Source organism: Ottowia oryzae (genome assembly GCF_003008535.1).
GTDB lineage: Bacteria > Pseudomonadota > Gammaproteobacteria > Burkholderiales > Burkholderiaceae_C > Ottowia > Ottowia oryzae.
The window spans coordinates 229,023-282,159 of the sequence record NZ_CP027666.1 but is presented as its reverse complement, the minus strand read 5'-3'; the positions used below and the strand labels follow the sequence as shown (position 1 = coordinate 282,159).

Annotated in this window: 66 protein-coding genes (2 of these 66 only partly in view); 33 read left to right on the top strand and 33 right to left on the bottom strand. The window is 67.0% G+C overall.

What is annotated here, in order from left to right; all coding sequences use genetic code 11:
- The 19 genes from C6570_RS01290 to C6570_RS01215 all read right to left on the bottom strand — a co-directional run.
- A protein-coding gene (locus C6570_RS01290) for a hypothetical protein (protein ID WP_106701345.1) crosses the window boundary here: on the bottom strand, positions 1-168 show its start. It extends 192 nt beyond the left edge of the window; 168 of the gene's 360 nt are visible here — the first part of the coding sequence; its start codon is at positions 166-168; its stop codon lies off the left edge, out of view.
- A 144-nt stretch (positions 169-312) separates the two neighbouring features.
- Complete coding sequence (locus C6570_RS01285) at positions 313-585, bottom strand: HU family DNA-binding protein (RefSeq protein ID WP_106701343.1); 273 nt, start codon at positions 583-585, stop codon at positions 313-315.
- Between the two features lie 74 nt (positions 586-659).
- The gene (locus C6570_RS01280) at positions 660-881 is read right to left on the bottom strand and encodes a hypothetical protein (RefSeq protein WP_106701341.1); all 222 of its coding nucleotides are present in this window, start codon (positions 879-881) and stop codon (positions 660-662) included.
- Entirely contained in the window at positions 878-1,789 is a 912-nt protein-coding gene (locus tag C6570_RS01275; protein ID WP_106701339.1) for a recombination-associated protein RdgC, read from the bottom strand. Before C6570_RS01275 ends, C6570_RS01280 begins: the two co-directional genes overlap by 4 nt.
- A 10-nt stretch (positions 1,790-1,799) precedes the next feature.
- A complete protein-coding gene (locus C6570_RS18075; RefSeq protein WP_164675466.1) occupies positions 1,800-1,976 on the bottom strand; it encodes a hypothetical protein in 177 nt (58 codons plus the stop codon).
- The gene (locus tag C6570_RS01270) at positions 1,973-2,215 is read right to left on the bottom strand and encodes a hypothetical protein (RefSeq protein WP_106701337.1); all 243 of its coding nucleotides are present in this window, start codon (positions 2,213-2,215) and stop codon (positions 1,973-1,975) included. The genes C6570_RS18075 and C6570_RS01270 overlap by 4 nt, the downstream gene beginning before the upstream one ends.
- On the bottom strand, positions 2,212-2,421 hold the full coding sequence (locus C6570_RS01265; protein ID WP_106701335.1) for a hypothetical protein: 210 nt from the start codon (positions 2,419-2,421) through the stop codon (positions 2,212-2,214). Before C6570_RS01265 ends, C6570_RS01270 begins: the two co-directional genes overlap by 4 nt.
- The gene (locus C6570_RS01260; RefSeq protein ID WP_106701333.1) at positions 2,418-2,969 is read right to left on the bottom strand and encodes a hypothetical protein; all 552 of its coding nucleotides are present in this window, start codon (positions 2,967-2,969) and stop codon (positions 2,418-2,420) included. The genes C6570_RS01265 and C6570_RS01260 overlap by 4 nt, the downstream gene beginning before the upstream one ends.
- A 17-nt stretch (positions 2,970-2,986) precedes the next feature.
- Complete coding sequence (locus tag C6570_RS01255; RefSeq protein WP_106701331.1) at positions 2,987-3,244, bottom strand: hypothetical protein; 258 nt, start codon at positions 3,242-3,244, stop codon at positions 2,987-2,989.
- Positions 3,241-3,630, bottom strand: coding sequence for a hypothetical protein (locus tag C6570_RS01250; RefSeq protein ID WP_106701329.1), 390 nt, complete (start codon positions 3,628-3,630; stop codon positions 3,241-3,243). The genes C6570_RS01255 and C6570_RS01250 overlap by 4 nt, the downstream gene beginning before the upstream one ends.
- Complete coding sequence (locus C6570_RS01245; RefSeq protein ID WP_106701327.1) at positions 3,627-3,842, bottom strand: hypothetical protein; 216 nt, start codon at positions 3,840-3,842, stop codon at positions 3,627-3,629. Before C6570_RS01245 ends, C6570_RS01250 begins: the two co-directional genes overlap by 4 nt.
- A 10-nt stretch (positions 3,843-3,852) precedes the next feature.
- A complete protein-coding gene (locus tag C6570_RS18070) occupies positions 3,853-4,026 on the bottom strand; it encodes a hypothetical protein (RefSeq protein WP_164675465.1) in 174 nt (57 codons plus the stop codon).
- A gap of 15 nt (positions 4,027-4,041) precedes the next feature.
- The gene (locus tag C6570_RS01240; protein ID WP_106704451.1) at positions 4,042-4,947 is read right to left on the bottom strand and encodes an ExeA family protein; all 906 of its coding nucleotides are present in this window, start codon (positions 4,945-4,947) and stop codon (positions 4,042-4,044) included.
- A gap of 131 nt (positions 4,948-5,078) precedes the next feature.
- Entirely contained in the window at positions 5,079-5,300 is a 222-nt protein-coding gene (locus C6570_RS01235; RefSeq protein WP_106701325.1) for a hypothetical protein, read from the bottom strand.
- A gap of 11 nt (positions 5,301-5,311) precedes the next feature.
- Positions 5,312-7,135, bottom strand: coding sequence for a DDE-type integrase/transposase/recombinase (locus tag C6570_RS01230; RefSeq protein ID WP_106701323.1), 1,824 nt, complete (start codon positions 7,133-7,135; stop codon positions 5,312-5,314).
- A 25-nt stretch (positions 7,136-7,160) separates the two neighbouring features.
- Positions 7,161-8,033, bottom strand: a complete 873-nt coding sequence (locus C6570_RS18330) for a DUF3102 domain-containing protein (RefSeq protein WP_245896262.1) — start codon at positions 8,031-8,033, stop codon at positions 7,161-7,163.
- A 37-nt stretch (positions 8,034-8,070) separates the two neighbouring features.
- Positions 8,071-8,370, bottom strand: a complete 300-nt coding sequence (locus C6570_RS01220) for an IclR family transcriptional regulator (RefSeq protein WP_106701321.1) — start codon at positions 8,368-8,370, stop codon at positions 8,071-8,073.
- Between the two features lie 145 nt (positions 8,371-8,515).
- Positions 8,516-8,875 carry a hypothetical protein gene (locus C6570_RS17880; RefSeq protein WP_123812180.1) on the bottom strand — a complete coding sequence of 120 codons (360 nt, stop codon included), beginning with the start codon at positions 8,873-8,875 and terminating at the stop codon, positions 8,516-8,518.
- Between the two features lie 4 nt (positions 8,876-8,879).
- Positions 8,880-9,392: a hypothetical protein gene (locus tag C6570_RS01215; protein WP_106701319.1), complete on the bottom strand. Its 513-nt coding sequence runs from the start codon at positions 9,390-9,392 to the stop codon at positions 8,880-8,882.
- Positions 9,393-9,486: 94 nt separating this feature from the next.
- Here C6570_RS01215 and C6570_RS17875 point away from each other — a divergent pair, with 94 nt between their 5' ends.
- Positions 9,487-9,732, top strand: coding sequence for a hypothetical protein (locus tag C6570_RS17875; protein WP_123812179.1), 246 nt, complete (start codon positions 9,487-9,489; stop codon positions 9,730-9,732).
- 59 nt (positions 9,733-9,791) lie between these two features.
- Here the strand turns inward: C6570_RS17875 and C6570_RS01210 are convergent, their stop codons facing one another.
- Positions 9,792-10,031: a DNA-binding protein gene (locus C6570_RS01210; RefSeq protein ID WP_106701317.1), complete on the bottom strand. Its 240-nt coding sequence runs from the start codon at positions 10,029-10,031 to the stop codon at positions 9,792-9,794.
- Between the two features lie 3 nt (positions 10,032-10,034).
- Between C6570_RS01210 and C6570_RS01205 the strand changes: the two genes are divergently transcribed.
- From C6570_RS01205 to glcF, 19 genes are all read left to right on the top strand, one after another.
- Positions 10,035-10,556 (top strand): helix-turn-helix domain-containing protein, encoded by a 522-nt coding sequence (locus C6570_RS01205; RefSeq protein ID WP_123812178.1) that lies wholly within the window; start codon positions 10,035-10,037, stop codon positions 10,554-10,556.
- 7 nt (positions 10,557-10,563) lie between these two features.
- Positions 10,564-10,950, top strand: a complete 387-nt coding sequence (locus C6570_RS01200; protein WP_106701313.1) for a hypothetical protein — start codon at positions 10,564-10,566, stop codon at positions 10,948-10,950.
- Entirely contained in the window at positions 10,947-11,504 is a 558-nt protein-coding gene (locus C6570_RS01195) for a hypothetical protein (RefSeq protein WP_123812177.1), read from the top strand. Before C6570_RS01200 ends, C6570_RS01195 begins: the two co-directional genes overlap by 4 nt.
- A complete protein-coding gene (locus C6570_RS17870) occupies positions 11,467-11,928 on the top strand; it encodes a hypothetical protein (protein ID WP_123812176.1) in 462 nt (153 codons plus the stop codon). The genes C6570_RS01195 and C6570_RS17870 overlap by 38 nt, the downstream gene beginning before the upstream one ends.
- A 3-nt stretch (positions 11,929-11,931) precedes the next feature.
- A complete protein-coding gene (locus tag C6570_RS17865; protein WP_123812175.1) occupies positions 11,932-12,939 on the top strand; it encodes a hypothetical protein in 1,008 nt (335 codons plus the stop codon).
- Positions 12,940-13,277: 338 nt separating this feature from the next.
- Positions 13,278-13,706, top strand: coding sequence for a putative holin (locus C6570_RS01180; RefSeq protein ID WP_164675463.1), 429 nt, complete (start codon positions 13,278-13,280; stop codon positions 13,704-13,706).
- Positions 13,703-14,359, top strand: a complete 657-nt coding sequence (locus tag C6570_RS01175; RefSeq protein WP_245896261.1) for a transglycosylase SLT domain-containing protein — start codon at positions 13,703-13,705, stop codon at positions 14,357-14,359. The genes C6570_RS01180 and C6570_RS01175 overlap by 4 nt, the downstream gene beginning before the upstream one ends.
- Positions 14,360-14,370: 11 nt before the next feature.
- Complete coding sequence (locus C6570_RS01170; RefSeq protein WP_106704448.1) at positions 14,371-14,604, top strand: Acb2/Tad1 domain-containing protein; 234 nt, start codon at positions 14,371-14,373, stop codon at positions 14,602-14,604.
- A 1-nt stretch (position 14,605) separates the two neighbouring features.
- Positions 14,606-15,169 carry a hypothetical protein gene (locus C6570_RS01165; RefSeq protein WP_106701305.1) on the top strand — a complete coding sequence of 188 codons (564 nt, stop codon included), beginning with the start codon at positions 14,606-14,608 and terminating at the stop codon, positions 15,167-15,169.
- A gap of 17 nt (positions 15,170-15,186) precedes the next feature.
- The gene (locus tag C6570_RS01160; protein WP_123812173.1) at positions 15,187-15,453 is read left to right on the top strand and encodes a hypothetical protein; all 267 of its coding nucleotides are present in this window, start codon (positions 15,187-15,189) and stop codon (positions 15,451-15,453) included.
- Complete coding sequence (locus C6570_RS01155) at positions 15,437-15,736, top strand: VpaChn25_0724 family phage protein (RefSeq protein WP_106701301.1); 300 nt, start codon at positions 15,437-15,439, stop codon at positions 15,734-15,736. The genes C6570_RS01160 and C6570_RS01155 overlap by 17 nt, the downstream gene beginning before the upstream one ends.
- 4 nt (positions 15,737-15,740) lie before the next feature.
- The gene (locus C6570_RS01150; RefSeq protein WP_106701299.1) at positions 15,741-16,283 is read left to right on the top strand and encodes a phage protein Gp27 family protein; all 543 of its coding nucleotides are present in this window, start codon (positions 15,741-15,743) and stop codon (positions 16,281-16,283) included.
- Positions 16,280-16,510: a hypothetical protein gene (locus C6570_RS18065; protein ID WP_106701296.1), complete on the top strand. Its 231-nt coding sequence runs from the start codon at positions 16,280-16,282 to the stop codon at positions 16,508-16,510. Before C6570_RS01150 ends, C6570_RS18065 begins: the two co-directional genes overlap by 4 nt.
- The gene (locus tag C6570_RS01140) at positions 16,507-18,006 is read left to right on the top strand and encodes a hypothetical protein (protein WP_211297629.1); all 1,500 of its coding nucleotides are present in this window, start codon (positions 16,507-16,509) and stop codon (positions 18,004-18,006) included. The genes C6570_RS18065 and C6570_RS01140 overlap by 4 nt, the downstream gene beginning before the upstream one ends.
- Positions 18,003-19,565: a DUF935 domain-containing protein gene (locus C6570_RS01135; RefSeq protein WP_106701292.1), complete on the top strand. Its 1,563-nt coding sequence runs from the start codon at positions 18,003-18,005 to the stop codon at positions 19,563-19,565. The genes C6570_RS01140 and C6570_RS01135 overlap by 4 nt, the downstream gene beginning before the upstream one ends.
- Before the next feature lie 2 nt (positions 19,566-19,567).
- A complete protein-coding gene (locus C6570_RS01130; RefSeq protein ID WP_211297628.1) occupies positions 19,568-20,710 on the top strand; it encodes a phage head morphogenesis protein in 1,143 nt (380 codons plus the stop codon).
- Positions 20,710-21,153 (top strand): phage virion morphogenesis protein, encoded by a 444-nt coding sequence (locus C6570_RS01125; RefSeq protein WP_106701290.1) that lies wholly within the window; start codon positions 20,710-20,712, stop codon positions 21,151-21,153. Before C6570_RS01130 ends, C6570_RS01125 begins: the two co-directional genes overlap by 1 nt.
- A 242-nt stretch (positions 21,154-21,395) precedes the next feature.
- The gene (locus tag C6570_RS01120) at positions 21,396-21,677 is read left to right on the top strand and encodes a hypothetical protein (protein ID WP_123812172.1); all 282 of its coding nucleotides are present in this window, start codon (positions 21,396-21,398) and stop codon (positions 21,675-21,677) included.
- A 7-nt stretch (positions 21,678-21,684) separates the two neighbouring features.
- Positions 21,685-22,926 carry a glycolate oxidase subunit GlcF gene (gene glcF / locus C6570_RS01115; protein WP_106701286.1) on the top strand — a complete coding sequence of 414 codons (1,242 nt, stop codon included), beginning with the start codon at positions 21,685-21,687 and terminating at the stop codon, positions 22,924-22,926.
- 97 nt (positions 22,927-23,023) lie between these two features.
- On the opposite strand, the gene C6570_RS01110 is transcribed toward glcF, so the two are convergent.
- Complete coding sequence (locus tag C6570_RS01110; RefSeq protein WP_106701284.1) at positions 23,024-23,515, bottom strand: glutathione peroxidase; 492 nt, start codon at positions 23,513-23,515, stop codon at positions 23,024-23,026.
- Positions 23,516-23,701: 186 nt separating this feature from the next.
- Here C6570_RS01110 and C6570_RS01105 point away from each other — a divergent pair, with 186 nt between their 5' ends.
- On the top strand, positions 23,702-24,907 hold the full coding sequence (locus C6570_RS01105) for an ANTAR domain-containing protein (RefSeq protein WP_123812171.1): 1,206 nt from the start codon (positions 23,702-23,704) through the stop codon (positions 24,905-24,907).
- A 6-nt stretch (positions 24,908-24,913) separates the two neighbouring features.
- Here C6570_RS01105 and C6570_RS01100 read toward each other — a convergent pair whose 3' ends face one another.
- Positions 24,914-25,795, bottom strand: coding sequence for a DMT family transporter (locus C6570_RS01100; protein WP_106701279.1), 882 nt, complete (start codon positions 25,793-25,795; stop codon positions 24,914-24,916).
- Entirely contained in the window at positions 25,792-27,075 is a 1,284-nt protein-coding gene (gene lplT, locus C6570_RS01095) for a lysophospholipid transporter LplT (RefSeq protein ID WP_106701277.1), read from the bottom strand. The genes C6570_RS01100 and lplT overlap by 4 nt, the downstream gene beginning before the upstream one ends.
- A 194-nt stretch (positions 27,076-27,269) precedes the next feature.
- On the opposite strand from lplT, the gene alr reads away from it, so the two are divergent.
- Both alr and C6570_RS01085 read left to right on the top strand, forming a co-directional pair.
- Positions 27,270-28,367 (top strand): alanine racemase, encoded by a 1,098-nt coding sequence (alr, locus tag C6570_RS01090; RefSeq protein WP_106704446.1) that lies wholly within the window; start codon positions 27,270-27,272, stop codon positions 28,365-28,367.
- Between the two features lie 63 nt (positions 28,368-28,430).
- Positions 28,431-29,225: a hypothetical protein gene (locus C6570_RS01085; protein WP_245896260.1), complete on the top strand. Its 795-nt coding sequence runs from the start codon at positions 28,431-28,433 to the stop codon at positions 29,223-29,225.
- A 67-nt stretch (positions 29,226-29,292) separates the two neighbouring features.
- On the opposite strand, the gene C6570_RS01080 is transcribed toward C6570_RS01085, so the two are convergent.
- Positions 29,293-30,051, bottom strand: a complete 759-nt coding sequence (locus C6570_RS01080) for a TSUP family transporter (RefSeq protein ID WP_106701273.1) — start codon at positions 30,049-30,051, stop codon at positions 29,293-29,295.
- A gap of 350 nt (positions 30,052-30,401) precedes the next feature.
- Positions 30,402-30,737, bottom strand: a complete 336-nt coding sequence (locus C6570_RS17860; RefSeq protein WP_123812170.1) for a hypothetical protein — start codon at positions 30,735-30,737, stop codon at positions 30,402-30,404.
- A gap of 47 nt (positions 30,738-30,784) precedes the next feature.
- Between C6570_RS17860 and C6570_RS01075 the strand changes: the two genes are divergently transcribed.
- From C6570_RS01075 to C6570_RS01050, 6 genes are all read left to right on the top strand, one after another.
- A complete protein-coding gene (locus C6570_RS01075) occupies positions 30,785-31,432 on the top strand; it encodes a TetR-type transcription factor C-terminal domain-containing protein (RefSeq protein WP_106704445.1) in 648 nt (215 codons plus the stop codon).
- Positions 31,432-32,313, top strand: coding sequence for an SDR family oxidoreductase (locus C6570_RS01070; protein WP_106701271.1), 882 nt, complete (start codon positions 31,432-31,434; stop codon positions 32,311-32,313). The genes C6570_RS01075 and C6570_RS01070 overlap by 1 nt, the downstream gene beginning before the upstream one ends.
- Positions 32,310-33,962 carry an acyl-CoA carboxylase subunit beta gene (locus C6570_RS01065; protein ID WP_106701269.1) on the top strand — a complete coding sequence of 551 codons (1,653 nt, stop codon included), beginning with the start codon at positions 32,310-32,312 and terminating at the stop codon, positions 33,960-33,962. The genes C6570_RS01070 and C6570_RS01065 overlap by 4 nt, the downstream gene beginning before the upstream one ends.
- A 197-nt stretch (positions 33,963-34,159) precedes the next feature.
- Positions 34,160-35,338 (top strand): acyl-CoA dehydrogenase family protein, encoded by a 1,179-nt coding sequence (locus C6570_RS01060; protein ID WP_106701267.1) that lies wholly within the window; start codon positions 34,160-34,162, stop codon positions 35,336-35,338.
- A complete protein-coding gene (locus tag C6570_RS01055; RefSeq protein WP_106701265.1) occupies positions 35,338-37,320 on the top strand; it encodes an ATP-binding protein in 1,983 nt (660 codons plus the stop codon). Before C6570_RS01060 ends, C6570_RS01055 begins: the two co-directional genes overlap by 1 nt.
- A complete protein-coding gene (locus C6570_RS01050) occupies positions 37,317-38,483 on the top strand; it encodes an acyl-CoA dehydrogenase family protein (RefSeq protein ID WP_106701263.1) in 1,167 nt (388 codons plus the stop codon). The genes C6570_RS01055 and C6570_RS01050 overlap by 4 nt, the downstream gene beginning before the upstream one ends.
- Before the next feature lie 197 nt (positions 38,484-38,680).
- On the opposite strand, the gene C6570_RS01045 is transcribed toward C6570_RS01050, so the two are convergent.
- From C6570_RS01045 to C6570_RS01020, 6 genes are all read right to left on the bottom strand, one after another.
- On the bottom strand, positions 38,681-39,841 hold the full coding sequence (locus C6570_RS01045; RefSeq protein WP_106701261.1) for an ABC transporter substrate-binding protein: 1,161 nt from the start codon (positions 39,839-39,841) through the stop codon (positions 38,681-38,683).
- 110 nt (positions 39,842-39,951) lie between these two features.
- Positions 39,952-41,811 (bottom strand): AMP-dependent synthetase/ligase, encoded by a 1,860-nt coding sequence (locus C6570_RS01040; protein WP_106701259.1) that lies wholly within the window; start codon positions 41,809-41,811, stop codon positions 39,952-39,954.
- A 3-nt stretch (positions 41,812-41,814) separates the two neighbouring features.
- Positions 41,815-42,588 (bottom strand): ABC transporter ATP-binding protein, encoded by a 774-nt coding sequence (locus C6570_RS01035; protein WP_106701257.1) that lies wholly within the window; start codon positions 42,586-42,588, stop codon positions 41,815-41,817.
- Positions 42,585-43,397: an ABC transporter ATP-binding protein gene (locus C6570_RS01030; RefSeq protein ID WP_106701255.1), complete on the bottom strand. Its 813-nt coding sequence runs from the start codon at positions 43,395-43,397 to the stop codon at positions 42,585-42,587. Before C6570_RS01030 ends, C6570_RS01035 begins: the two co-directional genes overlap by 4 nt.
- A complete protein-coding gene (locus C6570_RS01025; protein WP_106701253.1) occupies positions 43,394-44,470 on the bottom strand; it encodes a branched-chain amino acid ABC transporter permease in 1,077 nt (358 codons plus the stop codon). The genes C6570_RS01030 and C6570_RS01025 overlap by 4 nt, the downstream gene beginning before the upstream one ends.
- A 9-nt stretch (positions 44,471-44,479) precedes the next feature.
- The gene (locus C6570_RS01020) at positions 44,480-45,355 is read right to left on the bottom strand and encodes a branched-chain amino acid ABC transporter permease (protein WP_106701251.1); all 876 of its coding nucleotides are present in this window, start codon (positions 45,353-45,355) and stop codon (positions 44,480-44,482) included.
- Between the two features lie 189 nt (positions 45,356-45,544).
- On the opposite strand from C6570_RS01020, the gene C6570_RS01015 reads away from it, so the two are divergent.
- The 3 genes from C6570_RS01015 to C6570_RS01005 all read left to right on the top strand — a co-directional run bounded on the left by C6570_RS01015 (position 45,545) and on the right by C6570_RS01005 (position 49,939).
- Positions 45,545-46,345, top strand: coding sequence for a crotonase/enoyl-CoA hydratase family protein (locus C6570_RS01015; protein WP_106701249.1), 801 nt, complete (start codon positions 45,545-45,547; stop codon positions 46,343-46,345).
- Between the two features lie 116 nt (positions 46,346-46,461).
- Complete coding sequence (locus C6570_RS01010; RefSeq protein WP_106701247.1) at positions 46,462-47,667, top strand: acetyl-CoA C-acetyltransferase; 1,206 nt, start codon at positions 46,462-46,464, stop codon at positions 47,665-47,667.
- Between the two features lie 112 nt (positions 47,668-47,779).
- A complete protein-coding gene (locus C6570_RS01005; protein ID WP_106701245.1) occupies positions 47,780-49,939 on the top strand; it encodes a 3-hydroxyacyl-CoA dehydrogenase NAD-binding domain-containing protein in 2,160 nt (719 codons plus the stop codon).
- Between the two features lie 63 nt (positions 49,940-50,002).
- Here C6570_RS01005 and C6570_RS01000 read toward each other — a convergent pair whose 3' ends face one another.
- Both C6570_RS01000 and C6570_RS00995 read right to left on the bottom strand, forming a co-directional pair.
- Positions 50,003-50,980: a Bug family tripartite tricarboxylate transporter substrate binding protein gene (locus tag C6570_RS01000; RefSeq protein ID WP_106701243.1), complete on the bottom strand. Its 978-nt coding sequence runs from the start codon at positions 50,978-50,980 to the stop codon at positions 50,003-50,005.
- A 165-nt stretch (positions 50,981-51,145) separates the two neighbouring features.
- Complete coding sequence (locus C6570_RS00995) at positions 51,146-52,639, bottom strand: AMP nucleosidase (protein WP_106701240.1); 1,494 nt, start codon at positions 52,637-52,639, stop codon at positions 51,146-51,148.
- A gap of 171 nt (positions 52,640-52,810) precedes the next feature.
- Here C6570_RS00995 and C6570_RS00990 point away from each other — a divergent pair, with 171 nt between their 5' ends.
- Positions 52,811-53,137, top strand: the start of a protein-coding gene (locus C6570_RS00990; RefSeq protein ID WP_245896259.1) for an ABC transporter ATP-binding protein. The gene runs 369 nt beyond the window's last position; the window shows 327 of its 696 coding nt (coding positions 1-327); it begins with the start codon at positions 52,811-52,813; the stop codon falls past the right edge of the window.

Sequence of the window (53,137 nt, the reverse complement as noted above, 5' to 3'; positions counted from 1 at the left end):
CCAGCCCGAAGCCACCACGCCCCTGCTGGCCTTGTACGCCTCCCATGCCTGCAGAACCTTGCGCGGCTCGTCTGGCCAGTAGCCCTGGCGCAGCCGACCGACAGAACCCCTGGACAGGCGCAGCGCATCGGCGGCTTCTCGCACCGGCAGCCCGCGAACGAACTCCATCAAATCGGCCGGCGCGGATTCCGAGCCGCTGGCGCCGTTTTCTGGCCGAGGTGCGGCATCGGTACCTGCTCGGCACCGATCAGCGCCGCAACCCCGTCCCAAATCGTCCAGGCAGCCGTGTGCATGCATGGTCAACATCCCGATTCAGTTCACCGCGTCTTTCAGGCCCTTGCCGGCCTTGAACTTGGGCACCTTGGCGGCTTTGATCTTCACGGCGGCGCCGGTGCGCGGATTGCGCCCGGTGCGCGCGGCGCGCTTGCCCACAGCGAAGGTTCCGAAGCCCACCAGCGTGACGGCGCCGCCTTTGCGCAGCGTGCTCGTGATGGCGCCCATGGTCGCCTCCAGCGCGCGGGTGGCCGCAGCTTTGGAAAGGTCGGCGTTCTTGGCAATGTGTTCGATCAGTTCAGTCTTGTTCACGGTTAGCTCTTTCGATGGTTGGTGTTGAAGCCCGGTGTTGACGGACACCGGAAGCCGGGTTCGATGCGTTGCGGCTACTCGCCCCCGGTGCCGTAGGGGTCGCGCGCGCTGGGCGCGTCGTCGGGGGTGATATCGACTGCGGCTTGCTCCAGTTCGTCGACCAGTTCGCTCAAGCGGTTCAGGCAGAACTGATCGACGTCCTCCCACTGCGCGGCCATGTCAATCACGCGCTTACGGAAGGTGCGCAGGGTGCGCACATGGCGGGAGGACAACTGCTTGGCTGTGGGCGCGCTCATGTCAGCCGCTCCAGTCCACCCAGCGCGTCGACCAGGTCGGTGATCAGCCCGCCCAGCTCGCCCGTAGCCAAGGCCACGTCGGCTTCAAAACGGTCTGCGTCGGCGTTGGCGTCGGTCTTCTCGAACACGCCCTCTTGAAACGCTATGCGGCGCAGGTCGAACGTGTGGGTCAGCGTGAAGGCAACGCGGCCCTGCCAGCCCAGAGCCAGCTTGGTCGGCAGCTTGCCTTCGGCGATGTGCTGACGGATCTCGTCGGTCGCCAGGTCGTGGCGGCTGAATCGAACGAGCGCTGGCTCGTCGCCGCTGCCCTTCAGCTCGCACTCGCGCTCAACGTGGAAGGCATCCGGCAGCTTGTCGGCCGAATCGGCGGCCAGCCACGCGGCCATCACGGCTTGGGGCGTTTGCTGGGTGTGCAGCAGCCGCACTTCAAAGCCCTTGCCCGCCACGCGCACCAGGCTGGTCACCAGCTCATCGGCCTTGCTGACGGTGCAGGTGTCCAGCACCAGCCAGCGGCGAACCGGGTCGATCCAGGCGGTGACCACGGTGCGCCGTGGGAATGCGCTGGGCAGCAGCGCCTGCAGGGCGTCGTCACGCAGGTCGCGCAGCTCCTTCTTGCCCGGCTTGCGGCCGGTGGTCTTCTCGATCTCAGCGGCCGCCGCTTCGGCATGCTCGCGAACCGCGTCGCCGGGCACTGACTTGGTTTCAATCTGGAAGCGCGCGATCCAATCGCCGTCCACCGCTTCGACCAGGGCGCCGTGCGCTTCGCCGCGCGGGGGAATCCAGCCGGTGCTGCGCTGCTGGGTGGCCGTGCAGGGCGTGAAGGGCTCCTGCGCCAGCGCTTCTTCCAGCTGGGCGGCGGCGGTGGGCCATGCGGCGCCGATCTGATAGAGCTTGAGTTGCTTGAACATGTCGGCCCTTTCAGTGGACCAGCGCCAGCTCGGCGGCGGCTTGTTTGGCGGCGGCGATCCAGGCGGCTTTGCCATCGTCACTCAGCGCACTCCAGGCAAGGTAGCGGCCGAGGACGACCTCTCGGCTCTCGCGCTCTTTCACCCAGGCCCGGTACATGGCCTCGGCAATCTGTTCGTAGCTTTTCATTGGTCGTTCTCCTTCTTTGGTGTGGGCTTGCGGGCGATGACGGCGGGTGCGTAGCGGTCGCAGATGCCTTGCGGCACAACGAGGAACTTGCCGAGCGTGCAGTCGTAGCCCGTGGCTCGGCCGCCGTCGAACGTTATGGCGCCGGCGCTGCGATGGACGCAGTTGCAGCAGGCATCGCGCATGCCGGGGCTGCGGTAGCCCTGGGCGGCCTTGCGTTGGGCGAAGCGGTCTGCGCTCATTCGGGGCTGACGCCGTTCAGGTGGTTGATGGCTGCAACGCACGCGCCTGCAGACACACGGGCCTCGTCGGCCCACGCGAGGTGATCGGCCTCGCTCGGATCTATCGGATCGCCGGGCGGTTGAACCACCGTCTCCAGCGTGCGCGCCAGGCTGAGAAGGTCGGCCGCAGTGGCGCCCAGGGCCGCAGCGGTGGCCGCGCGGTTCATGGCGTCACCTCTGCATTGGCGTCTTTGGTGGCCTCGCGGATCACGGCGTTGACGGCCTTCTCGATCTCGCTGTCCACGCTCTTGATCAGCGTGGCGTCGGTGTCGGCGGCCACGGTGATGCCCAGGCGCTTGATGATGTTCGCGTCCAGCTTTTCCAGCGCAGCGGCGACGGGCGTTTCCTTCGTGCGGATGCACAGGGTCACCTGCTCGGGCGTGAGAGCGCCGCTACGGGCCAGACTGCGCAGGCGCTGGCACAGCTTCTCGTCGTCGTCCCAGGACAGGCTGCCTTTCTGCTTTTGCAGGCCGAACTTCAGGCCGTCGACGACGTAGGTGCGCGGCTTCTCGAACAAGGCGGGGTTGGCCTGGATGAGCTCGGCCAGGTCGTTGTGCTGCTTGGCAACGCGGCGTGCCAGGCCGCGAATGCCGGCAAAGTTTTCGTTCTTGACCACGTCGATGCCGGCCTGCATGGTGGCGAGCAGCTCGCTCAGCTTGTCGCGGGCTTCGCTGAGGGTGGCGGCGCGCTTTTGAATTTCTTCGAGTGTTGTCATGGGTGTGCTCCGGTGGGTCAGTGAAGGTGTGAGGCAGCCGATCCGAACTCTGCGGTGCGCCACAGTCGGAAGGCATAGCGCTGCAAGGCAGCGGCCCCCGCAGCGGTACAGCAGGGGTGCACTTCGGCAACAGCGACGTAGGCGGCGAGCAGCGCCTCCAGCAGCCGCTCGGGCGACGCGCCGGCGGTGAAGCCCTGATCGATAAGCGCGGCGGCCAGATCGGCCCGTTCGCGTGCGTCGGCATCTGCCGCGTGGTCAGGCGTCCCGCGGCTCATCGGAATGGCCCCAGCGAGGGAACGGCCAGGAAGTCGGCCGCGCCGGCCCGCACCGGGGCGCTGCAGGCCGCCGCATAGCAGGGCCTGGACATGGGCGAGCGCGCGTCGCATGCAGCGGCACGCTGGTTGCCCGGCCTGGTCGGCAGGCGGGCGCCTTCGGAGACGTGCGGCTGCGCGCTGCGGCTGATAGACCACAGCGTGCCGCGATGGCCGAAGCGCACCAGCCAGCCCAGCGTGACCAGGCGGGCCAGCGCTTTGCGGGCGGTGTCGACGCACATCGGCCGGGCGCGGAAGTCTGTCAGCAGCTCGCTGAGGTTGACTGTGCCGCGTGCGTGCACGATGCGGACGATGGCTTCGTCGCGCGGGTTCAGGCTGGCGCCGCTCATGATTGCGCTCCAAGCAGGCGCCAGAAGCGGGCGGCCAGGCGCTCGCTCAGCGTTAGGCCGTACGGGCCGTGAAACGCGAAGCGATAGCCCTCGGATTCAGGAAACGCCTGCTGCAGGGTGCGCGGCGTGCGGCGACCGCAATCGTTGATGTCGGGCGCTGGCAGGACTGGGCCGGCAGCCCGCAGGCCCCGGTTGGGATGAAGTGAAGCCATGTCAGCCCTTTCAAAGCAACTCGCGCGACAACGGCGCGGGCGGTGTCAGCGCCAGCACCGAAACGGCGCAGCGCTGCGGGAACTTGCGAATCGCCCACGCGGCTGCGTCGGCAGCTTCGGGCAGAAGGCGGCAGTACACGTACGCGCGGCCAAGGCACGTCACAGTGATCAGGAAGGTGCGCATGTCAGTTGCCCTCGCTCAGCAAACGGCGACCACGGCGGCGTCCACCTTGGGGTAGCCGGCATCGGCGGCGGCATTCATGGCGCGAGCGATCAGGTTGTGCACGGCCAGCGGGTAGCAGGTGCTGACAGAGCCTTTCTCGCCGGCCTTCACGCCGCGCGGCACATGAATCAGGCGCTCACGGATGGCGTTGAAGGCGTCTGGCTCAAACACGTCGTCTGGCCGCAGGTCAAAGCGCTGAAACTTGTGGGCGATGTAGCCCTCCAGGTCGTTGTCCAGCGGGTCCAGCTCCACCAGCTCGCACCGCTGCATCACCTCGCGCACCTCGCGGTTCTGGCTGTGCAGCAGGTTGCGCAGCTCGGGCTGGGCGATCAGCAGCACGCCCATCACGCGGCGCAGGCCGTCCTTCAGCTCGATGAAGCGCTTGAGGTGCTTCAGTGTGGCAATCGGCAAGCAGTGCGCTTCGTCGATCACAAGAAGGTGGCGGCGCCCGGCGCGGCAGCTATCGCGCAGGAGCTTGTGCAGCTGGTCGAAGCGGCCTTGCGGGCTGCTCTTGATCTTCAGCTGCGGGTCCAGCTGGTAGGCGATGGCCTCGGCAATGTGCGTGGAGCGCAGCGTCTTGCCCTTGCTGTCGTTGGCTTCCATGGCCAGCGTGTAGGGCTTGATCAGCACGATGTCCTGGCCCTCATCGATGATCCGCTGTTCCAGCGCCTCCAGCAGCGTGGTCTTGCCCGCACCGGACTCGCCGATCAGTGCCATGAAGCCGTGGTTGCGCGCAGCGTCCATCAGCGCGACGCGGGCGTAGCGCGAACTGACCGACTCAAACACATCATTCAGCGACTGCACGTCGTCCACGAAGGGCGACCGGGGCAGGCCGAAGTGCTTCAGCGCGGGCTGATGAACGGGGGTGTACTGGAGTAACATGGGTGCTTCCTCTTCGGTTGGGTTTTGGTTGATTTCGGCTGGGGTTGGAATGGCCAGCGGCGCGATGGCGTCGTTGGCAGGCGCCCTGCAGGCTGCAACCTGCGGGGCGTTTTCTTTTGGGGCGCGGGCCGTCACGCGGCACCGTCCAACAGATCGGCGGCGGCGCGCAGGCTCTTGGCGGTCAGCGCCTGAACACCGCAGGCGCGGGCAGCAGCCACCACGAAATACACGCCGGCGTTGATCGCTTCGACGCGCTGGGCGGCGCTGGGCTTGTCGCCCAGCACGTGCTCCAGCGTGTCCATGAAAGCGCCGACGAGGCTGAGCTCGACAGGGCTGAGTTCTGATCTGGCCATGGGAAATTCCTTCACTCGGTTGCACCGCCGCCGCCGACAACGCGCAGACCAGCGCGCACCGTGAGGCGGTGTTGCAGGTTGTCCAGCTCGTTCTCTGGCACACCGTCGGGGTACCAGGCGCGCAGCTGGGAAACGCGCTCGGGGTTCATCGCCACGCCGCGCTCTTTCAGGGCGCGCGTGGCTTGGAAGTGATTCAGCAGCGGGGCCACCTTTTCTGCTGCTCGGCGGCCCGCAATGGCGGCCGTTTGCACCTGCTCGGCATCGGGCAGCAGGCGCGCGGGCAGTTCTGTCTTGCCCAGGTGGGAATGCGCCACGGCGCCCTTGCCGTCATTCAGGTGGGCGAATGGGCGCGCGTTCTTGTCGCGCAGCTTTTCAGCCTCGGCGGTGGACGTGCCCGCACCCCAGGTCACTTCGGTGAGGCGCTTGGCCACCTCCTGCGCAGCGGTGTGCGGCGCCTGGCGGCGCTCCAGTCCAATGACCGGCGCAGACAACGGGCGGCCGTAGGCGTCGAACTCGCGCACCGGCTCCACTTCAATGAATCGGTCGCTCCCGTCTGCCGAAGGCAGCATCACGCGCAGGGCGCAGTCCGCCATCAGCAGCGGCACCAGATCCAGTTTTTGGCCGTTGTAGATCTCGCCCGCCCAGGGCGTCAGGTCGTACAGCTCACTGCGGCCAGATTGCGGGTGCACGAAGGTGATGCGGCTGTCGCGCACCATGCGGGTGTGTTCCTTGCCGGTCATGAACCACGCGCACACATCGCGGGCGGGCAGCTCAACCAGCGCGCCCGGCGTTTGCAGAATCAGGCTCCACAGGTCATCGCGCACGCGCTGTTCACCATCGTCGCAGCGCACGCGGGCATCGACGTGGGCGATGGCATTGGCGTTGTAGTCGCGCACCCAGGCGGCGGCGGCGGCATTCAGCTGTTCCACCGTGGTGACTGGCTCGGCGCGCAAGCGGCTTTCAAACTGGCGCTCAACGATGTAGTTGGCGCTTTCCACGCCACCCTTGACCCAGGCGTGGTGAGCGGCGTGGGTTTCATGGTTGACCCCCAGCGCATCCAGCAGGCGGCGCACGCCGGTGCTGGTGTTGGCGCTGCCTTTGTCCCACAGCAGCATCTGCGGCACGCCGTGCGACAGGCGCCCTTCAAACGCGCCCCAGGTGTGCATGAGGAAGTCGAACAGGCTGGCCTGGTTTTCGCCAGCGGCCTCGTAGTAGCGCACGTCGATGCAGCGGCTGGCATGGTCGTAGCGGGTGTAGCGCCACACCTTCAGCTTCACGCGCTCCATCGCCACGGGCTTGTTCTTGTTGAACCTGGCCTCGTTCATGATGACCTGGCGCCCACCCATGTAGTACATCAGGCACAGGGACGGGTCGATTTGATGGACGTGGTTGGGAAACAGGCTGCGCAGGCGCAGGTGGTTGCGCGCGTTGGCCTGGGTCTTCATGTCCATCTGCCGGCTGCGCAGCAGCGATGCCACGCGGCCCGGGGTGACATTGACCTCAAACCCGTTTTGCTCGGCCACATTCATGGCCACGCCGATCGGCTTGGTGGCATGCCCGTGGGCGTTCTGCCGCTGGGACGCCAGCCGCGTGCTGGCGATGAAGTCCAGCGTGTCGGCCGGCAGGCGGGTGCGCCCCTTGTCGCTGCGCACCTTGCGTTCCGGCCGGTAGCCGGCGTACACGCGCAGCTTGCGGTGCAGCGTGGCCAGGCTGTCGGTCTTGTCGGCCAAATAGGCGGTCTTGAGAGCCGTGGCCTCGCCATGCGCGGCGGCGGCCAGGCGGTCGCGCAAAGCGCACAGCTGTACCAACTCGTCGGGCGGCAGGGCGGCGGGCATCGGGTGTCCTGTAGCGGCGGCGGTCTTACAGCGCTTCGGTGGTGCCGAAGGCACCCAGCGTCTGGTTGAACAGCGTGGCGAAGCCGTCCAGCGCCTGGTGCGCGCGTCGGTAGCCGGCGGCCAGCTGATCGGCCAGCGCCTCGCGTGCTTGCGTCAACGAATCCTCATCGGCACCGGCTGCGGCTTCGTCCTTGATGGCCTCGGCGCGGATGCCGTCCAGCAGGCAGATGGACTTTTCAATGTCGCCCAGCGCCACGTGGGCCTGGTTGCGCAGACCTTCAAACGCCTGAGGCCAGTCGCGTTGACTCAGCTTCTTGCGGCCCGCGCGCTCGCCGGCCAGCTGCTGGCTGAGTTCGGCGCTGACGGACTGATGCCGATCCGTTTCTCGCTTCTGTTTTCGGAGCGCCTCGCGCAGATCGGACGCCGACATGCGGTCGATTTCGTCCATGTCGCTGAGCGCTTCCAGCTCATCGTCGTCGTGCGTGACCAGCTCAAGGAAGGCACTGGCAGATTTGACCTGTGTGCTCAAAACGGCCAAATTGGCCGATTTGGCGGTCTTAGCTGCAGCCTGCATGAATCGGCGCGCTGTGCGGTCAGCGAAGCCAAGTAGCTCGCAACGTTGAACGAATTCACCGTGCGGCGTCAGCTCCTTCAGGATCAGCAAGCGCTTGCCGCACTCCAGCAGGGCTTCCACGCTGCGGCGCTGGTAGAAGCGAATCTCGTCTTCGATGGTGCCCACGGTGATGGCGCCCTCGTAGCCGATCTGCGCCGCCAGCGCACGCGCTGACTCGGCTGCGGCTGCGGCCTGGTCTTGGGCGGCTTCGGTGCGCTCAACAATGGCGGGCAGGATGTCCTGGGACTCTGCAGGGGCGGTTTTGGTGGTGGCAGTGCGGGCCATGGTGTATCGGTCGGGTTGGTTGAGGAAAAGGGGCTGATCAGGCGCCGGTGAAGGCGCGGCGCTGGTCGTCCAGGCGGGTTTGCAGGCGATCCAGGTCGGCAGTGACGCGGAAAGTGAGGCGCGTGAAGGCGGGCGCTGGAAAGAAGCGGCCGTTCTCTTCGCTCTTGCGTGCCCAGCCCTTGGCGATCAGCTGCGCCATCACCTTGGTGATGTTGGGCGGCGTGGTCTTGGCGGCGGCAGCCAACTCGCTGTTGGTGGCGCCGGAGGCGGCGTAGCCGCACAGGACTTCCAGCACATCCAGCGTGCGCAGGGTCAGGTTGCGGTCGTCGGCGCTCATGGGGCAACCTTCACAATCGCCACAGGAGGCACACACATGGCTGAGTTAATTCCACATGGCATCGCCGCACACTTGATTGACGCGAAGAGCCGCGCCGACGAGGCGCTCGCACGGTCGGCTGTCTTGCACGAAGCGTTGGCGCTGCTCATTGGTGATCTCCACCGACGTGGCCTGACAGATGCCCTGCAGCTGGCCGATCGGCTTGAATATGCGCACCGAAATCCAGAGATTTGCCAGCTGATCCCTGGCGCAGCGGACATTGCGTCGGTGTTGGCCGCCCGCATTCGGGGTGCCTCCCTGAAGCCCGAGCCGCCAACAATCTCGCCGCCTCAAGATGGGTGATCTGTTCGGCCAGGGCCTGGTCGCTGGCTTCAAAGGCGGGCGTGGTACGCACCGGCCGCAGGTTGGGCACGTAGTGCGTGGCGCCGCCGTATTCCGCCCGCAGCTGCGCTGCTACGGCGGGGCCGGCCAGCTGCTCTATGCGCTTGATCAGGCTGATCTCCATGGCTTTACTCCGGTTGGGTTTGGTTGAAGGGAAGCTCCGGCTCTGCAAAGCCGGCCACGTTGGCGTGGTGGAAGGCCACGCTTTGAAGGTGGGCGCGCAAGGCATCCAAGACGGGGGCTGCGTCCGCACCACCGTTGGCCTTGTAGAAGTCGCTGAGCAGCTGCACGGCCTGCTGGAAGCCGCCGCCCAGCTGCACCAGGTCAGCGGTGTCTGCGCCACGCCCCGTGGGCATGTCCACCAGCAGGCGGCCTTGCGTGGCGGCCATCCAGCGGCTGGCCAGGTTGATGCCGCACACCGATTCGTACAGCGGAAGCAGCACGAAGGGCATGCGCCCGGACTCGATCCACTTGTACAGATTCCAGTGGTCGGGCAGGCCCATCAAGTCGGCGATGCGTTCCACGCTGAGGTTCAGCACTTCACGGGCGTGCTCTTTGCACTTGTGCAGCGCGTCCCTGCAGCTGCTGGGCTGATAGCGCTTCCAGAAGGCGCGGCGGGCTGGAGACAGCTTGACGGCCATGGCTTACAGAGCCTCCAAACAAATGCCGGCGCTGTGGCTGGTGCGCACTGGCCTGGCCTGAGAGGATTCAGACCTCACATGAAGAGGGAACAACATGACCGAAAGTGCAGAAGACTTGGCAGGCACCTTGGACGCGGTAGCACAAGCCTTGCTGACCTTGACCGCACAATTGGAGGCCAGGGGAATCATTGACGGCCCCGGACTGTGTGCAGCGTGGCGCGCGCGGCGGGCACCAGCGGACGCCAGCGGCGCGCACGCTGCGGCGCTGCTGCGGACGATGGGACAGCTGGCGAATGGGCTTGATCAGGCGCGCGCGACGCGCCAATCACGGGGGCGCTGAGCGGGCGACCATAGTCGTCGTACGCCGGTGTAGGATGCCGCTGCGACATGGCGGGCCGTTCAGGCGGCGAGCTGCAGGCGGGTGGCAACGGGGCGCGAGGTGCCCTGCTTCAAGCCCAGGTCTACGGCGATGTCATGCGCCTGGCCGCGCAGGCACTTGTACTTTGGGTTGTCCTCTTTGTCGTTGATGATGGCCCAGACGACCGTGACGCTGTAGCCGCGCTTGCGCGCCCAGTCCGAGACGGAAACGCCTTTGTGGGCGAAGTCGGCGCGGATCTGCTGGCGGGTTTTGAGGGGCATGTGGTGCGCTCCGTAGTGCTTAAGCAGGCTGCAACCTGCTTGGGCTTGTTGGGTTTTGTTGAAGCGATTATGGTGCGGATATCCGCACCTTGTCAACACATGAATGCGGATTTATTCACCATCGGCGCTCGACTGAAGGCGGAGCGCGAACGCATTGGTCTGGCCCAGACGGCCTTTGCTGCGCTAGCCGACGCGGGCAAGCGCACGCAGATCGATTGGGAGAAGGGCGTGTCGTCTCCGACTGCGGCCCAACTGGCGCGGTTCGCGGCCTCTGGCGTTGACGTGCTCTATGTCATCACGGGCGTGTACGCTGGCGGGGTCAAGCCGGCGCCCACGATCACGGCCGAGGAGGAGGCGCTCTTGACGCTGTTTCGCGCGGCGCAGCCAGCTGTGCGTGGCGCAGCCATCGGCGCATTGATGGGCGCGCCCTCAGGCGGTATGACGCAAACGCAGTACGGCAGTGGCACACAGCTGGGCCACGTGACTGGCGACGTGAACATCGGAAGCCGAAAACTTAAAAACTGAGGGCGCCATGGGGGGGGGCAAAGACAACAAGGTGCTGATAGCCCTGGTGAACGCGGTCAACGGCTTGTTGACCCGCCTGGGCTGGCGGATGCACCAGCACGGCAGCGGCACGCAAGTCGGCCGCGTGGGTGGCAATGTGACGATCAACCACTTCCATGCCCAGCCCGACCGAACGGCGCCGCCGCAGCCAACGGTGGCGGACGTGCTGGCGCTGCTCGATGCGCTGGAGCCCTACGGCAAGCGCGGCGCGTTGCTGGACTTCATGGCAACTGAATTTGGCACGCGGCGCGTCGTGGAGTTGGACGCGCTGGCGCTAAGGCGCACGTGGGGTTATGCCCGCACCACGCTGACCCGCGCGCGATGGATGGCGCGCCAGAGAAGGGGCGCACCATGACCGTGGTTTTGACGGTTCGCATCGGCCGCATCGGGGTCAACCCCATGGAGACCGAGGAGTACGGGCTCGACCGCCGGGCCAGCGCGCTGAAGAAAGCAGGCGACTGGAGCGGCGCCATTGCGGCGTTGCACGAGCGCAAGGCGCTGATGGGCGTGGGCTGGACTGACGACAAGCTGGCGAAGTACCTGCAGCATGCCGGGCGCTTCGACGAGGCGATGGCAGAGATTCAGTGGCTGCTGGACAACTCACAGCGATATGTGGAACAACTGCTGGGTCACCGCCCCGCCAGCGTGCAGCAGTCATCGCGCGCGGTGCACTGCATGCAGGTGCATCGCGCTGCGGCGCTGATCTGCAAGCGCGAGGGGCGCGCGGATCTGCAGGCACACCACGAACACCTGGCCGAGCGCTATGGCGCGATCAGGGCGCGCCTGGAGCCGATTGCCCGGGAGGCAATGAAAGGCAGCTCAGGCGGCAGCTCAGGCCAGAGATTTCCCATTGACAACGAAGGAGTGAGGGATGAAAAAGCAGTGTTTGAAATGCGGTCTGGTGAATGAAAACGCGACCGGCGACGAGCTGGAGGCGTGCCCAGGCTGTGGCGCCATTTACAGCCGGGTGGCGGCAGCGGCAGCCGCCGCGCGTGGTGTTTTGCCTACCCCGCAAGGTGCCGGCCCTGCAGCGTCACCACGCCGGCCGGTGCAGGTTGGAGCCTATGTGACCCAGCTGCGAGAAAACAGCATCTATCCGACCTTCCGGCAAGTGGTCAACATCTTTGCGATCGTGGGCTATGTGTTGGCCGCACTGGTCGCGCTGGGCGCGCTGTTCAGCCTGGTCAAGGTGAACATTGGCGCAGGCCTGCTTGGGCTGGCGTTTGCCATCTTCCTGGTGGTGGTGACGCGTATGAGCAAGGAGATGTCCTTGATGGTGGCCGATGCCAGCGATGCGCTGGTGCGGATGGCGGCGAGAACAGAGGAACGCTGAACGATGGCAGCCGAGCAACCAATAGTCATCGCTTCAGATGCGACAGCAGAAGAAGTACTTCGACAGGCCCTCGCGCGCGAATTGACGCTGCATCCTGGCAAATCGCTTGACCTATCCAAATGGCCGACTGTAGAGATCACACTTACCGGCGCACACTACGACGGGACCATTACTGCGGCAACCGGAAAAGCGCTGGTAGAGGTTCAACATGCAGTTGATCAGGCATACCTGCGCCTAGTTAGACCCGATGGCCGGCGCCTGACGGACGCTGAGAAAAATAAGATGGCAGTCACTGCTACCGTCGAACGTGGCAGTTCTGTGGTAACAGTCGACTTCAGCGGTGCGCTGACCCAATTGACAACGGAACTGGCGGGCAAGATGAGTCCGATGGACATTGTGATCACGGTGCTTGGGCTAGGCATCATTGCTGGCGCAACGGTGGTAGCCAAGCAATTTATAAAGTCGCGGGCAGAAGCCGCTGGCAAGTCGACGGAGTTGGCCACTCAAGTGGCGCTGTCTGAACAAGAAACCAAACGATTGAAAGTAGTCACGGAGGCTATGGCTCGTCAACCGGCGTTGGTTTCGGCTCGCGACGATTTTGACGATGCGCGGGACGCCATTTTGCGCAGCGCCTCCGATGCAACGACCATTCGGCTCGACGGAATACAGTTGACGGGCGAGCAGGCTCGGCGGCTGACAAGAGAGCCAAGAGCCACTTCACAGGAAGTTCAGCTCAATGGCGTCTACCTAATTACGGAGGTCTCCTGGCCACGCGATGGCTCCGCCGTCCTGGAACTCCGGTCAACCGAGCGGTCGCTTGAATTCAAAGCCTCGTTGGACACGAGATCACTGATTCAGGCCGACAAGGATCTTCTGGCTGCGGCTGAATGGAACCGGACTCCGTTGTACTTGTCCATAAATGCGCGCACTCTCCGCGGTAACGTAACCAACGCCACCATCGTTGGATTCGACTGGGATGCCTTGCGCGACGGCAAAGCGCCCGCAGGATAGTCGTGAGCATATAAATTCCGGAGGGCTGGCAGCCCTCTTGCCGTCGTCTTGAAGCGCCGCGATCTGCGCTCACCACGCGCACAGCACTACCCCTACCCCATCTCCTTGGCCACCATTGACGGCGGTCATTTACGCGCGCGCGTGCGTGCGCGCGAACATCCATCGCATGCCCCCGACGATGCCTGCCGACATGCGGTGCGCGAGCTGCTCGCGCTTCTCGGACGAGCGCGCTTCGTTGAGGGACTACGGCTTCGGGAACTGCGCGCACATGCCCATCTACAGGCAGGTATCGCGCAGTGCCCGGTGCGCGTTCAACCCCTGTCGATGGAGCAATGGCGATGCAGGACGAAAAGAAGGCTGCGGGCTGGCTGATGCGGCTGGCGCGGGTGCGGATGGCGGATTGGGTGATTGCGGCGGCGCTGCTGACCGTGCTGGTGTGGCTGATAGCCCCGCAACAGGTGCCGGTGACGGTGTACAAGCTGAGCCTGGTGGCGTTGGCCGCCGTGGCGGGCTACTGGATTGACCGAAGCCTGTTCCCGTACGCGCGGCCCGATCTGTTCTTTGAACTGCGGCACGGCAGCGAGGAAGCGCCGCAGGAAACCACGTTTACCCAGCTGGGTGGCGTGATCAATTTTGCCGAACAGGCGACATCCATCAACCTGGAAAGTGCGACGGCCGACCAGTTGACGCGCCTGGCGGCGGTGGCGATGGTGCGGCGCGCCGTGATCGTGTCTGCAGCAATGCTGGCGGTGAGCCTGGGGGCATGATGCGACACAGCTGGTTGCGTGACGCTGCCCTGGCGATGCTGGCAACCATCGTCGCCATCGCCTTGGGCACGGCGGCGGCGCTGGTGATGGTGGCGTCGCAGGCACATGCCCAGGTGCCACCCGCTTCGGCACGCTACAAGCTGACGCTGCTGCGTGAAGCGCACAGCCAGTGGGGCCTGGATGCGCCGGTGCCTGCGTTCGCTGCGCAGGTACACCAAGAGAGCGGTTGGCGGCCGGAGGCGATCAGCTACGTGGGGGCGCGCGGGCTGGCGCAGTTCATGCCGGCGACGGCGACCTGGTGGTGCGCGCGCGAGGGCACTGCGGCTGCGGACTGCCTGCCGCACAACCCCAGTTGGGCGCTGCGCGCCATGGTGGGCTACGACAAGCACCTGTACGACCGAACGCCAGCGCGCATGAGCCGGTACGACCGCCTGTGGCTGGCGCTGCGCGGCTACAACGGCGGCGAGGGGCATTGGCAGGCCGAGGGGCGAACGACCGGCCTGGCGGCGCCGACGCGCCAGCAGATTGATGCGGCCTGCGGCCGCGCACGCCGCGCAACGGTGCATTGCAAAGAAAACCTGGGTTACCCGCGCCGGATTTTGATTGACCTGCAACCACGCTACGCCACATGGGGCGCGGCCTGGCAACCCTGAGGACGAAGCACATGGGCACCCGTGAACTGACGTATGGCGAGCGCGCCGTGGGCATTGGCTTCAACCCCAATGGCGACGCTGCCGTGGCGGCCAGCAAGATGACCTTTGCGCAGGCGATCGACCAGATGGATCGGCTGCGCGCGGCATCAAGCAGCCCCGAGCAGAAGCGGCTGGCCAGCCTGGCCATTACCGAGGCGCAGTCGGCCCAGATGTGGGCCGTCAAAGCGCTGACCTGGAAGGACTGAGATGACCGCCGCAGCGTGGGCCGTTGTAGCCAAAGCCATTGCCGCAGGTGTGTTGGCGGGCGTGCTGGCGCTGGGCGTTACCCGGTGCCAGGAGCACTACCGCGTGCAGGGCCGCACCGAGGTGCAGGACAAGTGGGACAAGGCCAAGGCGGAAGACGAGCGCCTGGCCGCCAACGCGCGCGCTGCCAAACAGGCCAGCGCGCGTGCCGAGGAACAGCAAAAGGCCAGGAAGGCCGAGGAGAACGCGCGTGCGCAACATAAACGTGATCAGGCTCTTGCAGCTGGCAACGCTGGCGTGCAGCGCAGCGCTGATGGGCTGCGCGGCGACATTGCCGGCGCAGACGGGCACAGCAGCGCAAGACGTGCCGCCGGCACGTGCGCCGCTGCCGACGCCGAAGCTCATGAAGCGGCAACAGCCCGAGCGCTACTTGGATCGTGCTCAGACCGATATCGAGCAGTGGCGAAAGACGCTGCAGAGCTCGCAGCCACCGTGAACGATCTGCAAGACCACGTGATCGTTGTGCAGCCTGAGGCGGCGGCGCTGCTGGAGGAAGCTGCGCCATGAACCTGACGGAAGGCTTGATGGTGCTGGCGCTGGTGGTTTCGATCTGCTCGCTGATCTACACGCTGTTGACCACGCGCGCGCTGCTGCTGCGGCAGAACGCGATTGAGCTGCGGCAGCAGCAGGTGCCGTCAACCAAGGAGTTCACCGATATCCGGGTGCAGCTGGCCAGCGTGGAAGGCAAGCAGGAAGCGGTGCTGGCCGAGGCGCACGGCGCGCGGGCAGCGATCCGGCGTGTGGAAGATTTTTTACTGAAGTCGAGCATCAACCATGACTCAAAATTTTGAACGCCACTTGGCCGAGGACCGCCGCCTGGTGATCCTGCGCATGCTGGCCCACAGCATGGGCTATTCAGCGAACGCCTACGCCGTGGAAGCGGTGCTGGGCGACATGGGCCACGTGGTCAGCACGGACCGGGTGCGCAGTGACATTGCCTGGTTGGTGGAGCAAGGCCTGGCCACCACCACCCAGGTGGGCGGCGTGACGATCGCCAAGATCACCGAGCGCGGACTGGACACCGCGCGCGGCAAGACGGTGGTGCCGGGCGTGAAGCGCCCGCAGCCGGATTGAAGCCATGGCCCGCAAGTCCACCGTTGCCACGCTGCCCAAAGAGCTGGTCGACGCCTGCAATGGCCTGATCCGCGACGGGCGCACGATTGACGACATTCTGGCCGCGCTGCAGGGCCTGGGCGCCGATGTGTCGCGCAGCGCGGTGGGTCGCTACGTGAAGAGCGCGCGGGAGTCGCTGGACAAGTACCGCCAGGCGCAAGAGGTGGCCAAGGTCTGGGTGGACAAGCTGGAGGCCGAGCCCAATGGCGACGTGGGCCGGCTGCTGCCTGAGATGCTGCGCGTGGTGGCCTTCCAATCCCTGTCGGCCATGGGCGAGAGCGACAAGCCGGCCAAGGCCATGGACGTGATGCTGCTGGCCAAGGCCATCCGCGACGTGGCGGGCACGGCCAAGACCCAGCTGGAGGTGGAAAAGCAGCTGCGTGCCATGCGCGCGGAGCTGAAGGCCGCCGCCAAGGACGTGGAGAACACGGCGCGAGCGGCGGGGCTGTCGGGCGACACGGTGGCGCAGATCAAGCAGCGGATTTTGGGTGTGGGGGAACAGGCGTGAAGCCCGACGCCGATCACACGCGCGATTTGCCGGCGAGGATGCGTGCCCGCGCCGACCAGGACGGCCTTGCGCCTGACAACCGGCTGCGCCAACTTGCCGATGAGCTGGACGCTGCGATCAGCGGCTTTTACGCCGCGGATCAAACCGTACCCGTGGCTCAATTTGTGGGGGCCTGGGCGCGCGCGCGACGCGCATGGCACGTTTACTCTGGAGAGCCGCTGCTGTGAACCCTAGCGATCTCCCTTCCGTCCTGCTGCCCTACCAGCAGCGCTGGATCGCCGACCCTTCGCCCTTCAAGGTGGCGGAAAAGGGCCGGCGCACGGGCCTGACGTGGGCCGAGGCGGCGGACGATGTGCTGATTGCTGCCGCCGACAAGGCGGCGGGCGGCCAGAACGTGTACTACATCGGCCAGGACAAGGACATGACCGAGGAGTACATCGACGCGTGCGCGATGTGGGCCAGGGAATTCAACCAGGTGGCGGGCCAGATTGACCAGGGCCTGTGGGAAGACGAAGGCGAGTTTGGCGAGAAAAAGAACATCCTGGTCTACACCATCCGGTTTCCGAAGGCCAAGCACCGCATCACGGCGCTGGCGTCGCGCCCGCGCAAGCTGCGCGGGCGCCAGGGTGTGCTGGTGGGTGACGAGGCGGCGTTTCAGGACGACCTGGACGCGCTGATCAAGGCGGCGATGGCCTTCCTGATCTGGGGCGGCAAGGTGCGTCTGATTTCGACGCACTTTGGTGTGGACAACGCCTTCAACACGATGGTGCAGGACATTCGCGCCGGCAAGCAAAAGGGGACGGTGCACCGCATCACGTTCCGCCAGGCTGTGATGGAAGGCCTGTACCAGCGCGTGTGCCTGCGCATGGGCAAGGTGTGGACACAGGCCGAGCAGGATGTCTGGGTCGAGGGCATTTACGACTACTACCGCGACAACGCTGACGAAGAGCTGGATTGCATTCCCAGCCAGAGCAGCGGGGCCTATTTCAGCCGGGCGCTGGTGGAGGCGCGCATGTCGCCGTACCTGCCGGTGGTGCGGCTGACGCTGCCCGAGGGCTTTGAGCTGCGCAGCCAGCATGAACGTGAAAGCGTGGTGCGCGATTGGTTGGCCGCCAACGTGATGCCGCTGCTGAAGGCGCTGCCCGCCACGGGGCGCAGCTATTACGGCATGGACTTTGCGCGCTCTGGCGACTTGTCGGTGATCACGCCGCTGGTGGAAGACCAGGGCCTGCACCGCAAGGCGCCGTTCATCCTGGAGATGCGCAACGTGCCGTTCAAGCAGCAAGAGCAGGTGCTGTTTTGCGTGGCGGACAACCTGCCGAATTTTGCCTGTGGCGCCAACGACGTGCGCGGCAACGGTCAGTACCTGGGTGAGGTGGCAGCGCAGCGCTACGGCGGCACGCGCATTCACCGTGTGATGCTGACGCAGCAGTGGTACATCGACGAGATGCCGCGCTACAAGGCGGCTTTTGAAGACGGGCAGATCACGCTGCCGCGGGACGACGGCGTGCTGACCGACCACCGCGCGGTGCAGATGATCAAGGGCGTGCCGAAGGTGCCGGATGGGGCCAAGGCCAAGGATGCCGATGGCGGCCAGCGCCACGGTGACTCGGCCGTGTCGGGCGCGCTGGCCTGGTACGCCTCGCGCAACGCGGCCGCGCCGATCGAGTTTCAAAGTGACGGGCCGATCAGCAGCCCGGATGATTACCAGGGCTTCCTATGAGCGACGAGACCAAAAAGCCGCCGCTGCCGCCGCTTGACAGCGAGGTGGCGAACCAGGCGCAAGACCCGTTTTCGACGGCGTTCATGGGCATCTTGCGCTCGAATGATCCGCTGATCATTGAACGCGGCTTGCCTGGCAGCGAGGCGCACGAGCTGTATCGCGACTTGCGCCGTGATGGCAAGGTGTTCTCAGGCTTCCAAAAGCGCAAACTGGCGGTGGTGAGCCGTGAATGGACGGTGGAGCCGGCGGTGGAGTCGGACCAGGGCACCAAGGACGCGGCCGTGGTGGACGACATCCTGGCCGGGTTTGCCTTCGACCAGCTGTGCAACGACCTGCTGGATGCGCTGCTGGTGGGCTGGCAGCCGACCGAGGTGGTCTGGACGCTGCGCGATGTGACCGTGGATGGCATGACCCGGCAGATGGTGGTGCCGGCGCGCGTGGTGAAGCGCTCGCACCGCCGCTTCGTGTACACGCAGGATGAGGGCAACCCGTTCGAGCTGCGCCTGCTGACGCGGGAGAACATGCAGCGCGGCATTGCGGTGCCGGATCGCAAGTTCATCGTGCACAGGGTCAACGCTGAGGACGACAACCCCTATGGCACAGGGCTGGGCCTGCAGCTGTACTGGCCGGTTTTCTTTAAGCGCAAGGGCGTGCTGGCTTGGACGAAGTTCCTGGACCGCTTTGGCCTGCCTATTCCGTGGGGCCGCTACCCGGCATCGGCGCAGCCGCGCGAAAAGAGCACGCTGTTTGAGGCACTGCGCGCGCTGAGCAACGACGGCCTGGTGATGACGCCAGAAGGCACGATGATCGACCTGCTGGAAAGCAAGCTGTCGGGCAGCGCAACGCCGCACCAGGCGCATGTGGAGTTCATGGACGACTGGATCATGGAAGTGATCCTGGGCCAGTCTCCGCGCGGCAAGAGCGGTGGCGCGATGGCGGCGGCATCGAACGAGCGCGAGGATGTGCGCCTGGAGCTGAGCCAGGCCGACAGTGATTTGCTGGGCGAAACCCTGAACGAAACGCTGCTGCGCTGGATCTGCGAGCTGAACGGCCTGCAGCGCTGCCTGGTGTCGCGCCGGGTGGAGAAAGAGGAAGACCTGAAGGCCGAGTCGGAGACCGACAAGAACATCAGCGAGCTGGGCTTTCAGATGACCGAGGAAGGCGTCAAGGCCAAGTACGGCGAGCATTGGAAGCGCAAGGCCGCGCCAGCGCCTGGCCTTGTCCAGCCTGGAGCCAGTGCCCTGGTGCTGCCCGATCTGCGCGAGGAAGATCGCCGCATGCCCGCGAGCTTTGCGGAAGGCAACCCGGCAGACGCCGACGCGATCGACCGGCTGGTGACCGACGAGCTGTCGCAGTGGCAAACGACGATGGAGCCCCTGGTGGCCCCAATGCGCGCTTTGTTAGAGCACGCATCGGCCAAAGGCTGGACGGCAGCGCAGCTGCTGGACCAGCTGCCGCTGCTGCTGGGTGAAATGGATGCGTCTGCGCTGTCCACCTCTCTGGCCAGCACCACCTTTGCCGCGCACCTGGCGGGCGCTGCGGGCGTGCCCAAGGGCTGATCATGGCCACAAGCAGCGCGCTGACGCCGGCCGAATTCGCCAAGCTGCGTAGCTTGCCGCCAGCCGATGCCATCGCCTGGATGCGCGGGCGTGGCCAGCTGACCGAAACGTACAGCTGGCAGGACCTGTGGCAGCGCGAGCATGCGCAGCAGTTCACCGTCAGCAGGCTGGCGCGCGTGGATCTGCTGGACGCGCTGCGCGACGGCTTGACGAAGTCCGTGGCCGGCGATCTGACGCGCAAAGACTGGATGCGCGACGCGGAGAAGCTGCTGGCCGACGCCGGCTGGTGGGGCGCGAAGGCTGTGACCGACCCGGTGACCGGCGAGAAGGTAATGACACGCTTCGACCCGGCGCGGCTGAAGCTGATCTACGACACCAACACGCGCCAGGCCTATGCGGCAGGCCAGTGGCAGCGCATCCAGCGCACCAAGCGCGCGCTGCCCTACCTGCGGTACGTGACCAAACGCGATGACCGGGTGCGCCCGCTGCACGCGCTCTGGGACAACGTGACACTGCCGGTGGACGATCCGTTCTGGCAGACCCATTTCCCGCCGAACGGCTACCGCTGCCGGTGCAGCGTGATTCAGGTCACCCAGGCTGAGTATGACCGGGGGAACACGCCGCGCGGCCCGGCCCTGAAAAAGCAGCGGCCCGAGGTGGTGACCAGCGAATTCGTGAACCGGCGCACGGGCGAAGTGACCGACGTGCCGGCCGGCATCGACCCTGGCTTCGACTTCAACGTGGGCGACTCGCGCCAGGCGCTGCTCACGAACCTGGTGCAGCGCAAACTGGCCAGCTTGTCCGCGCCGATGCGCACCGCCGCGCAAGCCGCGGGGCTGAGCCCAGCGCCGCTTCGGGGGCTGGGCGGCACCGCCACCACTGCAACAGCCTGGACAGACCCGAAGACCGGCCAGGTGCGTGTGTACCTGAACGATTTGCCCGAACAACGCGGTGCCAAGGTGTGGATTGAGCCACTGGAGCGGCCCGATTCTTCGGGCGCCGACTACACGGTCAAGGTGAAGGCCGACAACCTGACGCGCGTCGAGGTGTCGAACCTGGCCAACGCGGCCGAGCGCTTCCTGGGCCAGCTGGCAGGGCGCCGCGTAAAGCTGCTCGCTGAACTTCTGCTGTTGCTGGGGGCCTGATGATCACTGTAACGATCGAAAGCCAGCAGCTGAACGACTATCTGGTGCGGCTGTTCGACCGCACCACGGATCTCAGCCAGCCCATGTCGGACATCGGCGCCGTACTGGAAAGCCGGATTCAGGGGCGCTTCGAGACTCAAACGGACCCGAACGGCATCGCTTGGCACCCGTGGGCACCGTCGACGCGTGCGAACTACCCTGAGGACGGCAACCACCGCCTGCTTGATCGCTATGGCGACATGCTGCGCAGCCTGAGCTGGTCGGCAGACAGCACCAGTGTCACCGTGGGGTTTGGACAACCCTACGCGGCCTATCCCGAGTGGGGCACCAAACACATGCCCCGACGTGGCATGCTGTTCTCGGTGCCGGATGCTGGCACGCTGGGCGCTGAAGACGAGCGGCTGGTGCTTGACCTGCTGCAGGGGTGGCTGAACGACGCCTGAGATGCGCGAAAATTCATCGACGCGATTTTTTGCCACAGTGGCAACGGCGTTGCAGAGTTTGTCCCACCACATGCCGGCTACGTGCCATCGAATCCCAATTTATCGCACCGCCTGCCCTCTGAATATCTCAGTCCCTTTCAAAATGGCTGATCAAGGCGTACGAATGGACCTCGGGCTTTGGGTTTGAAATTGCACGCCCTTTGCTGAGGCTGGGGTTGCTTCCGTCCGCAGTTCTGTCTGTGGTGTATCTGGTCCTGATGGCCTCGCATGACCCGGTTCTTTGGACGGGGCCGATCTGGAAGGTTGCGCCGAGCAAAGGGATCCAGTGGGCACAGTTCACTCTCACGAACCTGATGCCAATACCAGGAATCGATTTGGCGAAGGAGCTTCGCCCTCAGCTCTTTGGCAGCAGCACATTCGTCGCATTCGTTGCACTGGTGCTTGAGATGGTGCAAAAAGCTCTCGCGGTAGCCGCGTTTTTTCTGACAGCGCTTGCTTTGCGCAATCTATTCAAAATGAAGTGAAGTAGCCATGCAAACTACCCTGGCCCCTGAGTTTGTCGGCACGCCCGAAGGGATCGAAGCCGAAGCCATCCTGCGCAAATGCGTGCACTGCGGCTTCTGCACCGCCACTTGCCCCACCTACCAACTGCTTGGCGATGAGCTGGACGGCCCGCGTGGCCGCATCTACCTGATCAAGCAGGTGATGGAAGGCGAGGCGCCCACGCGTGACACGCAACTGCACCTGGATCGGTGCCTGACCTGCCGCAACTGCGAAACCACCTGTCCCAGCGGCGTGCGCTACGGGCGGCTGGTGGACATTGGCCGCGACGTCGTCGAACGCAAGGTGCCCCGCCCCGCCGCCGAGGCGCGCGAGCGCCGCTGGCTGCGCCAGGGTTTGAGCTCGCCCCTCTTCGGCCCCGCCATGCGCCTGGGCCAGTCGGTGCGCGGCTGGCTGCCCGCCAAGCTGCAGGCCAAGGTGCCCGTGCGGCGCGACCCCGGCACCTGGCCCCAGCGCGAGCACGCGCGCAAGGTGCTCATGCTCGACGGGTGCGTGCAGCCGTCGATGGCGCCCAACATCAACAGCGCCACCGCGCGCGTGCTGGACGCCGCCGGCATCCAGTGCGTGCTGGCGCGCGGGCAGGGCTGCTGCGGCGCGGTGAAGTTCCACCTGGCTGACCTGGAAGGCGGGCGCGCGCAGATGCGCGCCAATATCGACGCCTGGTGGCCGTACGTGAATGCTGGCAGCGTGGAGTCGATCATCGTCAACGCCTCGGGCTGCGGCGTGATGGTCAAGGACTACGGCCACGCGCTGAAGGACGACGCGCGCTACGCCGAAAAGGCCGCGCGCATTTCAGAACTGGCGCGCGACGTGAGCGAGCTGCTGCCCGACTTGGTGGTCGCCCTGGCGCCGCGCGTGCGCCCGGTGGCGGGCACCCTGGCCTGGCACGCCCCCTGTACGCTGCAGCACGGCCAGAAACTGGGCCCCAACGTCGAGCAGCAACTGCGCGCCTTGGGCTTTGACGTGCGCCCCGCCCTCCAAGAGCCGCACCTGTGCTGCGGATCGGCGGGCACCTATTCGGTGCTGCAGCCGGAGCTGTCGCAGCGCCTGCGCGAACGCAAGCTGAGCCACCTGCTGGGCGAGCGCCAGGCCGACCGGCCGCAAGCGGTGCTGTCGGCCAACATTGGCTGCATCACCCACCTGCAGGCGGGCACCGACGTGCCCGTCCGGCATTGGATCGAAGTGCTGGACGAGGCGCTTCAAAAAGCATAGCTGCCGGCGCAGGCGCAGCGTGCGCCAGGGGGCTAAATGGCCCTCAATCGGCCGCTAGGTCGGGCCATGCCCCGTCGCGCGGCCCGGCCCGCGCGCATCACGCCGCCAGCGCGGCTTGAATGGCGTTTTCTAGCGCGGCCGGTTTGCGCTGCGGCGCGTAGCGCGCCAGCACGCGGCCGTCGCGCCCCACCAGAAACTTCGTGAAGTTCCACTTGATCGCCTGCGTGCCCAGCACGCCGGGCGCGGCCTGCTTCAGCCAGGTGTAGATCGGGTGCGCGGCCGGGCCGTTGACGTCGGTTTTGGCCATCAGCGGAAAGCCCACGCTGTAACGCGTGGTGCAGAACGCGCCGATCTCTTGCGCACTGCCGGGCTCCTGGTGGCCGAACTGGTTGCACGGAAAGCCGATCACTGCCAGGCCCTGCGCGGCATAGCGCGCGTGCAGCGCCTGCAGGCCCGCCAGTTGGGGCGTGAAGCCGCACGCACTCGCCGTGTTGACCACCAGCAACACGTCGCCCGCCCACTGGCGCAGCGGCACGGCCTGGCCAGCCAGCGTGGTCAAGGTGAGGTCGGGTAGGGCGGTGCCGGGCATAGGGAAAGGCGTGAATTCGTCACGGGGGTGCGGCCAGTCTGCCACGTTCCGCTGCACGAATCTGCGCGTGAGGTGAAAGACCGCGCGCCTTATGACGCAGGTCCTACCCAGGCGGCGCCGGCAGAGACACAATTCAAGTTTGAAACAGCGCGCAACGGGCCTGCGCAGCCCGCCACCCACCCTGCCGTGACACATACCTACGCTTTTGTCGGTCTGACGCCCAGCGAGCGATCCTTGCTGGAGTCGATCTTCGCCATGGACGCCGACGATTCGGCGGACGAGCTGGGCGACGAAGGCCTGATGCCCGTGCGGCTGGGCGTGGACAAGGTGCCCGTAGACCTGCTGATCGTCAACGGCGACGACCTGGAGGTGGTGGAGCAATTGCACGCCACCCACCCCGAGGCGCTTTTGGTGCTGGTGGGGCACCCGCCCGGCGGCCAAGGCGTGCGCTGGCCGGTGATGCGCCGGCCGTTGGACCTGCACGGCGCCGTCAGCGTCTTGGGCGAGCTGGACTGGCCCGATACGCCGCTGGAGCGCCGTGTGGCGGTTCGGCAGCGCCCGCAAGCCACTGTGCAGGTGAGCGACGGCGGGCAGCCTTCTCATCAACCGCCTCAGCTCTCTCAGCCCTCGCAGCCCTCGCAGCCGCCCAGCAGCCGCCCTCCGCCCACCACGTTTTCTTCTGAAGACATGTCTTCGGCCTTCGCGCCCACCACGGCACGCATGCCGATGTCTGCAGCCGCTCCGGCAGCGCCGCCCCCGGGCCTGTCGGCACGCGCCGCCTGGGCCATGTCGGAAAGAGAGGCGGCCGAGGGTCCGGCTTCGTCGCCTGCGCACCACGCACCGCGGCCATCCGTGCCCATGGCCGCGTCTGCGCCCATGCCACCCCTGTCCGTGCCCCCGGCCGATACGGTGCTGGCGGCCGACGACGATGTCAGCGCGGCCGCTACGGCTGGCGATGCGCTGCCCGTGGCCGACCCGGTGGCGCCGGCCCCGTCGCCGCGCCGCGCCGACGTCCTGGTGGTGCACAGCCGGCGCGATGGGCAGATGCCGTCCATGGTGCGCGGCCTGCGCGACATGGGTTACGCCGTGGGTGCGGTGGGCCCGCAGGAAGACCCGGTGGTGGCCATCAAGCGCCACCGCGCTGCCTTTGTGTTTCTGGACCAGCATTCGCTGGGCAAATCGGCGCTGCCTTTGGCGCGCGAAATTGCGGCCTTGCGCCGTTCGCCCGCCGGGCCGCCGCACCTGATCGTGGTGGCACGGGAAGGCTCGGCTTTCGACCGCCTGCGCGCGCGCATGGCCGGCTGCGGGTGGATGCAGGTGCCGATCGACGGCGACCGGCTGGCCAGCTACCTCACGCGCCGTGGCTTGCCGCGCCCGCACGGCGGGCGCTGAGCCACTTCAGGCCGTACGCTGCCGGATCACGGCCAGAAACGCTGCTGTCATGATCAGCGCGCCGCCGGCCCAGGTGGCCGCGCCGGGGTGCGCCGCGCCCAGCAGCACCGCCGAAACGCTGGCAAACACCACTTCCGACAGCATGATCAGCGAGGTGGTTTGCGCGGGCAGGCGCGCCGCGCCGTACTGCAAGGCCAGGTTGCCGCACAGGAAGGCGGCCGTCAGCGCCAGCACCCAGGGCAGCCAACTGCCCAGCGGCGCCTGCGGCATGGCGCCGGCGCCGATCAGCAGTGCCAGCGCGCTCGACGTGCCGACGCCGCCCAGAAACATGGCCGTGGCGCGCGCCGTCTGCGGCGTGTCGCGCCAGCGGCGCAGCAGCGCGTTGGTCAGCGCAAAGCAGAAGCCACCCAGCAAGGCCAGCGCATCCGCCAGGCCGGTGGGCGTGGCGCCCACGGCGCCGGGGCGGTACAGCACCAGCATCACGCCTGCCAGGGCCAGGCCCAGGCGTACGGCAGCGGCGGCCGTGGGGCGTTCGCCCAGCAGCCACCAGGCCAGCCCGACGGACCACAGGGGCATCAGGTAAAACAGCAGCACCACGCGCACCACGTCGCCAATCGTCACGCTCCAGTTGAAGCTGAGGTTGGTCATGCCCGCCGCGAGCGCCAGCAGCAGAAGGTGCGGGTGGCGAACCAGGTCGCGCAGGCCTTGCGGGCGCCACAGCAGCAGGATCAGCAAGCCGCCGCCGTACACCATGGCCGTGGTCCACAAAGGGTGCAGCCCCACGCCGTTCAAGGCCTTGAAAGCCACCCAGGACAAGCCCCACACCAGCGCGTTGAACAGCAGCGCCAACGCCGGTGCGGCGTTGCCGGCTGCGCTGGGCTGGCTCATGGCTCTTGCCGTTGCCCGCGGGCGATGCGCATCAGTTGTTTGATGGCGGCGGTGTGGTGGCGCAGGTTGTAGCGGTACCACATCTGGATGAGCAGCATGGCGCCCACCACCACGCTGCCAAACAGCGCAATGGCGCCAAACGCCGAAAGCCCCACCCCGGTGGAGAAGCTGTACAGCGCGCCCAGGCCCAGGATGCAGGCCTGCTCATTGAAGTTCTGCACCGCGATGGAGCGGCCAGAGCCCATCAGGTTGTGCCCGCGGTGCTGCAGCAGCGCGTTCATCGGCACGACGATGTAGCCGCCCAGGCCGCCCATCACGATCAAAAGCGGCACCGCCACCCACAGATCGCGCACGAAGACCATGGCGATGACCAGCGCGCCCATCATCATGCCCAGCGGCATGACGGCGGTGGCGCGGTCCAGGCGCACCCGCACCGACGCGGCGATGGCGCCCACGGCCGTGCCCAGCGCCACCACGCCCACCAGGCTGGCCGCCTGCGTGGTGCTGTAGTGCAGCGCCGCAGCCGCCCACGCCAGCACGATGTAACGCATGTTGCCCGACACGCCCCAGAACAGCGTGGTGGTGGCCAGCGAAATCTGACCCAGCTTGTCGTGCCACAGGCGCGAGTTGCAGCGCCAGAAATCCGGCAGCAGGGCCGACAGGTTGCGCGGCAGGGGGCGCATCTCGACACCCGTGCACGGGATGCGGAAGTTGAAGATCGTCGCCACGAGGTAGACCAGCGCCAGCGTGGCAATGGCCGCTTCGGGCGGGGTGCTGATGCCGGTCTCGATGAAGGGCAGGTCGATTTGCAGGAGCAGCGGCGCCAGTCGCGGCCCGATCAGCTGGCCGCCCAGCAGCACGCCCAGGATGATGGAGCCGATCGTCAGCCCTTCGATCCAGCCGTTGGCCTTGACCAGCTGCGACGGCGGCAGCAGCTCGGTCAGGATGCCGTACTTGGCCGGCGAATACGCCGCCGCGCCCAGGCCCACCACGGCGTAGGCCAGCAGCGGGTGCCCGCCAAAGAGCATCAACAGGCAGCCGACGATCTTGATCGCGTTGCTGATCAGCATCACCAGGCCTTTGGGCTTGGAGTCGGCAAACGCCCCCACCCAGGGCGCCAGCACCACGTAGAACAGCGCGAACATGGGCACCAGCGCAGCCCGTTGCCATTCGGCGGCGCCGTCGGCGGTGAGCAGGGCCACCGCAGCGACGAACAGCGCGTTATCGGCCAGCGAGCTGAAGAACTGCGCGGCCATGATGGTGTAGAAGCCGCGCTTCATGGGGGTGTCAGGTGCGTAATCCGGCGCGCCGGATCCGAGTGGTGTGAAAACAAACGTTGTTGCAACTCGATGCGGATCGGGGGTTATAGCATGCGCCCCTGCGCCTACTGTGACGGGTTTGCCAGGGGCGCGCAGGTGACAGAATCCGTGATATCCATCACTCACGCGCGCACTTGGGCGCGCCCCAGCCGGTCATGCCTCGTCCCATCCTTGCCACCGTTCATACCGACGCGCTGCGCCACAACCTGCAGCGCCTGCGCGAAGCCGCGCCGGGCGCGCGCCTGTGGGCCGTGGTCAAGGCCGACGCCTACGGCCACGGCATCGAACGCGCCTTCGAAGGCCTGCGCGGCGCCGACGGCTTTGCCCTGCTGGACCTGGCCGAGGCCGAGCGCGTGCGCGCACTGGGCTGGCGCGGGCCGATCCTGCTGCTCGAAGGCGTGTTCGAGCCGCGCGACCTGGAGCTGTGCTCGCGCCTGAACCTGTGGCACGCCGTGCACTGCGACGAGCAGATCGACTGGCTGGCCATGCACAAGACGCACCAGCCGCACCGCGTCTTCCTGAAGATGAACTCCGGCATGAACCGCCTGGGCTTCTCGCCCGAGCGCTACCGCGCCGCCTACGCCCGCCTGGCCGCGCTGCCGCAGGTGGAAGAAATCTCGCTGATCACCCACTTTGCCGATGCCGACGGCGACCGCGGCGTGGCCGAGCAGTGGGCCGTGTTCGATCGCACCACCCAAGGCCTGCCGGGCGAGCGCAGCGTGTGCAACAGCGCCGCCGTGCTGCGCTACGGGCAGGACGGCGCCCTGCGCGGCGACTGGGTGCGCCCCGGCATCGCCACCTACGGCTCGTCGCCCGACTACCCGGCCCACACCGCCGAGCAGTGGGGCCTGCGGCCCACCATGACGCTGAGCGCGCGGCTGCTGGCCGTCAACACCGTGGCGGCGGGTGGGCGCATCGGCTACGGCGGCGCCTTCACCGCTGAACAGCCCACCCGCGTGGGCGTGGTGGCCTGCGGCTACGCCGACGGCTACCCGCGCGTTGCGCCCACTGGCACGCCCGTGCTGGTGAACGGCGTGCGCACCCGCACGCTGGGCCGCGTCAGCATGGACATGCTGGCTGTCGATCTGGACCCGGTGCCCGACGCCGTGTTGGGCAGCGAAGTCACCCTGTGGGGCGTGGCCGCCAACGGCGCAGTCCTGTCGATCGACGAAGTGGCGCACGCGGCGGGCACCGTGGGCTACGAGCTGATGACCGCGCTGGCACGCCGAGTGCCGGTGGTGGTGCAGGGCTGAGGCGCGCGGCCAGCGCGACTATTGATGGCCAAATCGCCCTCTGGCGCTGGCAGGACGGGCGCCGTGCGCTCTACTTTCAGGAGCGTTCGTGCGCAAGAGGGGCGCCTGGTTCGCCACCTGCGCCAACGCCACGTGCTGTGGCTGCATGGGTGGGCGATGGGCTTGCTGACCTTGGGCGCCATGGCGCTGGCCAATACGGCGCTGCGCGGCGCGGGTGTCGACACCCTGGCGGGGCGCTACGTCGTCGCACTGGGCGTGGGCTACGTCACTTACCTGCTGATCGTGCGCGTTTGGGCGGGCATGCTGGTGCGCCGTGAGGAGCGCGATGTGCTTGATGCGGCGCAGGACGTTTTCCCATGGCCGAACGGGCCAGGCAACGGCGCCTCGTTTTCCAGCGGGCGCGGCGGCGATTTTGGTGGCGGCGGCGCCACGGGCGGCTGGGATGGCGATGGCGCGGCTCAGGGCGTGGACAGCGCCAGCCATGCGCTGGGCGACGTGGCCAGCGGGGCGTTGGGTGCGGCGGCCAGCACCGACGAAGCGGCCATCGTCGTCGTGCCCGTGGTCGCCGTGTTTCTGGCGGCGGTGGCGGTGCTGCTGGGCGCGGGCGGGCTGCTGCTGGCGTACTTTGGCACCGAAGCGCTGCTGGCAGCGGCCGTCGAACTGGCCTTTGCCTACACCGCCGCGCGCACCGTGGTGCGCGTTGAGCGCGAAGGCTGGCTGCTGGCCGCCGTGCGCCTGACGTGGAAGCCCATGCTGGGCGCGCTGGTGTGCGCCGCCTTGCTGGGCGGCTTGATCGACCACTTCATCCCGCAAGCCGACACGCTGCCGCAAGCCGTGCGCCTGCTGCGTGTGCGCTGAGCGGGCGCACGGTTTGCTGCTGAATTGATAGCTGTCAGCGCTGGTGCAGCGTGCGCCAGAGCACTATTTACTTCAAGAAAGCGTCGTACCCGGTCTTCAGGATCAGCGCACTCACCACCACGATGAACACGCCCCGCACAAAGCCCGCGCCGTGCTTGAGCGCCAGGCGCGTGCCGATCAGGCTGCCCATCACGTTGGCCACCGCCATCGTCAGGCCGATGTGCCACCACACGTGGCCCTTCATGGCAAACAGCGCGATCGCCGCCACGTTGGTGGCCACGTTCAGCAGCTTGGCCGCGGCCGAGGCGTTCAGGAAGTCGTAGCCCAGCACACGCACCATCAGGAAGATGAAGAAGCTGCCCGTGCCGGGGCCAAAAAAGCCGTCGTACCAGCCGATGGTGCCGCCGATCAGGCAGGCCAGCAGCGTTTCGCGACCCTGCGCGTGGCGCGGCGCATGCGTGCGGCCCATGTCCTTCTTGGCCAGCGTGTACAGCAGCACGGCTAGCAGCACGAACGGCAGCAGGCGGCGCAGAAAGTCCGGGTTGATCACCGTGACCACCCACGCCCCGATGAACGAACCCACCAGCGCCGCCAGCGCCGCAGGCAGGATCACCGCCCAGCGCATCTGCACGCGGCGGCTGAACTGCCAGGCGGCGATGCTGGTGCCCCAAACCGAAGCGCTCTTGTTGGTGCCGAACAGCGTGGCCGGGGGTGCGCTGGGGTAGATGGCGAAAAGGGCGGGCACCAAAATCAGGCCGCCGCCGCCCACGATGGAATCGATGGTGCCGGCCAGCAGCGACGCCATCGAGGCAAGGATCAAGTCCATGGGGCAGTGCGCTATTGAAAAAGTAGCTGCCAGCGCAGGTCACGCGGGCGCTGGAGTGCGAAAAGACCCGCATTATGCGCGCACCGTGCGGCTGGGCCGAAAGCCGCTGCGCACGGTTTTGGGTCGCCCCAAGAAAAAAAGGGCGCCTGCTGGAGGCGCCCTTTAAAGAACAAAATGTGACGGATCGGATTGAAATTCTGTTTGTCGCGGTGGTCTCGCTTGTGTCTCCTCGGCCCCTCGGTTGTCGCAACCATTGACTGCGGCCCCCAAGTGCTGCAAATTTATCACCGCCAAGGTGCCTGTCCTATTGGGGTTCGCCCTAGGGGTGCACCTAATTGGTGCCAAAAGATTCAATTTGAGACGCCGATTTGTTCAATCGGCGTACGAAGGCAGCGTTTCCACGCGGAGATCAGCGGCATGGCGAGCCCATCGCCGGCGGATCGGCGACAACGCCGTCCACGCCCGCGTGCATCCAGCTGGCCATTGTGGGCGCATCGGCCATCGTCCATCGTCCAGCGCATCACCTTCCTGCCCGCTGGTTGGGTGCAGGCCACCATCGCGCGCGTGGTGTGGGGCTGGTCGTTGGCATCGCTCACACAGCCGCTCAACAGGCCGCCGTGCGCAGCGCTTTGCGCATGCAGTGGCAGGGTGAGCGGGCGTCGGTCAAGCGCGGCTTCATTTTTCACAAAGCAAGCGCTTGGCAAAAATGTTGGGCGCGCGTATGCTGGCGGCCATGACCCTGGATGCCGACGCTCAGTCACCGCCGCGCGTGCGACGCGGGCGCCCGCCCAAGACCGCGGCCGAGCGCGACGAGGGCAACCGCCGGCAAGACCTGATCGCCGCCGCCGCCCGTCTGTTTCGCACCAAGGGCTTTGACGGCACCAGCACGCGCGACATTGCCGCTGCGGCAGACATGCAAAGCGGCTCGCCCTTCTACTTCTTCCAGAACAAGCAGGCGATGCTGCACGCGGTGATGCAAGAGGGCATGGCGCGCGTCATCGCCACGCAGGCCGAGGTGCTCAAGGCGCTGGGCGGGCGCGCCACGGCGCATGCCCGGCTGCGCGCCCTGGCGCGCCACCACCTGGAGGTGCTGCTGGGCCCGCACAGCGACTTCATCCCGGTGATGCTGTACGAATGGCGATCGCTCACACCCGTGCAGCGCGTGGACATCACCGCGCAGAAAGATGCCTACGAAGCGGCGTGGATGCCGGCCATCCGCACGCTGTACCGCGCGGGGCAGATCAAGGCCACGCCCGAGGCTGCGCGCCTGCTGATCTTTGGCGCGCTGCAATGGGCGGTGCAGTGGTACCGCCCGCAGGGCGCGCTGTCGCTGGACCAGCTGACCGAGCAGGCCATGCTTTTGTTCACCCGGGAGAAGTGATGTACCGCAGTGTGTTTGCGCCTGGGCTGCTGGCCGGGCAGGTGGTGATCGTGACGGGCGGCGGCTCGGGCATCGGGCGTTGCACCGCGCACGAGCTGGCCGCGCTGGGCGCCCACGTCGTGCTGGTGGGGCGCAACGCCGACAAGCTGCGCGCCGTTCAGGCCGAGATCGAGGCCGATGGCGGCGCCGCCAGCCACGCCGTGTGCGACATCCGCGACGAAGCCACGGTGCAGCGCACGGTGGCCGACGTGGTGGCGCGCCACGGCGCCATCGACGCGCTGGTCAACAACGCGGGCGGCCAGTACATCACGCCCGCAGAAAAGATCAGCGCCAAGGGCTGGCAGGCGGTGGTCGACACCAATTTGACCGGCGGCTTTCTGATGGCGCGCGAATGCTTCGTGCAAAGCATGCAGGCGCGCGGCGGCGCCATCGTCAACATCATTGCGGACATTTGGGGCTCCATGCCAGGCATGGCGCACAGCGGCGCGGCGCGCGCCGGCATGGTCAGCCTGACCGAAACCACCGCCGCCGAATGGGCGCAAAGCGGCGTGCGCGTCAACGCGGTTGCGCCGGGCTACATCGCGTCTAGCGGCATGGACCACTACCCGGCCGAAGCGCAGCCCATGTTGCGCGCCATGCGCCAGACCGTGCCGCTGGGCCGCTTTGCGACCGAGGCCGAGGTGTCGGCCGGCATCGTCTTCTTGATCAGCCCGGCGGCCAGCTTCATCAGCGGCACGGTGCTGCGCATCGACGGCGCGCGCCCACAGGTGCGCATGGGCTGGGGCCAGGTGGCGGCGCCGGCCGACGTGCAGGCGCGCCCCGCCGTCCGGCCGTTCGACGGTTTTCACCGCTACGTCGCTCCCAAGCTCTTCAACCCATGACTGCGTTCAATTCCACCTGGAACGCCGGCAGCGAGCTGGCCCGCAGCCGGCGCGAGGCCGCGCTGGCGCGCATCGCCGCCTGGCGCGCCCTGGAGGCGCGCGCCGCCGATGCATCGGCGCGCGCGCAGCCGCTGTTCGACAAGCGCGGCCAACTGTTGCCGCGCCAGCGCGTGGCCTTGCTGCTGGACGCGGGTGCGCCGTGGCTGCCGCTGTGCACGCTGGCCGGTTACCTGCAGGACACGCGCGACGCGGCCAAGTCGGTGCCGGGCGGCGGCATGCTGGCGGGCATCGGCTTCATCGAAGGCGTGCGCTGCATGGTGGTGGCCAGCGATTCGGGCATCGAAGCCGGCGCCATTCAAGAGCGCGGCCTGGAAAAGATGCTGCGCGTGCAAGAAATCGCGCTGCAAAACCGCCTGCCCTTCATCCACCTGGTGGAAAGCGCGGGCGCCAACCTGATGCGCTACCGCGTCGAAGGCTTCGTGCACGGCGGCGCGCTGTTTCGCAACCTGGCGCGGCTGTCGGCGGCGGGCCTGCCGGTGGTGACGGTGCAGCACGGCTCGGGCACGGCTGGCGGTGCCTACATGCCGGGGCTGTCGGACATCGTCATCATGGTGCGCGGACGTTCGCGCGCGTTCCTGGCCGGGCCGCCGCTCTTGAAGGCGGCCACGGGCGAGGTGGCTACCGAAGAAGAGCTGGGCGGCGCCGAAATGCACACCGCGGTCTCTGGCTTGGGCGAATACCTGGCGGAAGACGACCGCCACGCGCTGGGCATCGCGCGGCAGGTGGTGCGTGGGTTTTCAGATGCTTTTGGGCCGCCGGCGCAGGTGCATGGTGCGCTGGCAGCTATCAAAAACAAAGCAAATGGCGCGGCCGAGCCAACGCTGAGCGCGCAGGATCTGCTGGGCCTGATGCCGCCGCACCACCGCGAACCGGTGGACATGCGCGAGGTGGCCGCCCGCATCGTGGACGGCTCCGAGCTGCTGGAATTCAAGCCGCTGTTTGGCAGTGCCACCGTGTGCGCGCAGGCCAGCGTGGGCGGGCACCGCGTCGGCATCGTCACCAACAACGGCCCCATTGACGTGGCCGGCGCCAACAAGGCCGCGCACTTCATCCAGTGGATGTGCCAGCTGGGCCACCCCATCCTCTACCTGCAGAACACCACGGGCTACATGGTGGGCAAGGACAGCGAACAGGCCGGCATGATCAAGCACGGCAGCAAGATGATTCAGGCCGTCACCAACGCCACCGTGCCGCAGATCACCATCCAGTGCGGCGCCAGCTTTGGCGCTGGCAACTACGGCATGTGCGGGCGCGGCTACGCGCCGCGTTTTCTGTTCAGCTGGCCCGGCGCCAAGACGGCGGTGATGGGCGGCGAGCAGGCCGCACGCACGATGCAGATCGTGACCGAGGCCGCGCTGGCCCGCAAAGGCATCACGCCCGACCCGGCCGAATCGCAGGCGCAGTTCGACAAGATCGTCGCCATGTTCGAGGCGCAGGCCGACGCCTTCACCACCAGTGGCCTGCTGCTGGACGACGGCGTGATCGACCCGCGCGACACCCGCGCCGTGCTGCGCTTCTGCCTGGACACCATTACCGAAGGCGCGGCGCGCGAAGTGCGGACGATGCAGTTTGGCGTGGCGCGGATGTAGGCCATGAGGCACCCCCTGAGTCGCCTGCGGCGCCTTCCCCCCTCGCTCTTCGCGCCGCGCGCTGCGGGAGGGGGGACAACGCCAGCGCCCGGCGCGGGTCCGGGCGCGGCGTTCGTTGGTACTGCGGCGCGGGCGCCTTGTGGTTGACGCAGCGCGCCATGCAAAGCTGATTCGAGAAAACCAAGGAGACAAAGACCATGCAATGGACCCATGAGCACGAGGAGATCCGCAAGACCCTCAAGCGTTACATCGACGAGCAGATCAACCCCTATGTGGACGAGTGGGAGGCGGCCGAGATCTTCCCGGCGCACCAGGTTTTCAAGGGCTTGGGCGACCTGGGTCTGCTGGGGCTGACCAAGCCGGAGGAATACGGCGGCATGGGGCTGGACTATTCCTATTCGGTGCTGATGGCCGAAACGCTGGGCCACATCCACTGCGGCGGCGTGCCGATGGCCATTGGCGTGCAGACCGACATGTGCACGCCCGCACTGGCCCGCTATGGCAGCGACGAGCTGCGGCGCGAATTCCTGGCACCGGCGCTGGCGGGCGACATGGTCGGCTGCATCGGCGTGAGCGAGCCCGGCGCGGGCAGCGACGTGGCGGGCATCAAGAGCTTTGCCCGCAAGGACGGCGATGACTACGTCGTCAGCGGCCAGAAGATGTGGATCACCAACAGCCTGCAAGCCGACTGGATGTGCATCCTGGTCAACACCGGCGAAGGCGCGGTGCACAAGAACAAGAGCCTGGTGATGGTGCCCATGCGCGACGGCCGCAACGGCCAGCTGACCAAGGGCATCGAGATCGCCGGCAAGATCAAGAAGATCGGCATGAACGCCAGCGACACGGGGCTGATCTATTTCGACGAAGTGCGCGTGCCCCAGCGCAACCTGATCGGCACTGAGGGCCAGGGCTTCATCTACCAGATGCAGCAGTTCCAGGAAGAGCGCCTGTGGGGCGCGGCCAGCTGCGTGCAAAGCTTTACCAACGCCATCGAATGGACGGTGGAATGGGCGCAGCAGCGCAAGCTGTTTGGCGTCACGCTGGCCGACCAGCAGTGGGTGCAGTTCAAGCTGGCCGAAGCCAAGACCGAGGTGGAATGCCTGCGCGCGCTGATCTACCAGGCGTGCGAGCGCTACGTGGCCGGCGAAGACGTGCTGGAGCTGGCCAGCATGGCCAAGCTGAAAGCCGGGCGCCTGGGCCGCCTGGTGCCAGATACCTGCATGCAGTTCTGGGGCGGCATGGGCTACACCTGGGAGAACAAGGTCTCGCGCATGTACCGCGATTCGCGCCTGACCGGCATTGCCGGCGGCGCCGATGAGGTCATGCTCGGCATCATCGCCAAGACCATGGGCATCGCCAAACGCCCCCCACGGTGATGAAGCGCATCCTCATTGCCAACCGGGGCGAAATTGCGCGCCGCGTCATCGCCACCGCGCAGCGCATGGGCATCGAGACGGTGGCCGTGTATTCCGACCCCGATGCCAACGCGCCGCACGTGCGCGAAGCCACGCTGGCCTGGGCCTTGGGCGGGCGCGCGTCGGCCGAAAGCTACCTGCGTGCCGACGCCTTGCTGCAAGCGGCGCGCGCCACCGGGGCCGACGCGGTGCACCCCGGCTACGGTTTTTTGAGCGAAGACGCTGGCTTTGCCGAGGCAGTGCGCGATGCCGGCTTGACCTGGATCGGCCCACCGCCTGAAGCGATTCGCGCCCTGGGCAGCAAGGCGGCCGCCAAGGCGCTGGCACGCGACCACGGCGTGCCGTGCCTGCCAGGCTACGCAGACGAAGACCAGAGCGAAGCGCGCTTCACTGCGGAGGCTGCGGCCATCGGCTACCCGGTCATGGTCAAGGCGGTGGCGGGCGGCGGCGGGCGCGGCATGCGCCTGGTCACTGAGGCGGCGCAGTTGGGCGCGGCGCTGGCCAGCGCCCGGGCCGAGGCGCTGGCCGGCTTTGGCAACGGTGATTTGCTGATCGAGCGCGCGCTGCTGCAGCCGCGCCACGTCGAGGTGCAGGTGTTTGCCGACGCGCATGGCCGCGTCATTCACCTGGGCGAGCGCGATTGCTCGGTGCAGCGCCGGCACCAGAAGATCATCGAAGAAGCGCCCAGCCCCGCGCTGGACGGCGCCCCGCGCGACCAGATGGGCGCGTGCGCCGTGGCGCTGGCCAAGGCCGCCGGCTACGTGGGGGCGGGCACCGTGGAATTTCTGGTGGCGCAGCAGGACGGCCAAAGCGCGTTCTACCTGATGGAGATGAACACGCGCCTGCAGGTGGAGCACCCGGTCACCGAGGCGCTGACGGGGCTGGACCTGGTGGAATGGCAGATTCGCGTGGCGCGCGGCGAGCCGCTGCCGCTCACGCAAGAGCAGGTGCGCCTGACCGGCCACGCCATCGAAGTGCGCCTGTGCGCCGAAGACGAGAGTTTCCAGCCCCACACAGGCCGCATCGCGCACTTCGCTGCGCCGCCCGCGGCCGCCTTTCAGCGCGCGCCGCTGCGCTTTGACCATGCGCTGGCGGCGGGCGCTGAAGTCTCGCCCTATTACGACGCGATGCTGGGCAAGCTGATCGTGCACGCCGACACGCGCGACGCCGCCATTGACCAGCTGTGCGCCGCGCTGCGCCGGCTGGAGGTGCTGGGTGTGCCCACCAACCGCGCTTTTCTGATCGAGTGCCTGCAAAGCCCGCGCTTTCGCAGCGGGCAGGCGCTGATCTCTTTTCTGAGCACGGACGCGGACGGCTTGCGCGCCGAGCTGCATGCGCGCCAGCGGCTGGCCGATGCGCGCTGGGGCGCCGTGGTCACGCTGGGCGCCAATGGCGCGCTGCCCTGTACCTTCCCGGCGCCGCGCCGCCTGCGGCACAGCGGCGACACGCGCGATGTGGCGGTGCAGCCGCTGGGCGACGGGCAGTGGCGCCTGCGCAGCGCCGATGGCGAGGCCGATACCTGGCAGGTGCAAGAAGGCGCACCCGGCATTCGACAGGTGGTGACGGGCCACGCGTCGCACCGCGTGGCCGCCGTGCCCGTGCCGACCGCAGAGGTGGCCCGTCGCTGGCACCTGCAGGCGGATGGCGTCGACTGGTGGGTGGATGATGTGTCTTATGAGCCTGCAGCGCAGGCGGGGCAAGCGCTGTCAGCTACAGAACTGAGAGCAAACTTCAATGGCAAGGTGGTGCGCCTTCACGCGATGCCCGGCCAGACTATGGCGGCGGGCGAAACGGCACTGGTCATCGAATCGATGAAGCTGGAGCACAGCCTGGCGCCGCGCGCCGACGCGGTGGTGGCCGAGGTGCTGGTCAGCGAAGGCCAGCAGGTGACGCCTGGGCAGGTGCTGCTGCGCTTTGCGCCGCCGCAGAAGGTGGCCGCATGACCGCCGCGTCGGGCACCGGCATACCCGCCGCCACGGCGGCAGAGCGCGCCCTGCTGGCCGACACCGTGGCGCGGTTTGCGCGCGAGCAGATCGCGCCGCACGTCACCGCGTGGGACGCTGCCGGTGAGTTTCCGCGCCGCCTTTACCGCCAGGCGGCCGAACTGGGCCTGCTGGGCCTGGGCTACCCCGAGGCGTACGGCGGCACGCCCGCCTCGCACGCCCTGCGCATCAGCCTGTGGGTGCCGCTGTGTCGCTACGGCGCCAGCGGCGGCGTGCTGGCCAGCCTGCTGTCGCACAACATCGGCCTGCCGCCGGTGCTGGCGCTGGGCAGCGAGGCGGTGCGGCGCGAGGTGATTCCGCCCGTGCTGGCGGGCGAGCAGATCGCCGCGCTGGCGGTCACCGAGCCGGGTGGCGGTTCGGACGTGGCGGCGCTGGCCACCCGCGCGCGCCGCGACGGCGACGACTACGTGATCGACGGCGAGAAGGTGTTCATCACCTCCGGCATGCGCGCCGACTGGATCACCGCGGCCGTGCGCACGGGGGATGGCACAGGCGGCATTTCGTTGCTGCTGGTACCGGGCGACAGTGCGGGCCTTCACCGCACGCGGCTGGACAAGATGGGCTGGCTGTGTTCCGACACCGCGCACCTGCGCTTTGACGGCGTGCGCGTGCCGGCGCGCTACGTGCTGGGTGAAGAGGGCGCGGGCTTCAAGGCCATCATGGGCAACTTCAATGGCGAGCGCTTCGGCATCGCCTGCGCCGCGCTGGGCTTTGCGCAAGCCTGCTACGACGAGGCGCTGGCCTGGGCGCGCGAGCGGCGCACCTTTGGCAGTGCGCTCACGGGGCATCAGGCCATCCGCCACAAGCTGGTGGACATGCAGCAGCGCATCCGTGCCACCGAGGCGTGGCTGGAGCAACTGGCCGCGCGCGCCGACGCGGGCGACACCGGCGCCGACTGGGTGGGTGAGGTGTGCGTGCTGAAGAACCACGCCACGCAGGCCATGGCGTTCTGCGCCGATGCGGGCGTGCAGATTCTGGGCGGCATGGGCTTCATGCGCGGCACGGTGTGCGAGCGGCTCTACCGCGAGGTGAAGGTGCTGACCATCGGCGGCGGCACCGAAGAAATCATGAAGGACCTGGCTGCGCGGCAGTGGCGGCTTTGAGAAGAATCCGCCTCTGGCGCAGGATGGGAGGGCGCTGACAGCTATCAAAAAAGTAGTTATTGCGTTTCGCTGTGGCGCAGCCGGGCAGGCTGCCTCAAACCACGGCACTCACGCCAGGCGCCGCGCTCGCACGCAAAAAAGCCGCCCGAAGGCGGCCCTGAATCCCACGCGCCTGACGCGCGTTGAACGCGCGGCGCTTACTTCATGTACTCGGACACCACTTTCCACTTGCCGTCCTGAATCTGCGAGATGCGCGACGCATCGCTGCCCAGGCGCTTGGTGGCCGAGAAGGTCATCTGGGCCGACCCGAAGATGTCGGGCGGAATGGTGATGCTGTCCATCGCCTTGATGAAGCTGTCGGTGCTCAGGTTGGCGCCGGCTTTCTGCGCGCCCTTGGCGAAGGCGTCCACCAGCGTGTACCCGTAGGCCGAGAACACGGTCGGGTCTTCGTTGTACTTGGTCTTGTACTTGTTCGCCCAGAAGCGGATCGGCTGCGAGGCCTCGTCCAGGTAGGGGTTCTGCACCGTCATGGTGGCGTACAGGCCATCCATCGCCTTGCCGCCCAGCTTGTGGATCAGGTCGGTGTAGGCCGCGCTGGAGCTGATCATCGTAGAGTTGAAGCCGGTCTTGCGCGCCTCGGCGATGGTGCCGATCGTCTCGCGGATGATGGTGCCCAGCACCACGAAGTCGCAGTTGGCGGCCTTCATGCGCGCCACCTGTGAAGAAAAATCGGTGGCGCCGCGCTTGAAGCTGGTCTTCTCGGCCATCTCCATGCCTGCGGCCTTGAGCCCGGCCTCGGCGCCGCGCAGCACTTCCAGGCCGAATTCATCGTCCTGGTAGATCGCGCAGACCTTCTTGGCGTTCTTTTCCTTGGCCATCTTGGGCACACCCAGGCGCATCTGGTCGTAGTAGGTGGCGGCAAACGAATACTTCAGGCGGTTCAGCGGCTCATACATCTCGCGCGCGGCCGTCACCGGAAAGAAGTTGATCACGTTCTTGTCGAACAGCACCGGGAACGTGGCCACGTTCTGCGCCGTGCCGATGTGGCCCACCATGGCGAAGATCTTGTCCTGGTTCACCAGCTTTTGCGCCGCCAGCACGGCGCGCTTGGGGTCGTAGCCCGAGTCTTCCACCTTCAGGTTGATCTTGCGGCCGTTGATGCCGCCTTGCTCATTCAGCTCTTCCACGCGCAGCTGCATGCCCATGCGCACCTGCTTGCCAAAGCCCGCCAGCGGGCCGGACAAATCCTGGATAGACCCGAGCTGGATCTGATCCTTGGTCACGCCTTGCGATTGCGCCAGCGCCATGCTGGATGCGGCCGCGCAGGCGGTGGCGATAAGTGCAGTCTTCAGTCGCATGTTGTCTCCTTATGGTGTGTGTGAAACGCTAGGGAAGGCGCCCCGCGTCGCAGGGCCATTGTCTTGGCGCGGCCCGCGCACAGGCCGCGGTGTTAACCCTGAGGGTGGCCTCAAGGCTGGTACATCGCCCGGATCTGCGTGGCGTACTTCTCTGCCACCATCTTGCGCTTGAGCTTCATGGTGGGCGTCAGCTCTTCGTCCTCGGCCGTCAGCTGCTTGTCCAGCAGGAAAAACTTCTTGATCTGCTCGACCCGCGCAAACTTCTTGTTCACCTGGTCGATGACGTCCTGGATCAAGGCCTGCACCTCTGGCGCGCGCGTCAGGCTGGCGTAGTTGGAGAAGGGCACGTCGTTGTCCTGGGCAAACTTTTCGACGTTCTCCTGGTCCACCATGATGATCACGGTGAGGTAGGGCAGCTTGTCGCCAATCACCACCGCATCGGTGACGTAGGGGCTGAACTTCAGCTCGTTCTCCAGCTCGCTGGGCGTCACGTTCTTGCCACCGGCCGTGATGATGATGTCCTTCATCCGGTCGGTGATGCGGTAATAGCCGTCACCGTCCACCGCGCCCACGTCCCCGGTGCGCAGCCAGCCGTCCTCGGTGAAGGTCTCTGCTGTTTTCTCGGGCTGGTTCAGGTAGCCGGCAAACACGTTAGTGCCCTTGACCTGGATTTCGCCCGACGCCGGATCGATACGAACCTGGTTGTAGCTGGCCGCCGGCCCGATGGAGCCGGGCCGAATGCGCGCGGCGGGAATGCCGGTGGAGGCGCCGCACGTCTCGGTCATGCCCCACACTTCCAGCATGGGCACGCCCAGCGACAGGTACCACTTGACCAGGTCGGGCGAAATCGGCGCGGCGCCTGTGACCAGAAAGCGGGCGCGGTGAATGCCGATCAGCTTGCGGACGTTGTCCAGCGCCAGCCAGCGCGCCAGCGTGAAGCGCGCCTTCAGGCTGGCGGGCACGGGCTCACCCGCCAGCACGTGGTTGGCAATGCGCTCACCCACGCGGATGCCCCAGGCGTACACGGCTTGCTGCAAGCGCGTACCTTCCTTGAGCGAGATGGTGACGCCGGAATAGAACTTCTCCCACACGCGCGGGACGGCCGTGAACACCGTGGGCGCGATCTCGCGCACGTTCTCGGGCACGGTGTCGGGGTTTTCAACGAAGTTCAGTCGCGCGCCGGTGTAGAGCGAAAAGTATTCGCCGCCCATGCGTTCGGCGATGTGGCACAGCGGCAGAAAGCACATGCACTCGTCGGTTTCGTAGCGTGGCAGCAGCGCGTTGTACCCGCGCACTGTGTAAGCGAGCCCACGGTGCGTGTGCATCGCGCCCTTGGGCTTGCCCGTGGTGCCGGATGTGTACACGAGGATGGCCAGGTCGTCGGGCGTGCAGGCCGCCACGCGTTGGGCCAGCGCCTGCGGCTGCTCGGCGTGGTAGCGCCGCCCCAGCTCGCGCAGCGCCGCCATGCTCATCACGCCCGGATCGTCCAGGTCGCGCAGGCCCTCCATGTCGAACACGATGATCTTCTTGAGCAGCGGTAGCTGCTCGCGCACTTCCAGCGCTTTGTCGAGCTGCTCGTCGTCTTCCACAAAGAGGACGCTGGTGCGCGAGTCCTCGCACAGGTAGTGCACCTGCGTGGCGGCGTCGGTGGGGTAGATGCCGTTGGACACGCCGCCCGCAGACAGCACGGCCAGATCGGCCAGCACCCAGTCGATCACGGTGTTCGACAGGATGGACGCGGTGTCGCCAGCGGCAAAGCCCAGGGCCATCAGCCCGTCGCCCACTTCCTGCACGGCCGTGGCCACTTGCGCCCAGGTCCAGCTGCGCCAGATGCCCAGGTGCTTTTCGCGCAGCCAGACTTTGTCGGCACGCTGCGCGGCGGCGTTCCAGAACATCGCCGAGATGGTGTCGCCGTCGAGCACGCTGTCGGCTTGCGGGCGGATGTGTGAAAGATCCCAAAGCTTGGACATGGGCTATCTCCAGGTCTTTTTCTTTTTCCAGCGCCGTTCGCCGCGCACACCTTCGTCCTTCATGCCCAGGTAGAACTCCTTGATGTCTTCTTTCTCGCGCAGGCGCGCGCAGGTGTCTTCCATGACGATGCGGCCGTTTTCCAGCACGTAGCCGTAGTCGGACGCGTTCAGCGCCATGTTGGCGTTCTGCTCGACCAGCAGAATGGTGGTGCCGCGCTCGCGGTTGATGCGCACCACGATCTCGAAGATTTCCTTGGTCAACCGCGGCGACAGGCCCAGGCTGGGCTCGTCCAGCAGGATCAGGTGGGGCGCGGCCATCATCGCGCGGCTGATCGCCAGCATCTGTTGCTGCCCGCCTGAAAGCAGCCCCGCGTCCTGGTTGGCGCGCTCTTTCAGGATGGGAAAGTACGCGTACATCTGCTCCATGTCGCGCGCCACGCCGTCGCGGTCGGTGCGGGTGTAGGCGCCCATCAGCAGGTTGTCGCGCACCGAAAGCAGCGGAAACACCTCGCGCCCCTCCGGTACGTGCGACAGGCCTTGCTGCACGATGTAGGCGGGGTCTTTGGCGGTGATGTTCTGGCCCTTGAATTCGACCGAGCCCTTGCGCGGGTCGATGATGCCCGAGATGGTCTTCAGGATGGTGCTCTTGCCCGCGCCATTGCTGCCCAGCACGGTGGCAATCTGGCCCTGCTTGACCTCCAGGCTGACACCGCGGATGGCCTTGATCGGGCCGTAGGCGCTCTCGACGTTCAGCAGGCGCAGTACCGCTTCGCTCATGCCGGCCTCCGCAGTGATTCCACGTCGTCGATCGAACCCAGGTAGGCCTCGATCACCGCCGCGTTGCCCTGCACCTCGCTGGGCGTACCCACGGCCAGCACCTGGCCCTGGTTCATCGCCACCACGCGGTCGGACACGCGCGAAACCAGCGACATGTCGTGCTCGACCATCAGCACCGTCACGCCCAGCTCGTGCACGATGTCCTGGATCCAGAACGCCATGTCGTCGGTTTCTTCGACGTTCAGGCCCGACGACGGCTCGTCCAGCAGCAGCAGCTGCGGCTCGGCGCACAGGGCGCGGGCCAGCTCCACCACCTTGCGCACGCCATAGGGCAGGCCCGCTACCGTGGATTCGCGGTAGTGCTGCAAGTCCAGCAGGTCGATCACCTGCTCGACCCGCTCGCGTGCGTGAACCTCTGCCGCACGGGTGGAGGGGGTGAAGAACAGCTCGCTCCAAAAGCCCGTCTGGCGGTGCGTGTGGCGGCCGATCAGCAGGTTGTGCAGCACCGTGGCGTGCTCGAACAGCTCGATGTTCTGAAAGGTGCGCGCGATGCCCAGCGACGCCACGCGGTAGGGCGGCTGTTCGGTCAGCTTGACGGTGCCTTGGGGGCCCGCAAAGTCGATCTCGCCGCTGGTGGGCGTGTAGATGCGGCTGATCAGGTTGAACACCGTGGTCTTGCCGGCGCCGTTGGGGCCAATCAGCGTGAACACCTCGCCCCGGCGCACGTCGAAGCTGACGTCGTTCACGGCCAGCACGCCGCCAAAGCGCACGCTCAGGTTCCGGGCAGAAAGCAGGACGTCGTGGTTCACTTCAGGCGATCCGATTTCTGGAAGGTTTTCTGGCGCTTGAACATGCCCTTGCGGTAGAAGGGGAACAGCTGCAGCCAGGTGCGAATCTTCAGCCACCGACCATACAGGCCGAGCGGTTCAAACAGCACGAAGGCGATCAGCACCGCGCCGTACACCACCGTCTGCAAGCCCGGCGCCTGGCCGATGGCGTCGGGCAGGTAGTCCTTGGTCATGGCGATCAGCTGCGGCATGGCGATCAGGAAGATGGCGCCCAGGAAAGCCCCGTGCACCGAGCCCAGGCCGCCAATGACCACCAGCAGCAGCAAATCGATCGACTGGAGGATGCTGAACTGGTCGGGCGACAGAAAGCGCAGCTTGTGCGCGTACAGCGCTCCGCCCAGGCCCGCCAGGGCGGCCGAAAGCGCGAACGACAAGGTCTTGTAGCGCGCCAGCTGAATGCCCATGCTTTGCGCCGATACCTCGGAGTCGCGGATGGCGACGAAGGCGCGGCCCGTGGCGCTGCGCAGCAGATTGAGCACGCCCAGCGTGACCAGCACGGCCGTCACCAGGCAAATGAAATAGAAGCCCTCGCTGGATTCGATCTTCCAGCTGAAGATGGCGGGCGCCTTCACGTGCATGCCGGCATTGCCGCCGGTCAGGCTTTCCCAGCGGGCAAACACCTCTTCCACGATGAAGCCAAAGGCCAGCGTGGCGATGCCCAGGTAAATGCCCTTGACCCGCAGGGCCGGGAGGCCAACGACAATGCCGGCCGCGGCGGCCAATGCGGCCGACATGAGCATGGCCAGGGGAAAGGGCATGCCGTGGTTGGTGAGCACCGCCTGGGCGTAGGCACCAACGCCGACAAATGCCGCATGGCCCATCGAGAACTGCCCGGTAAAGCCCGCCAGCAGCATCAGCCCCAGCCCGATCACGCCGTAGATCAACACGAAGGTGAGCTGCGCCAGCCAATACTCTGGCACCAGCCAGGGCGCGGCGAGCAGCATCAGCAGCAACAGGCCGTACCAGAACACCTGGCCGCCGTGCTTGGCCAGGCGGATGTCCTGGTCGTAACTGGTCTTGAAGATGAAACGCATACCGTGGCCCTACACCTTCTTGCGCAGCTTCTCGCCGAACAGGCCGTTGGGTTTGACCATCAGCATGATCAGCACCACGATGTAGGCAGCGATGTCCTTGAAGCCCTCGGGCAGGTAGAAGCCCGACAGCGATTCGACAACGCCGATGATCAAACCGCCGACGATGGCGCCCGGCAGGCTGCCGAAGCCGCCCACCACCGCCGCCGGAAAAGCCTTCAGCCCGATGAAGCCCATGTTCGCGTGCACGAAGGTGATGGGCGCCAGCAGCAGGCCGGCCACCGCCGCCACCGCGGCGGCCAGGCCCCACACCAGGCCGTTCAGGCGCTTGACCGGGATGCCCATGTAGTACGCCGCCAGCTGGTTCTGCGACGACGCCTGCATCGCCACGCCCAGCTTGCTGTACTTGAACATCCCGTACAGCCCACCGCAGAGCAGCACCGTCACCAGAATCACCACCAGCTGCTCGGCGCTGATGACCAGCCCGGCGATGGACCAGATCTCGTCTTTGTAGGGCACCGGCAGCGTGTGGGTCTCGGTGCCGAAGTTGGGGATCATCGTGATCAGCCCGCGCGCCACGTACCCCACCCCAATGGTCAGCATGACGATGGAAAACGCCGGCTGGCCCAGGATCGGCCGGATCACGATGCGCTCCAGCAGCACGCCAAAGAGCGCCATCGCCAAGATGGCTGAAACCACCGCCAACCAGAACGGAAAGCCCAGCAGGCTCATGGCGGCCAGGCCGCAAAAGGCGCCCAGCATCATCAGGTCGCCCTGGGCAAAGCTCACGGTTTCCGTGGCCTTGTAGATCAGCACGAAGCCCAGGGCAATCAGGCCGTAGATACAGCCCTGCGCCATGCCGCTGATGACCAACTGCAAGAACTGCAAGCGATACCCCCTTCGGAAAAAGGTGTTCGACACCGCGAACGTGCCGAGACTCTATCGACGGGGTACCCACGGCGCAGCCCCGGTAAACCCTTACCGCTGTCACCAACGCGATACGCGCCCGCAGACAAAGCCGCTTGCGCCAGCGCAAGCTTCGCCCGCGCGAAACCCGCTTCGCGCTGGAGCTGACGAATGACCGTAACTGTTGAACGCGAAGGGGCCGTGACCATCGTCACCCTGAGCAGGCCGGACGTGCGCAATGCCGTCGATGCACCCACCGCACGCGCGCTGTACGACGCGTTCATCGCGTTCGACGACGACGCCGATGCCAGCGTGGCCGTGTTCCACGGCGCGCACGGGCACTTCTGCGCGGGTTGGGACTTGAAGGCCGGCGCCGCGCTGGCGGGCGATCCGGCCGCGAAGGTGTCGGCGCTTCTGGCGTTGCACGATTACCCGGGCGAAGTGGCGCGGCCACTCGGGCCCATGGGGCCGTCCCGGTTGCTGCTGTCCAAGCCGGTCATCGCGGCGGTGGAGGGCAGCGCCGTGGCCGGCGGCATGGAGCTGGCGCTGTGGTGCGACCTGCGCGTAATGGCGCAGGACGCCGTCTTCGGCGTCTTCTGCCGGCGCTTCGGCGTGCCGCTGATCGACGGCGGCACCGTGCGCCTGCCGCGCCTGATCGGCCAGAGCCGCGCGCTGGATTTGATCCTGACCGGCCGCGCCGTCGCCGCCGACGAAGCCCACGCGATGGGCCTGGCCAACCGGGTCGTGCCCAGCGGTACCGCGCGCGAAGCGGCGCTGGCCCTGGCACAGCAGATCGCCCGCTTTCCGCAGGCCACCCTGCGCGCCGACCGCATGAGCGCGCTCACGCAGTGGGACTGGCCGTGGCGCGAAGCCATGCAGCGCGAATGGAATTCCGGCAGCGCGTGCCTGCTGGACGGCCTGCAGGGCGCGGCGCGCTTCGCGGCGGGTGACGGTCGGCACGGCAGGTTCTAGTTGCTGTCGCCCATGCGCCATCATGGGTTTATTTATACCGAGCAAGCACTCGGTGAAATATCTATACTGCGCGAAACGCTGCCGCACGCCTGCGGCCGACTTGCGGAGATTCAGCCATGACCGAGGCCTACGTATTCGACGCCGTGCGCACGCCGCGCGGCAAGGGCAAGAAAGACGGCAGCCTGCACGAGGTCAAGCCCGTCGACCTGCTGGCCGGCACGCTGGAGGCCCTGCGCCTTCGCCACGACTTTGACACCGCCACCGTGGACGACGTGGTCATGGGCGTGGTCTCGCCCATTGGCGAGCAAGGCTCCGTGCTGCCCAAGGTGGCGGCGCTCAAGGCCGGGTGGGACTGGCAGTGCGCCGGCGTGCAGCTCAACCGCTTTTGCGCCTCGGGCCTGGAGGCGGTGAACATGGCCGCGCAGAAGGTGCGTTCTGGCTGGGAAGACCTGGTGGTGGCCGGTGGCGTGGAAAGCATGAGCCGCGTGCCCATCGGTTCGGACGGCGGCGCCTGGGCGCAAGACCCGGCTACCAACAGCGCCACCGATTTCGTGCCGCAAGGCGTGGGCGCCGATCTGATCGCCACGCTGTCGGGCTTCACCCGCGAAGACGTTGACCGCTTTGCCGTCACCTCGCAGCAGCGCGCTGCCCATGCGCGCGAGGCGGGCTATTTCGCTGGCTCGGTCGTGCCCGTCAAAGACATGCTGGGCCAGACCATCCTGGCCGAAGACGAATTCATCAAGCCGCGCACCACGGTAGAGACCCTGGCGGGGCTGAAGCCGTCGTTTGAGCAACTCGGCGCGCTGGGTTTCGACGCCGTGGCCATTGGCCGCTATCCGCAGGTGGAGCGCATCCAGCACGTGCACCACGCGGGCAATTCGTCCGGCATCGTCGATGGCGCCGCGGCCGTGCTGATCGGCAACGAGGCGGCGGCCAAGGCGCATGGCTTCACGCCGCGCGCGCGCATCGTGGCCACGGCGCTGTCGGGGGCCGACCCGACCATCATGCTCACCGGCCCCATGCCCGCCACGCGCAAGGCGCTGGCCAAGGCGGGCATGACGATCGACCAGATCGATCTGTTCGAGGTGAACGAAGCCTTTGCCGCCGTGCCGATGAAGTTCATGCAGGCATTCGGCGTGCCGCACGACAAGGTCAACGTGAACGGCGGCGCCATCGCGCTGGGGCACCCGCTGGGCGCCACCGGCGCCATGATTCTGAGCACGCTGATCGACGAGCTGCACCGGCGCCAACTGCGCTACGGCCTGGCCACGCTGTGCGTGGGTGGCGGCATGGGGATTGCCACGATCGTGGAGCGGGTGTGACCGCTCTGAGTCGCTGGGTTGGCGGGTTGGAGCGACCCGCTGAGTTTTGAATGAAATCGGCTTCTGGCGCAGGCTGGAACGGCGCTGGTAGCTATCAAATCAATAGAAGACTATGGAACTCAAGACGCTGCGCTACGCCATTGAAGACGCGCCTGCGGGCCTGGTGGCGACGATCACTTTCGATGAACAGGGCGCGCCCGTCAACACGATGTGCCTGCCCTGGCAGGACGACCTGGCCGCCGTGACGGAGCAGGTGGTGAAGGACAAGGATCGCCTGCGCGGGCTGATCCTGGCGTCGGCCAAAAGCACCTTCTTTGCCGGTGCCGACCTGAAGGGCGTGATGCGCCTGAAGGCGGACGACGCGCCCAAGGTCTACGCCGAGATCGAGCGGGTGAAGCGCTGCTTTCGCACGCTGGAAACACTGGGCATTCCGGTGGTGAGCTGCATCAACGGCAGCGCGCTGGGCGGCGGCATGGAGGTGGCGCTGGTCGGCCACCACCGCATTGCCGTTCATGATCCCAAGCTGCAAATGGGCCTGCCCGAGCTGACGCTGGGCCTGATCCCCGGCGCCACCGGCATCACCAAGTTCACGCGCCTGCTGGGCCTGATGGGCGCGCAGCCGTACATCATGGAAAGCAAGCTGTTCGGCCCGCGCGAGGGGCTGGACATCGGCGTCGTGCATGCGCTGGTGGCTACGGCGGACGAACTGCGCCCAAGCGCCCTGGCGTGGATCGCCGAGCATCCGCAGGCCGCGCACCCGTGGGACGCCAAGGACTACAAGATGCCCGGCGGCACGCCCGCCAACCCCAAGGTGGCCGGCGCGTTGACTGTGGCGCCCGCGTTGCTGAAGCAGAAAACGCGCGGCCGCTACCCGGCGCCTGAGGCCGCCTTGGCGGCGATGGTGGAAGGCGCGCAGGTCGATTACGACACCGCCACGCGCATCGAAAGCCGCTACCTCGCCAGCCTGATGGCCAGCCCGGTGGCGAAGAACATGATCAACACGTTCTTCTTCAACCTGAATGCCATCAAGAGCGGCCAGTCGCGCCCCAAGGATGTGCCTCGCTTCAAGCCGCAGATGGTGGGCGTGCTGGGCGCCGGCATGATGGGCGCGGGCATCGCCTACGCCCAAGCCAGCCGCGGTATCGCCACGATGCTGAAGGACGTGACGCTGGACAAGGCCGAGCAGGGCAAGGCCTACAGCGCCCAAATCACCCAGCCGCGGGTGGACAAGGGCCTCATGAGCGCGCACGACCAGCAGGCGCTGCTGGCGCGCATCACCGCGACCGGTTCGGCGGGCGATCTGAAAGGCTGCGACCTGATCATCGAAGAGGTGTTCGAGCAGCGCGCCTTGAAGGCGCAAGTCACGCAAGAGGCCGAGCCGATGCTGGCCGAAGGCGGCTTCTTTGCCAGCAACACCAGCACGCTGCCCATCGGCGGCCTGGCGCAGGCCAGCCAGCGGCCGGAGAAGTTCGTCGGCATCCATTTCTTCAGCCCCGTCGACAAGATGAAGCTGGTGGAAATCATTCGGGGAAAGCTGACCGACGACGAAACCGTGGCGCGCGCCTACGACTACGTGCTGGCGCTGGGCAAGCTGCCCATCGTCGTCAACGATGCGCGCGGCTTTTACACCAGTCGCACCTTCGGCACTTACGTGATGGAAGGCGCGGCGATGCTGGGCGAGGGCATTCCCGCGCCGGTGATTGAAAACGCGGCAGTGCAGGCGGGCATGCCCGTCGGCCCGCTGGCGGTGCTGGACGAGACCGCACTGTCGCTGTCGGTGCACGTGCTCGACCAGACGCGTGCTGATTTCGCCGCCGAAGGAAAGACCTACGCCGCCACGCCGGGCGAACGGCTGGTCGAGCGCATGGTCAAAGAGCTCAAGCGCCCAGGCCGCGCGGGCGGTGGCGGCTTCTACGACTATCCGCCGGGCCAGAAGAAGCAGCTGTGGCCAGAGCTGAAAACGCTGTTTGAAAAGCCCGGCGCCGCGTGGGACGTGCAAGAGGTGCAAGACCGCCTGCTGTACCGCCAGGCGGTGGAAACCGCGCGCTGCCTGGCCGAAGGGGTGCTGACCAGCGTGCACGACGCCAACATCGGCAGCATCTTCGGCATCGGCTTTCCGGCCTGGACGGGCGGGGCCATGCAGTTCATCTACGCGCAGGGCGTGGATGCGTTTGAAAAGCGCTGCGCCGAGCTGGCTGCCAAGCACGGCGCGGGCTTTGCGCTGGACGGCGCCACCCAGGCGGCCATCCGGCGCTTTCAGCCCACGTACTGAGCGGGCTGCTCACCGCGTCTTTGCGGGAGCGGCGGTGCGGCTTACTGAGCCGCGCTGCGCCCGTTACTGCGGCGTGATGCCCGCGGCCTTGATCAGCTCCGCGTGCGTGCGGATGTCTTCGCTGATTACCTGCGCCAGTGGCTTGGCGTCGTGCCCGGCGGGCACCATGCCGGCGTCCAGCAGCTTGGCCTTGGCTTCACCGTCCAGCGCCTTCAGGGTGGATTTCTTCAGCCGCTCGATCACAGCCGGTGGTGTCTTGGCTGGGGCCAGCAGGCCGATCCAGGCGGACAGCACCAGGTTGTTCACCCCCGCTTCGCGCATGGTGGGCACCGCCGGCAGCAGCGCCACGCGCTGCTCGCTCAGCACACCCAGCGGCCGCAGCTTGCCGGCCTTGATGTGGGGCAGCGCTTCGGGCACCGGGGCCAGCACCATATCCACTTGGCCGCCGATCAGGTCGGTGATGGCTGGCGCACCGCCCTTGTAAGGCACGTGCAGCAGCTGGATGCCTGCGCGGCTTTGCAGCATCAGCCCCGCCAGATGCTGCGGGCTGCCATCGCCCGACGAGGCGAACGTCAGCGTGCCGGGCTTGGCCTTGGCGGCGGCCACCACGTCGGCCACGGTGGCAAAGCGCGATTTTTCGGGCACCACCATCACCATCGCCTGGTTGACCAACTTGGTGATGGGAGTGAAGTCTTTCTCGGGGTCGTACGGCAGTGTCTTGAACAGGCTTTTATTGGTGGTCAGGAAGGACGCGGGCGACACCGTCAGCGTGTAGCCGTCGGGCGGCGCCTTGGCCACGGCGGGCAGGCCAATCTGCCCGCTGGCGCCGGCGCGGTTGTCGATCAACACCGGCTGGCCCAGGTCCACCGACAGTTGCTGGCCGATCAGCCGCGCCACCATGTCCACACTGCCGCCGGCGGGCAGCGCCACGATGATCTTGATGGGCTTGCTGGGGTAGGCGTCTTGCGCCAGGCCCGGCTGGGCCACCAGCAGGGTGAGCGCGCTGGCGGCGGCGGAGAAAAGTGTGCGTAGGGTCGGCATGGGACGGGCGCTCCGGGTTGGTGGCTGTGGGATGCCACGCGGCCCTGAGTCAGGCGCCGCGCAGGACCCATCCAACTAGCAGAACCCGTGCCAATGCACGCCGCCAGCGCGGTTCAAGGCGCTGGATGCAACCGCGCCCGCCGCCGGCATGGCGCCCGTGCCGCCTTACTGAAACGCCACTTCCATGAAGCTGCGCAGCTTGCGGCTGTGCAGGTGATCCACACCGTCTTCGCGCAGGCGCTCGATGGCGCGGATGCCGATCTTCAGGTGCTGATTCACCCGCTCGCGGTAGAAGTGGTTGGCCATGCCGGGCAGCTTGATCTCGCCGTGCATGGGCTTGTCGCTCACGCACAGCAAGGTGCCGTAGGGCACGCGAAAGCGAAAGCCGTTGGCGGCGATGGTGGCGCTTTCCATGTCCAGCGCCACGGCGCGCGATTGCGAAAAGCGCCGCTGCGGCACGCCGCCGCCCAGCAGTTCCCAGTTGCGGTTGTCGGTGGTGGCCACGGTGCCGGTGCGCAGCACGCGCTTGAGCTCATCGCCCGTGAGCGCGGTGACGTCGGCCACCGCCAGCTGCAGCGCGATCTGCACCTCGGCCAGCGCGGGGATGGGAATCCACATCGGCAGCTCTTCGTCCAGCACGTGGTCTTCGCGCACGTAGCCGTGGGCCAGCACGTAGTCGCCCAGCTGCTGGCTGTTGCGCAGCCCCGCGCAGTGGCCCACCATGATCCAGGCGTGCGGGCGCAGCACGGCAATGTGGTCGGTGATGGTCTTGGCGTTGCTGGGCCCCACGCCGATGTTCACGAAGCTGATGCCGCTGCCGTCCGCGCGCACCAGGTGGTAGGCGGGCATTTGCGGCAGGCGCGGCGGCGGCACGCCGGGCACTTCGTCTGCCGGCGTGGGCAGGCCGGTGCGGTGCGTGATCACGTTGCCGGGCTGCACGAAACGGGTGTACTGGCTGTCCGGGTCGGCCATTTCCTGCTGGCCCAGCGCGATGAATTCGTCGATGTAGAACTGGTAGTTGGTGAACAGCACGAAGTTCTGGAAGTGCGAGGGCGACGTGCCCGTGTAGTGGCGCAGGCGGTGCAGCGAATAGTCCACGCGCGGCGCGGTGAACAGCGCCAGCGGCGCGGGCTCGCCCGGGCTGGGTTCGTACGTGCCGTTGGCGATGCGGTCGTTCATCGCGTTCAGGTTGGGCAGGTCGAACACCTCGGCCAGGCGCAGGCGCTGCGTCTGGCTCATGCCGCCTTCGAAGTGGTCGTGCTCGCCCAGGCTGAAGGGCAGGGGAATCGGCTCGTGGCTGGTGCCCACTTCCAGCGTCACGCCGTGGTTTTCCAGCAGCAGGCGGAACTGCTCGCGGTAGTACTTGCCGAACAGGTGCGGGTCGGTCAGCGTGGTTTCGTACGTGCCGCCTTGCGTGACAAAGCCGTACGACAGGCGCGTGTCCGGGTGGCGGCCCACGGGCACGTGCAGGCGCACGAAGGGGTAGAAGGCGCGCACGCGCGTCAGCGGGCCGTCGGGCTCGGCGGGCCCGCGGATGTACGCCACCAGCGCGTCGCGCAAATGGCTGCAAGCGGTGTCGTAGAGGTGGCGAACCTGCGCCAGCGCTTCGTCGGCGCTGTGGTACGAGGCGGGGGCGATGAAGGGCGGCAGCGAAATCATGGCGCATTGTCCACGCTGGGCGTGACGCCTGCGCGCGCGGGCCAGGGCGCCCCCACGCCTATGATGCCGGGCCTTGGCCAGCCATTGGCAGGGCCCATCACCGTTTCGTAGGCATTTAGGCTGCCAGCGCCGGCTGCGAGGGCGCTGGAAGCTATCAAAACAGGAGTTAACTTGCCTGAGAGCGCCACTGCCTCATCCCCGGCCCCATCTACCGCGCTGGCCACTGCCGGCAGCGCGCCGCTGCTGGCGCTCAAGGGCCTGCAGCGCCTGCACGTCGGGCCGGTGTCGCTGGCGCTGGCGGCGGGTGAATGCGTGTCGCTGATGGGCGCATCCGGCGCGGGCAAAAGCGTGCTGCTGCGCGCCGTGGCCGATCTGGACCCGCACGGCGGCGACGCCTGGCTGGCTGGCGTGGCCTGCAGCGCCATGCCCGCGCCCGCCTGGCGCCGCCAGGTCACCTACGTGCCGGCCGAAGCCGGATGGTGGGCCGACAGTGTGGCC

Bases quoted from the DNA above. Each gene is read 5' to 3' on its own strand.
- C6570_RS01260 (WP_106701333.1), bottom strand. From the start codon at position 2,969: ATGACAACACTCGAAGAAATTCAAAAGCGCGCCGCCACCCTCAGCGAA.
- C6570_RS01265 (WP_106701335.1), bottom strand. From the start codon at position 2,421: ATGAACCGCGCGGCCACCGCTGCGGCCCTGGGCGCCACTGCGGCCGAC.
- C6570_RS01015 (WP_106701249.1), top strand. From the start codon at position 45,545: ATGACCGTAACTGTTGAACGCGAAGGGGCCGTGACCATCGTCACCCTG.
- C6570_RS01200 (WP_106701313.1), top strand. From the start codon at position 10,564: ATGGGGGGGGGCAAAGACAACAAGGTGCTGATAGCCCTGGTGAACGCG.
- C6570_RS17865 (WP_123812175.1), top strand. From the start codon at position 11,932: ATGGCAGCCGAGCAACCAATAGTCATCGCTTCAGATGCGACAGCAGAA.
- C6570_RS01075 (WP_106704445.1), top strand. From the start codon at position 30,785: ATGACCCTGGATGCCGACGCTCAGTCACCGCCGCGCGTGCGACGCGGG.
- glcF (WP_106701286.1), top strand. From the start codon at position 21,685: ATGCAAACTACCCTGGCCCCTGAGTTTGTCGGCACGCCCGAAGGGATC.
- C6570_RS01215 (WP_106701319.1), bottom strand. From the start codon at position 9,392: ATGGCCGTCAAGCTGTCTCCAGCCCGCCGCGCCTTCTGGAAGCGCTAT.
- C6570_RS17880 (WP_123812180.1), bottom strand. From the start codon at position 8,875: ATGGAGATCAGCCTGATCAAGCGCATAGAGCAGCTGGCCGGCCCCGCC.
- C6570_RS01045 (WP_106701261.1), bottom strand. From the start codon at position 39,841: ATGCGACTGAAGACTGCACTTATCGCCACCGCCTGCGCGGCCGCATCC.
- C6570_RS01055 (WP_106701265.1), top strand. From the start codon at position 35,338: ATGAAGCGCATCCTCATTGCCAACCGGGGCGAAATTGCGCGCCGCGTC.
- C6570_RS01070 (WP_106701271.1), top strand. From the start codon at position 31,432: ATGTACCGCAGTGTGTTTGCGCCTGGGCTGCTGGCCGGGCAGGTGGTG.
- C6570_RS18070 (WP_164675465.1), bottom strand. From the start codon at position 4,026: ATGCGCACCTTCCTGATCACTGTGACGTGCCTTGGCCGCGCGTACGTG.
- C6570_RS17870 (WP_123812176.1), top strand. From the start codon at position 11,467: ATGAAAAAGCAGTGTTTGAAATGCGGTCTGGTGAATGAAAACGCGACC.
- C6570_RS01245 (WP_106701327.1), bottom strand. From the start codon at position 3,842: ATGGCTTCACTTCATCCCAACCGGGGCCTGCGGGCTGCCGGCCCAGTC.
- lplT (WP_106701277.1), bottom strand. From the start codon at position 27,075: ATGAAGCGCGGCTTCTACACCATCATGGCCGCGCAGTTCTTCAGCTCG.
- C6570_RS01220 (WP_106701321.1), bottom strand. From the start codon at position 8,370: ATGAGCGCCGACGACCGCAACCTGACCCTGCGCACGCTGGATGTGCTG.
- C6570_RS01160 (WP_123812173.1), top strand. From the start codon at position 15,187: ATGGTGCTGGCGCTGGTGGTTTCGATCTGCTCGCTGATCTACACGCTG.
- C6570_RS01240 (WP_106704451.1), bottom strand. From the start codon at position 4,947: ATGTTACTCCAGTACACCCCCGTTCATCAGCCCGCGCTGAAGCACTTC.
- C6570_RS18075 (WP_164675466.1), bottom strand. From the start codon at position 1,976: ATGAAAAGCTACGAACAGATTGCCGAGGCCATGTACCGGGCCTGGGTG.
- C6570_RS01210 (WP_106701317.1), bottom strand. From the start codon at position 10,031: ATGCCCCTCAAAACCCGCCAGCAGATCCGCGCCGACTTCGCCCACAAA.
- C6570_RS17875 (WP_123812179.1), top strand. From the start codon at position 9,487: ATGACCGAAAGTGCAGAAGACTTGGCAGGCACCTTGGACGCGGTAGCA.
- C6570_RS01175 (WP_245896261.1), top strand. From the start codon at position 13,703: ATGATGCGACACAGCTGGTTGCGTGACGCTGCCCTGGCGATGCTGGCA.
- C6570_RS01250 (WP_106701329.1), bottom strand. From the start codon at position 3,630: ATGAGCGGCGCCAGCCTGAACCCGCGCGACGAAGCCATCGTCCGCATC.
- C6570_RS01180 (WP_164675463.1), top strand. From the start codon at position 13,278: ATGCAGGACGAAAAGAAGGCTGCGGGCTGGCTGATGCGGCTGGCGCGG.
- C6570_RS01110 (WP_106701284.1), bottom strand. From the start codon at position 23,515: ATGCCCGGCACCGCCCTACCCGACCTCACCTTGACCACGCTGGCTGGC.
- C6570_RS01170 (WP_106704448.1), top strand. From the start codon at position 14,371: ATGGGCACCCGTGAACTGACGTATGGCGAGCGCGCCGTGGGCATTGGC.
- C6570_RS01040 (WP_106701259.1), bottom strand. From the start codon at position 41,811: ATGTCCAAGCTTTGGGATCTTTCACACATCCGCCCGCAAGCCGACAGC.
- C6570_RS01065 (WP_106701269.1), top strand. From the start codon at position 32,310: ATGACTGCGTTCAATTCCACCTGGAACGCCGGCAGCGAGCTGGCCCGC.
- C6570_RS01100 (WP_106701279.1), bottom strand. From the start codon at position 25,795: ATGAGCCAGCCCAGCGCAGCCGGCAACGCCGCACCGGCGTTGGCGCTG.
- C6570_RS01060 (WP_106701267.1), top strand. From the start codon at position 34,160: ATGCAATGGACCCATGAGCACGAGGAGATCCGCAAGACCCTCAAGCGT.
- C6570_RS01280 (WP_106701341.1), bottom strand. From the start codon at position 881: ATGAGCGCGCCCACAGCCAAGCAGTTGTCCTCCCGCCATGTGCGCACC.
- C6570_RS01050 (WP_106701263.1), top strand. From the start codon at position 37,317: ATGACCGCCGCGTCGGGCACCGGCATACCCGCCGCCACGGCGGCAGAG.
- C6570_RS01155 (WP_106701301.1), top strand. From the start codon at position 15,437: ATGACTCAAAATTTTGAACGCCACTTGGCCGAGGACCGCCGCCTGGTG.
- C6570_RS01130 (WP_211297628.1), top strand. From the start codon at position 19,568: ATGGCCACAAGCAGCGCGCTGACGCCGGCCGAATTCGCCAAGCTGCGT.
- C6570_RS01230 (WP_106701323.1), bottom strand. From the start codon at position 7,135: ATGCCCGCCGCCCTGCCGCCCGACGAGTTGGTACAGCTGTGCGCTTTG.
- C6570_RS18330 (WP_245896262.1), bottom strand. From the start codon at position 8,033: ATGGCCCGCACTGCCACCACCAAAACCGCCCCTGCAGAGTCCCAGGAC.
- C6570_RS01255 (WP_106701331.1), bottom strand. From the start codon at position 3,244: ATGAGCCGCGGGACGCCTGACCACGCGGCAGATGCCGACGCACGCGAA.
- C6570_RS01010 (WP_106701247.1), top strand. From the start codon at position 46,462: ATGACCGAGGCCTACGTATTCGACGCCGTGCGCACGCCGCGCGGCAAG.
- C6570_RS01165 (WP_106701305.1), top strand. From the start codon at position 14,606: ATGACCGCCGCAGCGTGGGCCGTTGTAGCCAAAGCCATTGCCGCAGGT.
- C6570_RS01025 (WP_106701253.1), bottom strand. From the start codon at position 44,470: ATGCGTTTCATCTTCAAGACCAGTTACGACCAGGACATCCGCCTGGCC.
- alr (WP_106704446.1), top strand. From the start codon at position 27,270: ATGCCTCGTCCCATCCTTGCCACCGTTCATACCGACGCGCTGCGCCAC.
- C6570_RS01005 (WP_106701245.1), top strand. From the start codon at position 47,780: ATGGAACTCAAGACGCTGCGCTACGCCATTGAAGACGCGCCTGCGGGC.
- C6570_RS01000 (WP_106701243.1), bottom strand. From the start codon at position 50,980: ATGCCGACCCTACGCACACTTTTCTCCGCCGCCGCCAGCGCGCTCACC.
- C6570_RS01195 (WP_123812177.1), top strand. From the start codon at position 10,947: ATGACCGTGGTTTTGACGGTTCGCATCGGCCGCATCGGGGTCAACCCC.
- C6570_RS01150 (WP_106701299.1), top strand. From the start codon at position 15,741: ATGGCCCGCAAGTCCACCGTTGCCACGCTGCCCAAAGAGCTGGTCGAC.
- C6570_RS01080 (WP_106701273.1), bottom strand. From the start codon at position 30,051: ATGGACTTGATCCTTGCCTCGATGGCGTCGCTGCTGGCCGGCACCATC.
- C6570_RS01035 (WP_106701257.1), bottom strand. From the start codon at position 42,588: ATGAGCGAAGCGGTACTGCGCCTGCTGAACGTCGAGAGCGCCTACGGC.
- C6570_RS01235 (WP_106701325.1), bottom strand. From the start codon at position 5,300: ATGGCCAGATCAGAACTCAGCCCTGTCGAGCTCAGCCTCGTCGGCGCT.
- C6570_RS01125 (WP_106701290.1), top strand. From the start codon at position 20,710: ATGATCACTGTAACGATCGAAAGCCAGCAGCTGAACGACTATCTGGTG.
- C6570_RS01270 (WP_106701337.1), bottom strand. From the start codon at position 2,215: ATGAGCGCAGACCGCTTCGCCCAACGCAAGGCCGCCCAGGGCTACCGC.
- C6570_RS01275 (WP_106701339.1), bottom strand. From the start codon at position 1,789: ATGTTCAAGCAACTCAAGCTCTATCAGATCGGCGCCGCATGGCCCACC.
- C6570_RS00995 (WP_106701240.1), bottom strand. From the start codon at position 52,639: ATGATTTCGCTGCCGCCCTTCATCGCCCCCGCCTCGTACCACAGCGCC.
- C6570_RS01135 (WP_106701292.1), top strand. From the start codon at position 18,003: ATGAGCGACGAGACCAAAAAGCCGCCGCTGCCGCCGCTTGACAGCGAG.